We start from the raw sequence: 57671 nt of genomic DNA on the forward strand, positions 1-57671 counted from the left end.
GAGGCCACAGCGTCGGCGGGAGCGGGATCTCGGTAGCACCGAGCGCCGGCGTTCGCGTGCCGGCGACTCCCTGAAATAGAAACGGAGCGAAGGACCCGCCGACTACACACCGGGAAGGGCGAAGGCGACCCTACCCCACATCCGGGAGCGGGCGCCGGCCGATTTTTCGGCCGCTGGAGGATCGCGCGGCGCACACCAGACGGGGGCCGGGCCCGGAGGTTGCTGTGGAGCCCGATACGGTGGCTGATCTTGTCTTGCTCGTCCGCCGTCGCTCGCACCTCGATCGCTTCGCGATCTCGGCAGCCTGGCGTGACCGTCGGCCACTGGTGGGGGCGGGCCGTGCAGAGGCGGTGACCGGATCACCGGTCGGCGTTGTCGGCCAGCCGGTGGAGGACGTCTCGCACGGCGGCGAGTTCGCTGTCGCTGATGGCGGAGCGCAGTTGGCGGTCGAAGGCCACAGCGGCCGAACGCAGCCGGTGGAACGCGGCTTCGCCCTCCGCGGTGAGCGTGATCCGGTGGACCCGCCGGTTGCGGGGGTCGCGTGCCCGGCTGACCAGGCCGTCGCGTTCCATCGCGTTGAGGTGGTGTGTCAGCGTCGCCTCGCGGATCTCCAGCTCTTCGGCGAGTTGGCGCTGCGTACTGTCGGGATTCTTCTTCAGCGACAGCAGGATCAGCCACACCGGCTCCGATCCGCCCGCCTCGGCGAGCGCCTTACCGAAGGCACGGCTGAGCGTCTTGGCCGTGCGCGAGACCAGTAATCCGATTGGTTGCTGTCGTGGTTGCCCCACACCTCCAAGATCAGGCGCCTAATGCTTAGGCGTCTAAGTTTTCCTTCGAGGGGCGGTGATGAGGTGACGCCTCGTCGAGCTGCATTAGGGTGGCGAGCTTCTCGGGGGGTGTTTCTATGGGTTTGTCACGCTGGTGGGTGGGTCGTAGGTGGGGGTTGGTGTGTGTCCGGGGCGGGAGTGTTCTCCGTCCGCTCGTGCCTCGATCGCTGCGCGATCTCGGCAGCCTTGAAGGGGGCGCTGTGTCTTCGAACATCGCTGTTGTGGGGGGTATGCCGGTGGGGTGATGGCTAAGAGTGCGCCGGAAGGCGTCGAGCCGCCCCGCCCCCGTCTGTCCGGTCGCGGTGTGGGTCCCGCTTCTGGTTGCTCTGTCGTGGTGGTGGTCTTGCTCCTGTCTGTCCGGTCGCGGTGGTGGCTCCACGGCGGCCCCAAGCCCCCGTCGTGGCACCCGTTCTCCCTCAGGCACCGACCGCCTCGGGCTGCTGAGATCGCGCAGCGATCGAGGCACGAGCGACGAGAAACCCCGCACGCTCTCCTCAGACCAAAACCACCCCTCCACCACACCCCTTCAAAAGTGGAGTGTTGCAACCACCACTAGAATTCTAGAATTCAAACCCCAAGGCGGTGGGCGTTGAGTGGCTCCTTGCCCCGGGCCAGGGGCTTGAGGCGGATCGGCCCCACCTCGGCCTGGGCGTCGTCGGGTCGATAACCGGCGGCGTCGTGCGCGGACCTCCCCACCCGCACCGGGTCACGGGGCCAACAGCCACTCGATGGCCGACGCGCAGGCGAGCAGTCGGTCGTCGGTGTGTGAGGCTCCCGAGATGGAAAGACCGACTGGAGCACCGGCTGGGGCGGAGCCGGTGGGCAGCGTGAGGCTCGGTAGGTTCAGAAAGCTCGTGATCATGGTGTTGCGCAAGACGCGCCTGTTCTCCCGCTCATAGGTGGCGGGGGAGGCCGTCACGGCGGCCACGCGGGGAGCCACGATCGGCACCGTCGGGTACACCACGACCGTGCGGTGCAGCATCGCGTCGGCTCTGCGGCACAGGCTCTCACGGCGCCCCAACAGTTCGCCGTAGCTCCTTCGTAGCACCGCCTCGCCCTCGGCGAGGCGATCGAGGACGCGAGGATCGACCAGCGACGACTCGGCGCCGTGAACGGTGTGGGCATGCGTGCGGTACGCCTCGGCGGAGACGAGGGCGCCGTGCTCGGCGAACAGGCGCCGCACCTCGTCGAACACGCCCATCGGTCGATGCCGGATACGCACCCCGGCGCGTTCCAGCCGGTCGAGGGCCGCGTTGAAGCCTTCGGCCACCCCGGAGTCGAGATCCTTGGTGAGTGCTCCCGCCGGTACGACCACCTCGACATCGGGCAAGTCCCCTGTCTGTGGGACGGCCGGCGCCCGCCCGCCCAACACGGCCTCAAGCGTGACCGCGTCGGCGACGGTCCGGGTGATCGGGCCGACGCGGTCAAGCGTGGGCGCCAGCGGGAAGACCCCGGTTCGGCTGATCCGCGAAGAGGTGGGGGCGAAGCCGACGACGCCGCACAGCGCCGCCGGCACCCGCACCGACCCCGACGTGTCGGTGCCCACCGCGCACGCCAGTGTTCCTGTGGCCACTGCCACCGCCGAGCCCGATGAGGAGCCGCCGGGCACCGCACCGGCGGCCAGCGGGTTGGCCGGTGTGCCAAACGTCGGGTTCAGGCCCAGGCCCGAATAGGCGAACTCGCTGAGGTTGGTCTTGCCCAGGCACACCATCCCCGCGGCGGTCGCGTTGGCCACGGCGCCCGCGTCGACGGTGGCGGCCGGGGCGCTTCGCCGCGTCGCAGACCCGGCAGTGGTCGGTGTGCCCACGACATCGAACAGGTCCTTCCAGCCGAGGGGGACGCCGTCGAGTGGACCGCGAGGGTGCCCGTGCCGGTGGCGCCGCTGGCTGTGTGCGGCTTCGCTCTCGGCCCGCTGCCGGGTCAGGAGGATGAAGGCGTGACGAGTCGGGGCAGCGGCGGCCTGTTCCAGCGCTTCCGCGCAGTGTTCCACCGCATCCACCCGTCCTGTCGCGATCTGCTCGCCCAATGCCAGAGCGCCGGCGGCCGGCCGCGGTTGTGGAGCCGGCGAGGTGGACGTGTCCGTGATGAGGGAGGAGCGGATCGTGCTGCCGCGTTGGTGGGGAGTGGAGGAGGGCGTCATGAGGCCGTTCCCGAGCGGTCGGCGGCAGTCTCGGCTGACGGGTCGACTTCGGTGTGGCCGGTGGTGACCCCCAGTCGGCGCAGTCCCCTGTCGAATACCGGCACCGCGAGGAAGGTGACGACGATGCCCTGCACCGGCGGCAGCCCGATCGACAGCGCGTCGGTGACCCAGGCGACGGCCGTTCCCAACACGTAGGCGCCGACACAGCTCCAGCGAAAGGCCGCGAAACGGGTCTGGGACAGGGCCGGCAGTCGGCCTCGCCACACGAATACGTAGTCGCCGATGATGGCGCCGCCCAGCGGCGGGATCAGCACACCCAGCAGCACCAGGTACTGCGGCAGGGCCTCGTAGATGCCCGACAGCGCCAGGATCACGGCGATGACGACACCGCCAATGACGAAGGGTCGCCTGCTGTCGACGTTGAACATCTCCGCGCCGGCGACCCCGAATGCGTAGGCGGCGTTGTCCTGCGTGGTCCACACGTTGAACACCAGCAGCGCCACCCCGGCCACGGTGAGGTTGAGCTGGAACAGCACGGCGACGAAGTCGCTCTCCTGAAACGCCAGCGCCCCGATCGCTCCGAAGACCAGCATCATCAGGTTGGCCAGGAAGAACACAGCGAATGTGACGACGAACGCCTGTCGGGGCAGCCGGGCGAAGCGGGTCCAGTTCGGTGTCTGCGTTCCACCGCTGACGAAAGTCCCCACCACGATCGTCACGGCGGTCGCCCAGGGCAGTGACTCCGTGGGGGCGGCGGCCAACCCGCCGAGCCCGCCCACCTCGCCGATCGCGGCGACGACGACCCAGCACATGAGGGCCAGCATCAGCGGAACCGAGACGGCGCTGAGCACCTCCATGCCGCGGTAGCCGTAGTAGGCGGTGACACCGGTCAGGACGGCCGCGATCACGATGACCAGCCACGTGTGGTCCCGCCAGCCGAGCGCCCCCGTCAACAGGTCGGCGAGGAAGGCCGCGGTCACCGCGTACCAGGCCACCTGGGTGCCGCCCAGGAGCAGCCCGGCCCATTTGGCTCCCACGTTCCCCAACGTGTAGCGGGCCAGCAGCACGGTGGTGAGACCGGTTCGGGCGCCGATCGCCCCCAGCGTCGCGACGTAGGTGCCCAGGATCAGACTGCCGACCACGAGGACGGTCAGCAGGTCGCCTAGCTGGAACGCCGTTCCCAGGCGTGCGCCCGAGAGCATGGTCGGTGTGAAGAACACGAAACCGAGGAGGACGACCAGCAGCGACAGCGGGCCTCGCCGCGCTTTCGCGGGCACCTCGGTGAGGGGATAGTCGTCGGCGGCGACGCTTTCGGCCGCGCGACCGCGCTGGGTGTGTGGTTCAGGCATGGTCTCTCCCGATGATCCACGTTTCCGGTGAGTGATGTGTACTACACCGGACCACACGCCCTTTGGCCGCGATATGGACAGATCTCTAGTGCAGTCAAGTTAAAGCTGGATATTCTCACAACATGCTGACCATGAGATCCCTGGTGGAGGTCGACGCGCTTGGCTTGCGGGTGCTCGTGGCGGGAGACCCACGGCTCCTGGACGCTCCGCTGCTGTGGGTGCACAACACCGAGCTGTTGGACCCGTCCGGGTATCTGCGTGAGCGCGAGCTCGTGCTCACCAACGGTCTGTGGCACGAGGAGGGCAACGCTGCGGCCTTCGTCGCCAACGTCGTCCGCGCGGGAGGCGCGGGAATCGTCTACGGCCTGCGCGATGTCACCCCTGAATCCCCACGGGAGCTAGTCGAGGCATGCGAGGGTGCCGGGCTCCCGCTGCTGGAGCTGCCGATCGAGGTGCCGTTCACCCATGTCACCCAGGCAGCCGCCGCCGAGTTGGCAGAACGCCGCCAGGAAGGGCTGGCCGGCATGGTGCGGCGCGGCAACGCCTTGGCAGAAGCGATCTCCGGAGGCTCGGGAGCCTCCGGAGTGCTACAGCTCCTTCGCAGCGACCACGAGCTCCCCCTCGCCGTCGTCGACCGCACCGGTCGCGTGCTGGCCGCCGCGGGTACCTCGCTGACAGCCGAGGCCGCGGCCCGTGTCGCCGACGGGCTCAGGCGCCACCCGCCTCCCCTGGAGATCGAGCTGGGTGAGCAGGGCAGCGCCGCGGTCTTTCTCATCATGGTCCTCAACAAGGTGGACGCGGCGCTGCTGTGCCTGCGCCCCCTGGAACTGCTGCGCCCGACCGAGCGCGAGGGGCTGACCCAGGCGGCTCACTACCTCAGCCTTGAAGTCGCCAGAACCCAACTGGCCGAGGCCGTCGAAGCCCGCTTCGCCGGCGAACTCCTGGAGATGATCCTCTCCGGCAGCCAGGTGGCCGCGGAGGTGCCGTCGCGGCTCCAGGCGTTCGGTATCGATCCGCAAAGCCCGATGATCGTCGCGGTCGCGGCCTTCGCCGGTGGGGAGACTCCGGTCAGCGCCGAGTTGGCGGCTGCCATGGGTGACTTCTTCCCTACCGAGGGGGTGGCCGCGGTCGTGGCCAACGGCAGCCGCGACGTGGTCGCGATCTTCCCGTGGAGGCGCTCTGCGGACAGTGCGCTGCATCTGGTGCGCCGAATGCTCGATCAGGTGCGGCGACGGCTCCAAGGAACCCGCGTCGTGGTGGGGGTGAGCGGACCCGCGCTGGGCAGCCGGCAGCTCCGGCGCCCGTTGCGCGAGGCTCGGGAGGCGTGCCGAGTGCTCCGCCGGCGCCCGGGCACCTCCCCGGTGGCGTGGTTCAGCCAACTCGGAACCTACCAACTGCTGCTCAGCACGGCGGATCGCGAGACGCTGCGCAGGCTCAGCGAGGGGGTCCTCGCGCCGGTACGCGACTACGACGCCCGGCAGGGTGTCCAGGTGGAAGCCACGGTCAGGTCGTTCATCGACCATGACGCCCACCTGGCGTCGACCGCCGCCGATCTCTACATCCACGTCAACACGCTGCGCAACCGGCTGGCCAAGTTCGCTGAGCTCACCGGACACGACGTGCGTACGACCGAAGGACGGGTCGAGGTCTTCCTCGCGTTCGAAGCGGAGGCAACGGTGCGCGTCGCCGGCTGAGCTGAACGACGGAGGCGGCACCGAGAACCCGATTGGACGATCCGCCAATCAGAAAGCCCTTCTCCTGTAGGGATCTCCATCGTGGCCCCGATCGATTCCGTGGTGTGCTGCTGCCATGACGTCGAAAGCAGCGACCAACCATGTCGCGGTGCCCGCTCGTCAAGCGCGCGCGGTCGCCGTCACGGCGGGGGAGTGTGTGCGGGTCATCGACACGAAGGGGCGGCAGGTCGGTGACCTGTTCGCCTTCACCCGTGCCGACCCCCGCGAGTACCTCAGCGCCGCCCACACCCGAGCGCACGTCGGCCGCCTGTTCCCCGCCATCGGCGAGGAGTTCGTCACCAATCACCGGCGTCCGCTGCTGACTCTGGTCGACGACACCTCGCCCGGCCGCCACGACATGCTCATCGCCGCCTGCGACCCGGCGCGCTACCGGGCGCTTGGAGTATCGGGCTGGCACGCCTCGTGCGCGGAGAACCTGCGCAGCGCCGCTTCGGCTCTCGGCGTCGACATCGAGGACACGCCGCAGCCCGTGAACCTCTTCATGAACATCCCGGTCACCGACACCGGCGATCTCACCTGGGACCCCGCGCGGACCGTGCCCGGCGACAGCGTGACGTTGCGAGCCGAGCGCGACTGCTTCGTTGTGGTCTCGGCGTGCCCGCAGGACCTGATCGACATCAACAGCGGTGTTCCCACCTGCCTTGAGATCGAAGTTTCAGCCGAACCGACCGGCCAACCGTGGAAGAAGGAAGGCAACCCCGCATGACGCTCGCCTCCCACCCGGCGCTCGCCCCCGCTGCCCTCGGAACCGTCCCGTTGCGCAACCGGCTGGCGGTGGCCCCGATGACCCGGGTATCCGCTACGCGCACGGGCGTGCCCACCGAACGGATGGCCGACTACTACGAACGGTTCGCCCAGGGGCGGTTCGGCCTCGTCATCACCGAAGGCACCTACACCGACACCGACTACAGTCAGGGCTACATCAACCAGCCAGGGCTGGTCAGCGCCGACCACGTCGCAGGGTGGCGCCCCATCGTCTCCCGGGTTCGCGACTGGGGGAGCCGGATCGTGGCCCAGCTCATGCACGCCGGCGCGCTGTCGCAGGGAAACGAGTACCGCGACGAGACGGCGGGACCCTCCCCGGTCACGCCGCAGGGCGAGAAGATGGCCGAATACGGCGGCAGCGGGCCGTGGCCGACTCCCCGGCAACTGCGTCCCGCCGAGATCGACGACGTCGTCAACGGGTTCGTGACCGCAGCGCGTAACGCTCACGACGCCGGCTTCGACGGCGTGGAGATCCACGCGGCCAACGGTTATCTGCTCGACCAGTTCCTCACCGACTACACCAACCGGCGCACGGACGCCTACGGCGGTCCGATAGCCAACCGGGTCAGGCTCACCGCCGAGGTGGTCGCCGCTGTCAGGGCCGCCCTCCCATCCTCTTTCCTCGTCGGGGTCAGACTGTCGCAGACGAAGGTCAACGACTTCGTCTACCGTTGGCCCGGTGGAGCGCGAGACGCTGAGATCATCTTCGACGCGCTAGTCGCAGCCGGAGCGGCCTACCTCCACGTAGCCAGCGAGGGGCGCGCCTGGATCGAGACCGCGCGGCTGGACAGCGGAGAGACCATAACCGCGCTGGCGCGCCGGCGCGGAGGCGTTCCCGTGATCGCCAACGGGGGGATGCACGATGTTGAGCAAGCCGCAACCGTTGTGGCGGAGGGCCACGCCGACATTCTCTCCGTCGGCCGCGGCGCCCTGGCCAACCCGGACCTGCCATGCAGGATCGCCGCGGGTGAGCCCCTGGCCAAGTTCGACCCCACGATCCTGGAGCCAATGGCGACCTTGGAGAACGCCGCTCGTTGGGAGCGGGAGAGCGCAACGGAGGGCAGGCATTGAGTGATGTATGGAACCGTGGGGCTGCGGCGGTGGCCACGCTGACCTTCGACGTGGACGCCGAGTCGGCCATCCTGGCCCGCGGCGGCACGTACGCGGACCATGCCATGACCATGTCCCACCAGGCATACGGTCCCGACGTAGGGGTACCTCGCCTGCTCGACCTCCTCGACGAGTTCGACATTCCGGCCACGTTTTTTGTTCCTGGCTGGGTCGCCCAGCAGCGGCCGGGACTGGCGGCGCGCATCGTTGAACGGGGGCACGAGGTCGCCCACCACTCCTACAGCCACCGCCCGCCCACCACCATGTCCGAAGCCGAGGAACAAGCCGACTTTGAGCGCGCGCTGGACGTGTTCGCCGCCCAGGACATCGAGATCCTGGGGCACCGCGCGGCCCTGTGGGAGGCCACAGCGCACACCCTCGACCTGGTGGCCCAGCACAGCCTGCTCTACGACTCGTCCCTGATGGGTGACGACCGGCCCTATCGGGTCGCCACCGCGAACCGCGGCGAGATCGCCGAACTTCCCGTCCACTGGTCGCTCGACGACTGGGAGCAGTACGCTTTCCTGCCCGACCCGCACGTCGGCTCGGTGATCGAATCGCCGGCCAAGGTGCTCGACATGTGGTGCGCCGAGTTGGACGCCATGCGCCACTACCGGTGCCTGTTCAACCTGACCTGCCACCCTTTCCTGTCCGGCCGCCCCTCGCGAGCGATGGCCCTGCGCCGCCTGATCGAGTTCGCCCTACAGCGCGGCGATGTCACCTTCGCCCGGTGCGGCGACGTGGCCCGCTGGGCGATGGACACCCCCGAGCTACCGGTCCGCGGGCTCACGCCGCCGCCGACACTGCACTTCGCCTGAAACCGACCCTGGGCTGTCGCGTCGGCACAGCTCACGCGACAGCGGGGAAGGAGAGGGCGATTCCCGGTTCGGGGCCGGCCACCGGCTGGTCTCGGCGGAGTCCGTGGGGGCGGCAGCAGCCCGACCTCCGGCTCCTCGGGAAGGGACGCCTCAGCACCCACCGCATTGGCAGGCGCAGCGGATGGGAGCAAAGGCGGACCCGGTCGAACCGGGAACGGTCGTGGTGGGACACTCCCACCACGACCGAGGTGTCGCGGGCGGGAGACCACTGCTGGCGAGTGTGGCGGAAGGCTCACCTCTTCGCACGCAACGGCCCCGAACAGCCTGGGGGCAAGCCCTGGTGAGCCGCGCTGTCGGCCCCGAAACCCCCAGAGCGGACCGTCAGCGCCCCACGGTGCCGACGCGGTCATGGGCGCCGTCGAGGTGGGGCAGGTCGTGGCCGAGGCGGTCGCGCTTGGCCGTCAGGTAGGCGATGTTGTGGTCGGTGGCCGCCACGAGCAGCGGCACCCGGGAGGCCACCGCGATCCCGCGCGACTCCAGCGAGCGGATCTTGTCGTCGTTGTTGGACATCAGCCGCACCGACCGCACTCCCAGGTACTTCAGCATGTCAGCCGCCGGAGTGAAGTCGCGGCTGTCCACGGGCAGTCCCAGCGCCGTGGCGGAGTCGACCGTGTCCATCCCGCCCTCGTCCTGTAGTACGTGCGTGCGCGTCTTGGCGACCAGCCCGATCCCGCGCCCCTCGTGGCCGCGCAAGTACACGAGCACTCCGCTGCCCTCGGCGGCGATCGCCTCCAGCGCCGTGTGGAGCTGCTCGCCGCACTCGCAGCGCCTCGCGGCGAAGATGTCACCCGTCACGCACTCGGAGTGCACCCGCACGAGTACGTCCTCGCGCCCTCTCGTCTCGCCCAAGACGAGGGCGATGTGCTCGTCACCTCGTCCCGAGTCGCGAAACGCGATGCTGCGAAACGTCCCGAACCGGGTTACCAGGTCGCTTTCGGCGATGTCGTCGCCGTCGATGGCGTGCTCGTGCATATATCTCTCCTCAGTGCTTCCCGACGTGAAGCGCTCTGCCGGGGCCGCGCAGCGTGCCGCCGGTGCCGGCGCACATCCATCGCGCTGGTCGTCTTCGACGCCATCTAGGGCCCTCTGCCCAGATAACGGCTGTTTCGCGAGGACGGTTCACTGCTTTTTTGCCAAACGCAGCGGCCCTCGCGGGAGGGAGGGGGCGCACTCCGTCGTGCCAGCCCGCGGGGCTCCCGTGGGCATCTGGGGTTTATCGGTTTCTGGGTGCCCGCCGGTTGGACACGGCCATGGCCGTCCCACGAGAACATCACGAGGCGTTCCCTGGCGGCGGTGGTTATGTCATGCTCAGTGCCGATATGTCGGACGACGCGGAAGCGGACAACGATGGCCTCGAACGATACCCCCAAAAAATCCTCGGTGAAGCGCAACCGCTTCGTTGAAAGCCTCCTGTGGATCGGGCAGGTCCTGCTGGCGATCTACTTCATCGCCTTCGGGGCACTGCCCAAGTTCAGCGGCGCACCGGCCCAGGTCGAGATGTTCGAGGACATCGGATTGGGCCAGTGGTTCCGCTACTTCACCGGCCTGTGCGAACTCGGCGGAGCGATCGGCCTGCTCATCCCGATGGTGGGCGGCTTGGCCGCGCTCGGGCTGGTGGGAGTCATGGGCGGAGCGGCCCTGTCCAACCTGTTCCTCATCACCGACGCCACCGAGGGCGTCGTGGTCAACGTGGTGGTCGCCGTCCCGCTGCTGCTCATCGCCTGGGGCCGCTGGCCCGAGACCAAGCGCCTACCCGCCCTGCTGAAACGCTGACCCCCAGTGCCGACCCGACGCGCGGGGGGCGGTCAGCCGCGCCGCCCCCCGCGGCGCGTCCCCCCACGCCCGTCACCCCGCCCCCACCCGTGGCGCGCCGGCTCGGCGCCGCGGTGGGCTCACGCGAGCCCGGCCGGTCGGTGCCGGTTGCGCCAGAGCCAGCCGACATCGCGACCGAACGACCACACCAGCGCGGCCAGCGCCAGAGCGACCACGGTCATAGCTAGCCACTGCGCCAGCACCCCGGCGGCGGCGACGGTGAGCACCACCCCCTGCACCGCGGCCACCGTCTTGCGGGCCATACTCGGCGGCAACGTCGTCCGCAGCCAGGGCAGCCCCCGAGCCGCAGCGGCGAAGGCGTAACGCATCACGCCGATCGCCAGCACCCACGCCCCCAGTGAGCCGGCCACGAACACGCTGAGCACCAGGATCAGGAAAGCGTCGACCTCCATGTCGAAGCGCGCTCCAAGCGCCGAGACGGTGCCGGTACGCCGCGCCACATAACCGTCGACCCCGTCCAGCGCCAGCGCCGTCACCGCCAACACGACCAGGATCGCCACGGGAGCACTCTGCGCGCCCCCGTCGGTCGCCAGCGCCTCGGCCACCAGTGCCGTCACGCCCCCCACCAGGACCGCGCGCGCCAGCGTGACCCGGTCGGCCGGCCCCAGTGACCACCCTCCCGACCGGTGCAGCCCCACCGTGAGCAGGGCACCGCCGGCCACTGCGTAACCGGTACCGGCCACCCAGCCCACCGGTCCCAGGCCCACGCTCGCCCACAGTGACGCCAACACCGCGACCTGGCCGACCACACCGACCGTCGGCTCTCCGGCGGCAGTGCCCGCGCCGCCTTGCTCCCGTATGGTCACCGTATTCCGCCATTCGCCCGCCTCGGCCACGATGCGCGGCATACTAGTATGCTTTCCGCCCTTAAGCAGAACCCCGGATCAGCCGTCGTGGAGGGTGCCGATGCCGCGCGAGGCCCGCGCCTGCTGGCTGCGCTCGCCCGGCCAGGCAGAGATCCGGCAGCTCAGCCTAGCCTCCCCCGCCGCCGGCGAGGTCCTCGTGCGCACCCTGCACTCCGCGGTGAGCCGCGGCAGCGAAACGCTGGTCTTCCGCGGCGAGGTTCCCCAGAGTCAGTACCCGGTGATGCGCGCCCCCTTCCAGGAGGGCGACTTTCCCGCGCCCGTCAAGTACGGCTACCTCAACGTGGGCGTGGTCGAGCAGGGGCCGCCGGACCTCCTGGGCCGCACCGTCTTCTGCCTCTACCCGCACCAGACCCGCTACGTCGTCCCCGCCGAGATGGTCGTCCCCGTGCCCGAGGCGGTGCCGCCGCAGCGCGCGATCCTGGCCGGCACGGTCGAGACCGCGGTGAACGCGCTGTGGGACGCCGCGCCGCTGGTGGGGGACCGGGTCGCCGTCGTCGGGGCGGGCATGGTCGGCTGCTGCGTCGCCCGGCTGCTCGCCGGCTTCCCCGGCGTGCGGACCCAGCTCGTCGACATCGACCCCGCGCGGCAACGCCTGGCCGCCGACCTCGGCGTCGACTTCGCCACCCCCGAGCACGCCGCCGGGGAGTGCGACCTCGTCGTGCACGCCAGCGCCACCGAGGAGGGGTTGGCGCACTCGCTGCGACTGCTCGGCCACGAGGCAACCGTCGTGGAGCTGAGCTGGTACGGCGACCGCCGCGTCAACCTGGCGCTGGGCGAGGAGTTCCACTCGCGCCGCCTCACCTTGCGCTCCAGCCAGGTCGGCACCGTCTCGCCGGCCCGCAACGCCCGCCGCGGCTTCAGCGATCGGCTCGCGCTCGCCCTCGACCTGCTCGCCGACCCCGCCTTCGACGCGCTTATCACCGGCGCGAGCGACTTCGACGAGCTGCCCCGCATCCTGCCCCGCCTCGCAACGGGAGAGCTCCCCGCGCTGTGCCACCGCATCGACTACGGCACCGAGTGACCTCCCGTTTCCGTCGCAGATCGGGGGCGGTGCTACTCCCCCTCGCGGGCGGGCGGCAGACGATGATCATGGCCGGCGCGAAACCGACAAAAGCCCCTATAACATCCCCGCAGCGGCAAGGTGAGCCCCCACAGGCAGCCCCCTCGGGCGAGAACCCACCCCCCACCCGCACCGTCCCACGTCACCCACTCCACCCTGAGCGGGCCGGCCCCGTACAGGACCCCCGCCACTACCCGCCCTCGCTGCCGCCGTCGTTCACCCCAGCCCCAGCGCACAGCACCGGGACTCGGTCGCCTCACCCCACCGCCGCCTAAGCTGCCGAGATCGCGAAGCGATCGAAGCACGAGCGAACGGGGAACACCCCTACGCATCCTCGCCTCCAGCCGCCCTCGCCATCCCCCACCCCCCGGGGGGTCGAAAACCGCACGTCTCGGCAGGAGCAAGAAACACGACCCGCCCCCGGCGCCTTCGGCGGGAAAGCGCACTAGCATCGCTTACGCCGGATAACCCGAGCACCGCAGGAAACCGACCGTCCGGGGGAGCCTCTTGTTCAGCGTCACCGTCCGCGACCACCTCATGGTGGCCCACAGCTTCCGGGGTGAGGCATTCGGGCCGGCCCAACGGCTGCACGGCGCCACGTTCGTCGTCGACGCGACGTTTCGCCGCGCCGACCTCGACGCCGACAACATCGTCGTCGACATCGCCTTGGCCGGCCAGGAGTTGGCGGCCGTGCTCGCCGAGCTGAACTACCGCAACCTCGACGACGAGCCCGCCTTCGCCGGCGTCAACACCTCAACCGAGTTCCTGGCCAAGGTCGTCGCCGACCGGCTCGCCGAACGCATCGCCGCCGGCCACCTCGGCGAGGGCGCCCGAGGACTGGCCGGCATCACCGTCACCCTGCACGAGTCGCACATCGCCTGGGCGAGCTTCGACCGGTCACTGTGACCGCCGCCAGCGCCACCGCCACCCCCGGCACTGTCCACGTCGTCCTGCCGGGCGACGTCGACGACCCGACCGTGCCCAGCGGCGGCAACACCTACGACCGCCGGGTGTGCCAAGGGCTCGCGGCACAGGGGTGGCGCGTCGACGAGATCGCCGCCCCCGGTGCCTGGCCCCACCCCGACCCCACCGCCCGCGCCGCGCTGGCCCGTCGCCTCGCCGCCCTGCCCGACGGCGACCCGGTGCTCCTCGATGGTCTCGTGGCCTGCGCCGCCCCCGACGTGGTGGTAGCGCAGACCACCCGGCTGCGCCCGGTGGTGCTGGTGCACCTGCCGCTGGCCGACGAGACCGGCCTCCCGCCGACCGTCGCCGCCGACCTGCACGCCCGCGAACACGCGACCCTGCGCGCCGCGAGCGCGGTCGTGGCGACCAGCCCATGGGCCGCGCGCCGGCTCGTCGACCGCCACGAGCTGCCCGAGAACCGGGTCCACGTCGCCCCACCGGGCACTGACCCCGCGCCGCCGGCCCCCGGCACCGACGGCGCCTCCCGCCTGCTATGCGTCGCCGCCCTCACCCCCACCAAAGGCCACGACCTGCTGATCGAGGCACTGGCCACCCTCACCGACCTTCCCTGGAGCTGCGTGTGTGTGGGAAGCCGGCGCCGCGCCCCCGCCTATGCCGCGCGGCTGCGCGACCGCATCGACCACCTCGGCCTCGACGCGCGCGTGTCACTGCCCGGCCCCAGCAGCGGCGATCACCTAGCCGCCCACTACGCTGCCGCCGACCTCGTGGTGCTCGCCTCGCGCGCCGAAACCTACGGCATGGTCGTGACCGAGGCGCTGGCGCGCGGGGTTCCCGTACTGGCCACCAACGTGGGCGGGCTCCCCGATACCCTCGGGTACGCCCCTGACGGCAGCCGGCCCGGCATGCTTGTGCCACCCGAGACCCCCGCGCTCGCCGACGCCCTGCGCCGCTGGCTCGGCGAGCCCGAACTGCGCCACCAACTGCGAGGCGCGGCGCGCCGCCGCCGTGGCATGCTGGGCGGGTGGCAACAGACCGCACAGCGCCTGGCCGAGGTACTGGCCACGCTCCGCCCCGACACCGGGAGGACCACATGAGTATGGCCAGCGCCTCTTGGTGTCCGCCGGAGTGGCTGGAGCTTCGCGAAAGCGCCGATGCTGCCGCCCGCGCGCCCGAGCTGCTGGAGCCGCTGCGCGACCACCTCCCGCACGCGCCACGGCCCGGGCGGCCGTTGGTCGTGCGCGACCTGGGGTGTGGCACCGGCTCCATGGGGCGCTGGCTCAGTGGCCGCCTGCCCGGCCCGCAGCACTGGATTCTGCACGACCGCGACACCGCGCTGCTCGCCCACGCAGCGCAAGCCACCCCCGGCGCCGCCGCCGACGGCGCCCCCGTCACGGTCGAGACCCGAAACGCCGACATCACCCGACTGCGTGCCGCCGACCTTTTCGGCACCCATGTGGTGACCGCCTCTGCGCTGCTGGATCTGCTCGACGCCGACGAGGTCGACCGGCTCGCCGCCGCCTGCGTGACCGCGGGCTGCCCGGCGCTGCTGACCCTGTCGGTGGTGGGTCGGGTCGAGCTCGACCCCGCCGAAGAGCTCGACGCCGACCTCGCCGCCGCGTTCGACGCCCACCAGCGCCGCCTCACCCACGGCCGCCGCCTGCTCGGTCCCGACGCGGTCACTACCGCCACCGAGGCGTTCCACAGCTACGGGGCGACGGTGTACACCCACCCCAGCCCGTGGCGCCTCGACGCCGAGCACGCCGCCTTGACCGCGGAGTGGCTGCGCGGCTGGGTCACCGCGGCCTGCGAACAGCGTCCGGAGCTGGAGCCCGCCGCGCGCGACTACCTGTCTCGGCGACTCCAAGAGTGCGAGGCCGGACGGTTGCGCGCCGCGGTCCACCACACCGATCTGCTCGCGCTGCCCGGCGACGCACCGGGCGCCCCGCGGTGAGACGGCGGGTCTGGCCCTGGGCGCGGACCCTGGCCGGCGTCGCCATCCTGCTCGCCCTCGGTTGGCAGATGGGCACCGAGGCGTTCGTGGCCGGGCTGGGCGTACTCGACGTTTCGGCGGTGCTCGCCGCGCTCGCCCTGGGCCTGTGGACCACCGCGTGCAACGCTGGACGGTGGTACCTCGTGGCACGTCGCCTGAGCCTGCGACTGCCGCCGGCCACCGCGCTCGCCGACTACTACCGGGCGATGTTCCTCAACGTCGTGCTGCCCGCGGGGGTGCTCGGCGACGCCCACCGGGCGGTCAGCCACGGCCGGCGCTCCGGTGACCTGGGCCGTGGAGTGCGTGCCGTGGTTTTGGAGCGGGTCGGGGGGCAGCTCGTCCTCATCGTCGTGGGGGCAGCGGTACTGCTGGCTCGGCCGTCGCTGGCCCTGGCGATGGGGCGCGAGATCCTTCCGGGAGCCACGGGCGCGGTCGTGCTGCTGGTCAGCCTCGCCGCGTTGGTCGGGCTCGCGGCGTGGCTGCGCTTCGATGCGGCTGCCTCGCGCTGGCGTGCGGGGACGGCGACCGCCTGGGCCGACACGCGCCGCGGGCTCCTGGCCCGCGAGACCTGGCCGGGGATGGTGGTGCTGTCGCTGGCGGCGCTGGCGGGAAACGTCGCCCTGTTCGTCGTGGCCGCGCGCGCTGTGGGCACCACCGCGCCGCTGTCCCAGCTCGTGCCGGTGCTGGTGCTCGCGCTGCTCGTCATGGCGCTGCCGGTCAACGTCGGCGGGTGGGGGCCGCGCGAGGCGTTCCTGGCGTTCGCCTTCGCCGCCGCGGGACTCGGCGCCGAGCAGGGGCTCACGGTCGCGGTGGCCTGCGGGGTGCTCACGCTGGTCGCCAGCGTTCCCGGAGCCGCCGTGCTGGTGCTGCGCCGCGCCGTCCCGGCGCGCCCCACCACAGCGTCCACCGGCGCCACCTCCACGGGGAGCGAGGGCGAGACGGCCCAGCTAGGAGCCCATAGCCCGCAGACAGTCCCCGAATGAGGTCACCAAGCTGTCGAGGAGCCCCTTCCCTTTGCGCGCCGAGGCCAGCGAGGGTCGCCCCACCACTCCCGAGTCGGTGTAGGCCGCCAGGCCACGGGTGAGCATGCGTCGGCGGTCGCCCGAGAGTTCGTCGGCGGCGGCATAACCCGCGCCGACCAGGTGCGGGTGGGCGTGCAGCAGGATGGAGGTCTCGATCTCGCCGGCGTGCATGTCGTCGTAGGCCGGGGTTTCGATCCCCGCCGCGGTGTGCGCCGACTCCCAGTCCTCCAGGGTTGGAAACAGCGCCATATGCGGCCCGTCCTGGGTGGTCTCCTGCACGACGTTGCCCAGCACATAGTTGCCACCGTGCCCGTTGACCAGGACGAGGCGGGTAACGCCGGAGCGGCGCAGCGAGGCGGCGATGTCGGCGACGACCGCGTGCAGCGTCCGGGCCGACACGCTCACCGTGCCGGGCCACGCCGCGTGCTCGTGAGAGCACGAGATCGTCACCGGAGGCAGCCGCCGCACCGGGTGGGCGGCGGCGAGCCGCTGGGCGATGGTGCAGGCGATGACCGTGTCGGTCTCCAGCGGCAGAAACGGGCCGTGTTGCTCCAGGCTGCCCACGGGAAGCAGGGCCACGTCGGCGTCGCGTCGCTGCTCGTCGACGGTGCTCGTCAACGGCAACAGAGCGGCGGATGTGGTGTCGTCCATGCCTTCGCTGCTCCCTGGAGCTTCTCGGCTGCTGCGCGGCTACCCGCACGGCGCGGGCGGGAGTCAGTGCGCCCTTCCCCGCGAAGCATACGGCTCTCGCGCCGGTCGCGTTCTGGAGCGGCAGGTGGTGTCGTCGACGGTGATGGCTGTGCTCCGCCGACCCCGGCGATGCTGTCATCGGCCGTCGACGACAACGCGCCCGCCCGTTGAGGGGCGGCTATGCCGCCACGGCCATGGCCGCCTCCGGTCGGCCCCGAGTGGCGGAAAACGGCGCGAAGCCTCCACCGCTTCGAGGGAGTTCCAGGCCAGGGGCGGAGGCTTCGCTACGGGCAGCCCGCCGCGGTCAGCAGGGCCTCGCCCTACGGACGCCCAGCGGCGGGCCGGCGCTCTAGTAGACGATCAGGAAGGTGGCGTCCTGCCGTTCGGTGCTCGAGGAGTCGCTGCCGATCGGGTCGATGCGCAGCTCGGAATCGAAGTGGCGGAGCACGCGGTCGGGAAAGTTATGTGACCGAAACGAGGTCCAGTTGGCGTCGGCCAGGCCCGAGACGGCGTGGTAGGTGGCGTCGGCTGCGAACGTGGCGGAGCCGTCGTCTTGCTCCAACACGAGGGCGTAGTCGGAGTGGCGCAGGTAGTAGCCGGGGTAGTTGAGCGACTCGAAGGAGAGGGCCGCCGTGTCGGCGAGGCCGGGCACGAGCCGCCACTGCGAGTCGGCGTAGGGATCGAAGGGGTAGGGGTCGATCCGGCCCACATAAGCGGCGTGGCGGACCAGGGAGTCGGGGTAGTTGTAGGACTTGATCCGGTTCCAGTCGGGAGCGCCCCAGTAGGCGAGCAGGTCGGCGTGTTCAATGGCCGTGATGGGGGCGATGGTGGCGTGCTTGGAGTTCAACGGCTGGTTGTACTGGGCCTTGGACAGCGGCGTCCAGGCGTCGACGGCGATGTCGGTACTGCTCCAGACGTAGAACTCGCCGTTGACCGGGGAGAAGGAGTCGCCCCACAGGAACCACTCGTCGCGGTCGTTGGCCTTGGACACGATCGCCCCCTCGATACCGCCGTTGACGACACCGGAGGTGTAGGTGCTCTGGTCAAAGCTGCGCGGGTCCAGGGTGGTCGAGCGTGCCCCGTAGATGCGGCCATCGGCGAAGCTCTTGTAGTACAGGTAGTTCATCCCTGCCGTGATGTGCATGGTTCCGTCCAAGACGTTGAACCCGGGATCGAAGAAGATCTGCGGCGCGCCGACGGTGACGAAGTCGCTGGTGTAGTTCACCCACAGCGCGTCGCGCCCGTCGCTGTTGGCCGAGTAGACGATGCCGTACTGGCCGCGGGAGGCGTCCCAAAACGCTTCGGGCGCCCAGGTGTGGGTGGGCATCGAGTGCATGTGCAGTCGCCGGTAGCCGGTGAAGCTACGCAGATCGGCGGAGTCCCAGACGTGGATGTACTGGTTTTGCTGGGTGAAGTCGGTGCCGCTGAGGTCGGTGGCCAGGATGACGAACGTGCCGTCCTGTTTGCGCAGGATGAAGGGGTCGCGTAGGCCGCTGGTGCCGGCGGTGGGGGCGGCGACGGGGCTGTTTTGGTTGAGCGGGGTCCAGTACAGTCCGTCCTCGCTCACCGCCAAGTGGAGGGCGTAGGTGTCGGCGTTGCCCTCCGGGGACTCCGTGAAATAGCCCATCACATAGCCCGTGTAGGTGGCGGCGGTCGCCTGCTTGGCCGGGAGGGTGACGCCGAGGCCGGCCAGGGCCAGTGAGGATGCGCCCGAGGTCAGCAGGGTGCGGCGTTTCAGCATGGGGGATGCGCCTTTCTTGTCGGGGACGCGCGGTCAGGCGCGCCTAGGAGGCGGTGCGTGGTGCCGTCGGTGCGGTCGCGCCGTCATAGCCGGCGAGCCGCCGGCCGTGAGCGCGGCGGCCGAGCCGGCCGCCGGTGCCCGGTCGTTCCGCTGATCGGGACGGCTAGGAGGGGTGTCCCTGGTGGTGCGAGTTGGGGGAGGAAAGCTCTTTGTAGAGCGCTTTCCATGGAGAACCGCGAAATGTTAGCGCTAACATACGTATTCCTGTGTCAGGGTGTCGAGGTGTGTTCTGTGGTGACCGACGGAACGGGACTGGGGTGGGAGTGTAGAGCGGGAGCCGTGCGGGCGCGGCGGTGACGCACCGGCTCTACGTGGAGTACGGCGAACGCCGTCCATAGGTTTTCTGGATCGTAGAATGCCCTTTCCAGAGCGTCAACCCTATGCGTCGGGGAGAAAACCAAGAGTAATGCCCGTTGCGGCGCTGCACGAAGCCCTGTTCAGGCGTGGCCGTTACCAGGGGCTCGCAGGGCTCACCGGGAAAGTTTCGAGCGGCACTGGCGATCATTCGCGCTGCCTCTCCTGTGCCGGCGTGGGCTGGTGTGACGGCCGACGACTCGGGTGACCACACCCGCCACGCCCGTTCTCCGCAGGGGCGCCTCCCCTGGTTTGGGGCCGCGCGAGCGCCCGCGGCGGCGCGGAACCGGGAGGCGGGGCGTGCGGTCGGAGCCACTATGAGTCACACCAAGACCGACCGAACCAGGAGGACGAAGACGACCATCGGCGGGGCGCTTCTGCTGCCGCTGCTCGCCCTGCTGGCCGCTGCGGCGCCGGCTGCGGCGGCCGACTCGGCAGGGCAGCGCACCGTCAAGGAGTTCGTCGCCGACATCACCGTCACCTCGCGGGGAGAGGTGACGGTCCGTGAAGAGCTGACCTACCGCTTCGGAGCGCAGTCGGGTGACCCGGTCTACCGGACGATCCCCGCTGTCGCCAGCATCGACGGGGCGCAGCCGCAGTGGTTGGGGGTGGCCGACGTCGTTGTTGAACGTAGACCCGCCGGGCTGGAGCTGCGACAGGAGGTAACCGAGGACGGGGTGCAAGTCGAGTTGGTCGACGAGGGCGGAGGCGACAGACTCGTCGGGGAGCAGACCTTCGTGTTCAGCTACCGCTATGAGAGTATGCTGGTCACCGGCGACTCCGGTTCACCCCGGCTGTTTCAGGACATCGTGGGTTCGGGGTGGTCGATCCCGGTGGAGTCTTCTCAAGTGCGGGTGGAGACCCCCGGCGAGATCGTGCGTGTGGACTGTTACGCGGGAGAACCGTCGTCGCGGGGTGCGTGCGCCCAGGCCGAGCACCAGGGGAGCACCGCCACGTTCTCCCACGACCGCCTGGAGCCGGGCGAGGCGTTCAGCATCGATCTCGTCCTTCTTGAAGGAAGCGTGCCGGTTCCCACCCCCGAGCCACTGGCACCCGAGCGCGAGACGACCGAACGTGATGAATCCGACGATTGGAGTATATGGGGAATTTTGGGGCCTCTCTTCCTCGTGGCGATGGTCCTCCTCGTGCTCGCGGTCCTCAACAGTGAGAGTTCCAAAGGACGGCGCGGTGGCGGTGGAGGTTTCATCGGTGGTGGCGCTGGCGCCGGTGGCGGCGGCGGAGGCGGAGGAGGCGGAGGAGGCGGCGCCGGTGGTGGCGGTGGTGGCGGGGGCGGTGGCTAGCAATCACCACTTGCTACCGGTCCGTTCACGCAGGGGTGCCGTTGGCAGGCCCCGCATCGGGACCACATACGCGCTCCCGCCCGCGGTGTCGACCGCGGGCGGGAGAACCGCGCCCTTTCAGGTGGAGCGTCATGCGTTCACCTTGGATTGGATGTCTTCCCTGACGTCTTGCTGGACGACCGGGCGGTTGCGGGGAGCGCCGGTACGGTAGTGGGTGGCGTACAGCGTGAGCCCGACGAACGTCAGGCCGCCGACCAGGTTGCCGATCACCGTCGGGATCTCGTTCCACAGCAGGTAGTCCATGACCGAGAAGTCGCCGCCGAGCAGCAGGCCGGAGGGGAACAGGAACATGTTCACGACCGAGTGCTCGAAGCCCATGTAGAAGAAGACCAGGATCGGCATCCACATGGCGATGACCTTGCCCGAGACCGAGGTCGACATCATCGCGGCGACGACGCCGGTGGAGACCATCCAGTTGCACAGCACGCCACGGATGAACAGCGTCAGCATCCCCGCGGCGCCGTGCTCGGCGTAGCCGACCGTCCGGCCCTCACCGATCGTGCCGATCGTCTGGCCGACCTCGTTGGGGGTGGTGGAGAACCCGAAAGTGAAGATGATGGCCATCATGACAGCCACGGTGAACGCGCCGGCGAAGTTGCCGATGAAGACCAGTCCCCAGTTGCGGAGCACGGAACCGATCTTGACGCCCGGTCGTTTGTCGAGCAGTGCGAGGGGCACCAGCGTGAAGACACCGGTGAGCAGGTCGAAGCCCAGCAGGTAGAGCATGCAGAACCCGACCGGGAAGAGGACGGCGCCCACGATGGGCTGTCCCGTCTGGACGGTGATCGTCACCGCGAACGCCGCGGCGAGTGCGAGGATGGCACCGGCCATGTAGGCACGGATTACGGTGTCGCGGGTCGACATGAAGGTCTTAGACTCGCCCGCGTCGATCATCTTCGTGACGAACTCTGATGGATTCAGGTACGACATAACGTCGCTCCTTTGCTGTGGGCAACCTGGAGGGCGCTGCGGACACCTGCTGACATGTCCGAGATCCGGAATGTCCGGATCGAGTTTGGGCACAAGAGATGTCCGTCCTGTGACAAGGCTGGGAGCAGCGGATCACGTCGTGCTCACACCAGCCCATGCCGCCGTGTGCGTCTAGCTCCCTTACCCCTGGGCCCATGCGTGCCGGAGCCGTCGTGATCGGTTGCTCCGGCGTGGGCTTGCCCAACTAGCTCCGTGAGGAATCCTCGTCCGGCCCCTTTGTCATACCCGCCCACTTCAGCACATATGTGGGCAATGTCACCCTCCAGTTTCGGAGCTTCACTACTCGTATCCCTGGGGTCGCTGCGACGCTTGACGCTCTATAGATCTCCCCGGGGCGCGGGGGGCGTAGTGGGGGAGTCCACGCTCTTTCGGTGGCGCCGATGGCCTGGTGCGGTGCCGACGACCGAGCAGCCCTCCGCACAGCCGCATCCCGGCGGGCTTGCCGTCCACCGCCGGTCCTCACTGCCCCACGTTGTCTTCCTCGCCCCGGTGCGGGGCGCCGACGTTCAGGTCTTCTGGCGAGGCGGGGCCTGGTGCGGGGCGGGGGCGTGGTGTGGGCTGGGGCTGAGGGGATCTCGTGGGGTTTCCCGTCGTTCGTGCCTCGATCGTTTCGCGATCTCGGCAGCCCGGGGGTGGGCGGTGTCTGGGGTGGGTGCTGTAGTTTGGTGGTGCTCAGTGGGGGCCACCTATGGCACCAGCCCAGAGTGGTGGGTTGTATGCAGGGTGGGTGCTGTAGCTTGGTGGTGCTCAGTGGGCGTTGCCCGCTATGGACCCGCTTCAGAGAGGGCTTTGGGTTCTGCATCCTGGCGCCCCGCCCCAAGAGGTCGCATCTTGCCATGGTGCGGGGCTGGACCTCGGGCGGCTGCGCCGAGCTGCCGCCGCGTCCCAAGGGAGCACTTTCCCGTTGTGGTGTTTTGAGTTATAGCAGCGTTCCCTGCCCCGGTGGTCGCCCGCGTCGGTTGCGGGGGCCTCAGCCGCCGTGCCCTCGCCGGCTGCCGAGATCGCGAAGCGATCGAGGCACGAACGAATGTCACCACCGCCCCACCCCGCTTGACACACCCAGCGAGACCTCCGGAGGTCGTTGACTCCCCGTGCCGACTCCCCCGGATGCGGTAAGCGTCTTCCGGCGTGTGCGGCGGCAACCGTGCGTACAGCCCTCGGAACGCCGGAGGTGGGGGAGCGGGCAGGAGCACGACGAAGTAGCCTTCCTCGGCGTTGCCGCTGAGCGCCGCTACCGTCCCCGTCTTGGCGACTGCTGTCTTTGCCTTGGCGCGATCCGAGGAGAGGGGGATGGCGAGTACGACCTCGTCGCCTCCGGTTTCAACCGCGTGCCCACGCTACCGGTGCTCTCCGCGCGCCCTGGTGAACTGGGCGTTCCTTGCCCACGCGGTGCAGCGTGTGGAGCCGGCGGGGTGCTGCTCCGTGCCGCGCCGGGGTGTGGTGCCTGGGCACCTGCGATCCGCTGCCACGAGGGCCGGTCATCGGCGCCGACGAGGGTGACGGCCCAGGCACCCCCGTCGACGGGTATTCCCGGTCCGAGGTCGACGAGCCCGGCCCGGCCACCGCGCCCCCGCCACCGACGATTTCATCAACTCTTTCGCCTTTGCCGACTCCGGCGGTGAGGGGGCACGTCGAGTTCGCCCGTTTTCACGGCGCTGCCCACGCGCGTTGTTTGGGTGCCACCGTGCTGCTCAAAGCAGGCGTGCCGGCTGGGTCGACAGCCGGCACGCCCCTAGCTAGCCCGGACCTGTGTTATCCGGGCCTTACCAGGGCCACCCCCATGGCCCCGGGTACCACCACGGCTGGGCGTCTTGCAGCGTGGACTGAATTTCGAAGTAGGAGGGCTTGCGGGTGAAGTCGTCGGTCATGACCGTCGCCGATCCCTGCCCCTCGAAGAACACGGGAACCCAGGAGTACTTGTCGGTGAAGCCCCAGATCGTGAAGGAGTCACAGCCGGCCACTTCCAAGCATGCCGACAGGGCCTGCTGGTAGTAGTCGGCTTGCTTGTCCAGTTGCTCCTCGGTGGGCTCGCCGCTCTCGGGCAGCTCCATGCGCACGTCCATCTCGGTGATGGCGGTGGACAGGCCGAGTTCGTCGAACCGGCGCAGGTTCTCTTCCAGACTGCCCGGGAAGCCGTACTGGATGCTCAGATGCCCCTGCGTGGAGAACCCGTGTACCGGGACTCCTTCGTCGAGCAGTTCTTGGGTGAGCTCGTAGTAGGCGTCGCTCTTGGCGTTGACGCCCTCCACGTTGTAGTCGTTGAAGAACAGTTCGGCGTGCGGGTCGGCCTGGTGGGCCCAGCGGAAGGCGTCGGCGATGATGCCCGGCCCCAGCTCCCGAATCCAGATGTTCTCCTCGCTGCGCAGGTTGCCCTCGCCGTCGAAGATCTCGTTGGCCACATCCCACTGTTGGATGCGACCGGAGTAGCGGCCGACGACGGTCATGATGTGCTCACGCAGGATGGTGCGCAGTTCCTCCTGGGAGAAGTCGCCCTCCTCCAGCCACTCCGGGTTCTGGCTATGCCATAGCAGGGTGTGGCCGCGTACGACCTGACCGTTGCGGGCGGCGAAGTCGACGATGGCATCAGCCATCTCGAAATCGTAACGGTCGCGCTCCGGATGAATATATTCCCACTTCATCTGGTTTTCGGGCGAGACCGAGTTGAACTGCTTTTTCAGGATTTTCCGGTATTTTTTGTCAGAGGTGAAGGGGTCAGGATAGTCCTGCTCCAGGTGGTGCCCGCCGCCCGCGACGGCGCTGCCGATGAAGAAACCAGGGGGAGCCGACCAGCGCAGTCGCTGGAACTTGGCGTTGGAGTGCGATGGGGGACCGTGCTCGGAGTGCGGGGTGGCTGCGGCCGGTGCCGCTGCCAGTGGCAGACACAGGGCTGCCGTGGCGAGTGTGACGGCGACGGATCGGATGGGGTTCATGGGGGGAATATCCGTTCGATTAGTCGATAATTATTTCCGGAAGTTTTCGGTTTGCAGAGATCATGGACATTAAGCCCTCGTCACGCCCTCCGTCAATAGCCGCACGGGCTCCGGCGCGGTTGCCGGTCCCCGCCGTCCTCGTACTCTGGGTGGGTACGAAGGAGGACTAGTGGCTGACATCCCGACCCAAGCCGTGACCATCTCTGCGATCGCCGAGGAAGCAGGCGTGTCCGCGCCGACGGTGTCACGTGTGCTCAACGGGCGAGGCGACGTGGCTCCCGCTACCCGCGAGCGCGTCGAGACTCTGCTGCGCGCCCGCGGGTACCGGCGCCGCGGCCACCGCGCCGAAGAGCAGGTCGGCCTGCTGGACCTGGTCTTCAACGATCTGGACAGTCCGTGGGCGGTCGAGATCATTCGCGGTGTCGAAGACGCCGCGCACGCGGTGGGCAGCGGCACCGTGGTGTCGGCCATCCATCGGCGTGCCAGTTCGACCCGGCAATGGCTGCAAAGCGTCCGCTCGCGCGCCAGTGACGGTGCCATCCTCGTGACCACGGATCTCGACTCCGATCTACGCGCGGAGCTGGAGGAACTGCACCTGCCCGCTGTCGTGATCGATCCGGTCGGCGTTCCGGATATGGCCGTACCCACCATCGGCTGCACCAACTGGGCCGGTGGGCTCAGCGCGACCGAGCATCTGATCGGCTTGGGACACCGCCGCATCGCCTTCGTCGCCGGACGCCCCGAACTGTGGTCGAGCCGCGCCCGCCTCGACGGCTACCGGGCGGGGTTGGAGACCGCCGGCCTCGACGTCGACGGCGACCTCGTCGTCCAAGGCAAGTTCGACTACGAGTCGGGCTTTCGCGCGGGCGAGCATCTGTTCGGCCTCGCCCAGCCGCCGACGGCGGTGTTCGCCGCGAGTGACCAGATGGGGCTGGGCATCTATGAGGCCCTGCGCCAGCGCGGTCTGCGCGTGCCCGGTGACGTCAGTGTGGTCGGCTTTGACGACCTACCGGAAGCCAGTTGGTCCTCTCCACCGCTGACCACGGTGCGCCAGCCGCTGGCTGAGATGGGCAGACTCGCGGTCCGCACCATGCACCGGCTCATGCGCTATGAGGACATCGAGAGCCCACGCATCGAGTTGGCGACCGAACTCATCGTTCGCGACAGCACCGCGTCCCCACCCGCGATGGCTGGTCGCTGACCGCGCGATCTGTGAGAGGCCGTTGACACCGCGACACAGCATTCCTTAGGTTGCCTTTACATTCCGGAAATTTTCGGAATATTTCGTGCGTCGTGACCTAGGAGACCTGTGTGACCCCCACTCGCAGCCGTACTCGAGGCCGCCTCCTCGCGGTCCTGCTCACCCTTGGGTGCGCCCTCTGGGCCGCATCACCGGCGCAGGCCTGGGCCTGGTGGCCGCCTTACCCCAACGAGCCCACCACCGACATCGTCGACTCGACCCAGTGGGGCGGCCAGGCCGTGGCCCTCACCTTCGACGACGGGCCCGACCCGGAAGACACCCCCCGCCTGCTCAAGGTCTTGCGGCAGAACCACGTCAAGGCCGTGTTCTGCCTGTGGGGCGACCACGTGCGCCAACACCCCGACCTCGTCCGTCAGATCGTGGCGCACGGGCACACGCTGTGTAATCACACGATGCACCACGACGACATGAGCACCTGGTCGCCCGAGGAGATCCGCGCCGACCTGGAAGAGACCAGCGCGGCTATCCGCGAGGCGGTACCCCACGCCCGCATCCCCTACTTCCGAGCCCCCTACGGCGCCTGGGGCCAAACCCCCGAGGTGGCCGCCGACATGGGGATGCAGCCTCTGGGGTGGAGCCTGACCGTCAGTGACTGGAACACTCCCGGCACCGACGAGCTGGTGCAGCGTCTGCGAGAGGGCATCACCCCGCAGTCGGTGGTGCTGCTGCACGACGGCGGGGGCGACCGCAGCCAGACGGTCGACGCCGTGGCCCGCATCATCCCGGAGCTGAGGTCCCAAGGCTGGTACTTCACCCACCCCGCGTGGCGCGGGTAGGCGGCCATGAGCGAGCACACAACCACATCTCGCCCCCGCATCTGGCGGCGAATGGCCGCCGTCGCGGTGAGTACGCTGCTCCTGGTCTGCGGGGGAGCCACCACCAGCGCCGCGTATAGCCCATGGGGTGGGGGCGGCCCGTGGGGCGGCTCCCAGCACGACTCCTGGGTCGGCACCTGGGCGACCGCGCCCACCGCCACCCCGGACACGGCCACCTCCGTCCTGCACGACGAGACCATCCGCCAGATCGTCCACACCAGCGTCGGCGGCGACCAGGTGCGGCTGCGGCTGACCAACGAGTTCGGCGAAACCCCGCTACGCATCGGAGAGGTACACGTCGCGCTCCGCTCGGGCTCCTCGGGCACCGACATCGATCCTGAGACCGACCGCACGGTCACCTTCGGCGACCGCACCTCGGTGACCATCCCGGCCGGCGCGCCGATGCTCAGCGATCCGGTGGATCTGGCGCTGCCTGCGAGCTCCGACCTGGTCGTGAGTATCCACCTGCCGGAGAAGACCCCCGTCACTACGCTGCACGCCTTCTCCTACCAGGACAACGTGGTGGCCGCCGGCAACGTCACCGGCGACACTCGCGTCGAGGCCACTGAGACCCTCACGCAGTGGCACTTCCTTTCCGGCGTCAGCGTGCGCACCCATGGGAGAAGCACCGGAGCGGTCGTGGCTCTGGGCGACTCCATCACCGACGGTGCCGCAACCGAGGTCAACGCCAACCACCGCTGGCCCGACCTGCTCGCCGATCGCCTGCACCGCACCGGCGTGCTCAACGTGGGGATCTCGGGCAACCGGCTGCTGCACGACCCCAACCCGCCCGAAGGCAGTGACGCCGAGAACTACGCCGCGTTCTTCGGCCAGAGCGCCCTGGGGCGGTTCGACCGCGACGTACTGGCCCAGCCGGGCGTAAGCCACGTCGTCGTCTTGCTGGGAGTCAACGACCTGGGCCACCCCGGAACCACGGCCCCCGAGTCGGAGACCGTCACGGCTGAGGAGATCATCGGCGCCCACCGCCAGCTCGTCACCCGCGCCCACGCCGAGGGGCTGCGGATCTACGGTGCCACCATCACGCCGTTCAAGGGTGACACCCTCGGGTTCTACAGCGAGGAGAACGAGGCCAAGCGCCAAGCGGTCAACGAGTGGATTCGCACCAGCGGAGCCTATGACGCCGTCATCGACTTCGATGAGGTGCTACGCGCCCCCGACGATCCGCTGCGGCTGCGTCCCGCCTACGACAGCGGTGACCACCTGCACCCCAACGACGAGGGCATGGCAGCCATGGCCGAGGCCGTGCCCACCTGGCTGTTCGGCCACGGCGGGCCTCGCTAGAGGTCCGCCGTGGCCGGGTTGGCCCTGCATCCGCCGCACCACCGTTGCGGTGGTGCGGCGGATGCGCGCTGAGTGAGCGTCGAAAACAGGACGCCCGACTCGTGGTCGAGCCACCGAGGTCGCACACGGCGCTGCGGGGTGGGGCCGGTCGGCACCGCCCCCACCCCGCAGTTGCGACTGTTACGACCGTGCCGGGTCGTGTTCGTGCGGTTGCTCGTCGGCACCGGGAGACGCCGCCGTAGCGGGCTGGTGGTGCGGCCGGGCCAGCCGTTCGCCCTCGATGTCGACGTTGGGCAGCACGGCCGCCAGCCACCGCGGCAGCCACCACGCGGCCCGCCCGAACAGCGCCATCACAGCCGGGACCAGCGTCATCCGCACCAGGAAAGCGTCGAACACCACACCGGCCGCCAGCGCGAACGCGATGGACTTGACGATCTCGTTGTGGCTGAAGACGAACGACCCGAACACGATGGTCATGATCACCGCGGCGGCCGTGACCACCCGCGCGCCCTGGCCGAAGCCCGAGACGATGGCCGCCCGCGCGTCGCCGCCGTGCACGTAGTCCTCCCGCATCCGCGAGACCAGGAACACCTCGTAGTCCATGGCCAGGCCGAACAGGATTCCGATCAGCAGCACCGGCATGAACGCCACCAGCGTCGGCGCCGGCTCCACGCCCAACAAGTCGGCCCCGTAGCCCAACTGGAAGACGGCCACCGTCATACCCAGCGCGCCGCCGGCGCTGAGCACGAAGCCCAACGCCGCCTTGACCGGCACCAGGATCGAGCGGAACACCACCGTCATCAACACCAGCGCCAGCCCGATGACGACAGCGAGGAACATCGGCAGGGCCTCGCCCAGCCGTTCGGAGATGTCGATGGTGGCCGCGGTCGATCCGGTCACCGAAATCTGGGCGCCGGTCTCCTCGGCGACGTCGCCCTCCAGGTCCCGCACCTCGTGCAGCAGGTCCTCCGTGGCGTAGTCCGATGGCCCGTTCTCGGGGATCACGGTGATGATCGCGGTGTCGCCGGCCTCGTTGAGCTGCGGCTGCGTCACCTCCTGCACGCCGTCGAGACCGTCGAGCCGGTCGGTGACCCCTTCGGTGGCGGCCTCGGTGTCGGCGACCCCGGTGAGGTCGGCGACCACCAGCAGCGGCGCGCTGAATCCGGGGCCGAACTCGTCACTGATGATTTCGTATGCCTGGCGCTGTGTGGTGTCCTCGGGGCTGGTGGCGTCGTTGGGTAGCCCCAGGTGCAGCTCGCGCACCGGAATCAGGGCCATAACCAACACCGCCAGTACCGCCAGGATCGGTAGCAGCGGCCTGCGGGTGACGAGCCGCACCCACCGCATGCTCAGTGTCCGTTCGGTGTGCATCGCGGCCTCGGCGTGGCGGCCCAGTACCGGCAGCCGCCCCGCTGTGACGCGCCGGCCCAAGAACCCCAGCAGCGCGGGGAGCAGCGTGATCGCCACCAGCACCGCCACCGCCACTGTGGCCACCGCCGCCAGACCCATGATCGTCAGGAACGGGATGCCCACCACGGACAGTCCGAGCAGCGCGATGATCACGGTGGCACCGGCGAAGACCACTGCGCTGCCCGCGGTCCCGATGGCGCGGGCAGCCGACTCCTCGGGCGCCATCCCGTCGGCCACCTGTTTGCGGTGGCGCGAGAGCACGAACAGGGCGTAGTCGATACCGACCGCGATACCGAGCATGATCGCCATGATCGGTGCGGTGCTGGTCAGATCCAGCCAGTCGGCGGCGGCGTACAGCAGCGACATGCCCACGCCCACGCCGATCAGCGCCACGACAATGGGTAGTCCGGCCGCGACGACCGCGCCGAAGTTGATCAGCAGCACCACCAGGGCCGCGAGGACGCCGAATGCCTCGCTGGAGCCGACGGTGGGGGTGTCCACCGAGATGGCTTGGCCACTGTACTCGACCTCGAGCCCGGCCTCGCGCGCGGTGTCGCCGGTGGCCAGGACGCCGTCGATCGTCTCCTCGGCAACCGAGGTGTCGGGCTGGGTGAGCTGCACTCGCAGCAGTACGGTGGAGCGGCTCTCGGAGAACAGCGGGATCTGCGAGACGACCTCGTCCTCGTCGAACTCCGGTGCCTCTTGGGCGAACTGCTCGCGCGCCTGTTCCTCGGCGTCGGGCAGCAGGCCGGCGATGACCTCGTCACGGTTGGGGGTGCCCGGTGGCACCTGTTCCTCCACCCGTTCGCGCGCGGTCTCGACCGCCTCTTGGCGAGCCTGGTCGATCTCCGCGTCGTAGCGCTCGCGGGCCTCGGAGAGGGAAGCGTAGGGGTCGGTGACCGACTCCACCCCGTCCACGTCGCGCAGTTCCTCGGCGGTGGCGCGCACAGCTTCGACGTAGTCTTGGTCGTCGACGATGTCGGAACCGTCGGGTGCGTGGGCCACGACGGTGATCGTGCCGCCACTGCGCTCGGAGAAGCGCTGTTCAAGCAGGTCGTTGGTCTCCTGCGACTCGGTGCCCGGGATGGTGAAGGAGTCGTTCAGGGGAACGCGCAACGCGGCGGCGGCCCCGGCGGCGGTGGCCAGCAACACCAGCCAGGTGACCACCACCAGCCACCTCCGGCGGAACGCCATGCCCCCGAGGCGATACAGCAGTTGGGCCATGCTCGTTCTTCCTCTTTTCCCCGACGATCGGTCCGGGGCAAGCTCACCGGTGTCCGATGAGTCCGACTCCCGAGGAAGATGAAAATCCGATGAGAATCCGCCGCCGGTAGTGAGAGCCTCGTCACGGGAGCGTGTGGCGCGGCTTTCACTAGCCGGGTCCAGGAGTGGAAACTCCAGCCGCACCACTGTCCCCTCCTCGGGGGAGGAAGTGAAGAACGCCTCACCGCCGTGGGCGCGCATGACCGCCCGCACGATGGACAGCCCCAGCCCGCTTCCGGGCCGTCGCGACGGGGAACCGCCGCGGTAGAAGCGCTCGAACACGAACGCGGCCGTCTCCTCGGGCACGCCGGGGCCGGCGTCGCGGATCTCCACGATCACCCGTCCCGCGACGCGGCGCAGCGCGGCCACCGCCGGGCTGGAGACCGGCGTGTGCACGCGCACGTTGGCCAGCAGGTTGGCCACGGTTTGGCGCAGTGCCTGCTCGTCGCCGAGCACCAGCCCTTCGGCCTCGATCTCGGTGCGCCACGTGCGTTCGGGTTGGGCGGCGCGCGCGTCGGCGAGGCTGTCGGTGACGACGCGGCTCAGCTCGACCACCTCGCGCCGGGGAGTTGGCTGCTCGTCGAGCCGGGCCAGGTACAGCAGGTCGTCGACGATGGCGCTCATGCGCTCCGACTCCTCTTCGGAGCGGGTGATCACGTCGGGGCGGTCGGCGACGTTGACGACCCCCTGCGAGACCATTTGCAGGTAGCCGCGGATCGAGGTCAACGGCGTGCGCAGCTCGTGGGAGGCGTCGGAGACGAAGCGGCGCAACCGCTCCTCGGATTCCGCGCGGGCGTTCATCGCGGCGCGCAACCGTTCCAGCATGCGGTTGATCGAGGTGGTCAGCCGGCCGGCCTCGGAGGCGGCGGTCCCGCTGGGTGCCGGCACGCGCCGCTCCAGGTTGTCTGAGGCGATGGCCTCAGCGGTGTCGATCACGTCGTCGAGCGGGCGCAGTCCGCGCCGGATCACTGCTGAGGCCAGCGCGAGGGTGGCCAGCAGCACCACCGAGCCGGTCAACGCCTCAACCGCCACCAGTTGCCCCACGGTGGAGTGCACCGGTTGCAGGGGCAGCGCGATCAGCACGGTGGCGTCATGGGCGGGCAGGTATACCACGGTGGCGCGGTAGGCGGCGCCGGCCACGTGGGTCGTGAACACGCCCTCGGGTGCGGTGGCGACATCGATGTCTTGCAGCAGCGGCGGCCCCGAGCCCTGCACCTTGTGCATCCGGGCGTCGGGCGCGTCGGGCTCGTCGAGGGTGAACTCGAAGATGAACTCGCTGGGGGCGGCGATCTGCCGGACGAGTTCGGCGGGGTCGTGGACGAACAGCTCGATCTGGCGCGCGCGGGCGTACTCGGCGGCGACCTCGATGCGTTGGTCGGTGCGCTCGATCAGGTAGTTGTGCAGCGCGACCGCGCTGACGCCGGCCACCGCGGTCAGCGCGAGCGCCATCAAGGCGGTGATGGCCGCGACCATGCGGCCCCGCAGGGTGCGCAACCGGCGAAACGCGGTCATGTTTCGCTGCCCTCACGCAGCACGTAGCCGAACCCGCGCTGGGTCTGGATCAGGTTGGGGCCGAACTCGCCGAGCTTGCGGCGCAGGTAGCCGATATAGGTGTCGACGATGTTGGAGCCGCCGGTGTAGTGGCTGCTCCACACCGCGTCGATGATCTGCGAGCGCGAGAGCACGTGGCCGCGGTTGATCATCAAATAGCGCAGCAGGTCGAACTCGGTGCGCGACAGCGACACGGGGTGGCCGGAACGGTGGACTGTGCAGGCGTGCTCGTCGAGTTCGACGTCGGCGAAGCGCAGGATCGCTTCCTCGGTGGTGTGCGCCTGGCCGGGCATGGTGCGGCGCAGCACCGCGCGCACCCGTGCCAGCAGTTCCTCGATATTGAACGGCTTGGTGACGTAGTCGTCACCGCCGTAGGTGAGGCCGGCGATCCGCTCGCTGGGGGTGTCCTTGGCGGTGAGGAAGACGATGCCCAGATCCGGCAGGGTGCGGCGCAGGGTGCGGCACACATCGAAGCCGTCGCCGTCGGGCAGCATGACGTCGAGCACCACGAGGTCGGGGCGATGCAGCCGCGCGGTGGCCAGCGCTTCGGTCGCCGTGGCGGCCGAAGTCATCTCGAAGCCGTGGAACTCCAGGACAGTGGTCACCATGTCGACGATGTTGGGTTCGTCGTCGACGACGAGGATTCTGGGTTGGTTCATCGGGCATCCAGCGAATCCGAGGCTGATGAAAAATAGATGAGAGCAGCGCGGCTGCGGCCACGCTTTGCGGGACTCTCCACATTTTTGCTGATCAGCGCTGCGTGGCTCGCACGAGCCCCGCCTGGGCCGGCGTGTGGGCAGCGCGAACGCGCGCGGGGGTTCCCTGGGTGGCGAGCGAGGGTGGGTGGTGCTTGCTCGTGTGTTGATCGCTGTGTGGTCTTGGCGGTTGTGGTGGGTGGGGCGTAGGTGGGGGTTGTTGCTTGCCCTGGGTGGAGGGTTTGCTGTTCGCTCGTGCCTCGATCGCTTCGCGATCTCGGCAGCCTGAAGGGGGTGTTGTGGCTGGGGTGGCCGGAGACGATGCGGGGGAGCATCGGGGGTGGGGCGGCGTCGCTTCGGCGCGGGGTGTCGCTTTCCCCCGATGGGGTGTTGTGTCCCAGAGTCTCGTTGCCGTGGGGGTGTCGCTGTGTCCCAGAACGTCGCTCCAGTGCGGGGTGTCGCTGTTGGGTGATAGAGCGAGGGCGGTGATCTCCGCGGGGTGGTGGCCGAGGGGACCCCAGAAGGCGGTGGGCCGCCGCACCCACCTTGACCCCAGCCCGCTTCTTGCGGTGCTTGTGCCGTCGTGGTCTTAGCTCATTCGTTGTGCGGTGCTTGTTCCCCCGCGGTCTTAGCTCACCCGTCGCGCGGTATCCGCCCCACCGTGGCCACAGCCCACCCCAGGCTGTCGAGATCGCGCAGCGATCGAGACACGAGCGATGGGAAACTCCCGATCCCCTCCTCAAACCAAAACCACACCCCGCCACAAGCCCCCGCGCTGCGGGGGAGGGAGCCCGTGGCGTGCGCTTTCCGCTGCCGTTCGGCTACGCACCTAACCGGCGGTGGGAGCCCTCGTGGTACTGAAAGCGGGCGCCGGACGCGGCTTGAGGGCCGCCCGCCTCTGGCGAGGCAGGAACGCGGCGATGAGCAGGGCGGCGAGTGCGGCGGCGGCGCCGATCGCCATAACCACGCGGAAACCCTCCTGGGAGGGCACGCTGGCCCCACCGAGGGTGGTGGTCATCTGGGTGAGGACGACACCGGCCACCGCGCTGGAGGTCGAGGTCCCGATCGAGCGCATCAGCGTGTTGAGACTGTTGGCGGCGGCGGTCTCCGAGAGGGGCACGGCCGCCATCACCAAAGCGGGCATGGCGCCGTAGGCGAGCCCGATGCCGGCGCCGATGAGGCTGGACACCAAGACCAGGTGCCACACGCTGGACATGAACGCGATCCCCACGCTGTAGCCGCCTCCGACGATGACGGCGCCCAGCATCAGCATGGTTTTGGGGCCGCTCACCTTCGAGACACGTGCCGAGACCGGTGCCATGGCGACCATCACCACCCCCGAGGGGGCCATCACCAAGCCGACGGTCACCATGGTCTCGCCGAGGCCGTAGCCGGTTGAGACGGGCAGTTGCAGCACCTGCGGGAACACCAGCGACATCGCGAACATCGCGAAACCGAAGACGATGGAGGCGACGTTGGTGAGCAGCACCTGGCGGCGCACAGTAGTGCGCAGGTCGACCAGCGGGCGTGCCACGCGCGCCTCCCATAGGCCCCACAGCACCAGCACGGCGACAGCGGCGCAGAACAGCCCGGTCGTGGTGGCGCTGGACCATCCCCAATCGGCGCCCTTGGAGATGCCCAGTAGCAGGCACACCAGCGCGGCCGAGAGACCGGCGGCGCCGAGCAGGTCGAAGCGTCCGCCGGTGCGCACGGTCGACTCGGGCACGAGCGCGACCACGAGCCCGAGAGCAAGAACCCCGAAGCCCGCGGCGGCCCAAAACAACACGTGCCAATCGGCGCGTTCGGCGAGGAAGGCGGCTGCCGGCAAACCGAGCGCACCCCCAACCCCCAGTGAGGCGCTCATCAGCGCGATCGCCGAGCCGAGCCGCTCAGAGGGCAGTTCGTCGCGCATGATGCTGATCCCCAGGGGGATGACGCCGGCTGCCAGCCCCTGGAGCGTCCGACCGACGATCAGCGGGGCCAGGGTGGTGCTCAGCCCGCTGATCACCGATCCCGTTACCAACAGCAGCAGACTGAGCAGCAGCATGCGCCGCTTACCGTACATGTCTCCCAGCCGTCCCATGACCGGTGTCGCCACGGCGCTGGCGAGCAGGGTGGTGGTGACGGCCCAGGTGGTGTCGACGGGGGGCGTTCACGGGCTCAGGCAGCTTGGGCACGGTTATCGCCGCCCCCATGACGGAAGCCCGCTCGGCCCGTCGACGTGCCCGTCGAGGCCGGACGCGCCCATTTTTCCTTACGTTGGGTTAACGGCCCCGCTTCGCCGGGACGCCACTCACTCCTCGGAAAGGCATGCGTAGTGAACATCCCTCACCGGCGGCGGCTCGACTGGGAGCAGATCGGCTCCCTGCTCGCAGCAGCCGGCATCGACCCCGGCCACGCTGTCTCGTGCACCCGGCTCACCGACGCCAACTTCAATACCGCCTTCCGGGTCGGCCTGGACCCGGCCCGGTCAGGGCGCCCCAGCCTGGTGCTCAAGGTCGCTCCCGCCCCCGAGACCGCGATCTTGAGCTATGAGCATCGGATCATGCACACCGAGGCGATGTACTACCGGACCGCGGCCGGCCGGGCACCGGTGCCTGAAGTGCTGCACGCCGACTTCACCCGCGACCTGATCGACACCGACTTCCTGGTGCTCAGCGATCTTCCCGGAGCCAACTGGCACGCCCAGCGAGAACACATCGGCGAGCCTGAGCGGGAGCGACTGCGCACCGAGTTGGGCGGCATGGTCGCCGCGCTCCACCACATGACAGGCACCGGGTTCGGCTACCCGCAGGCGCCCCTGAGCGCGACCTGGCGGGCTGCGTTCCTGGCCATGGTCGACGCTCTGCTCGCCGACGCCGATGCCTTCGCCGTGGACCTGCCCGAGACCACCGAGCGGATCAGGGAGATCGTCACCGCCGCCGCGGACCCGCTCGACGAGGTGCGCACCCCGGTTCTGGTCCACTTCGACCTCTGGGACGGCAACATCCTCGTGGACCGTGCTGCCGGGCGCCCGTGGATCAGCGGCCTGGTCGACGGTGAGCGCGCCTTCTGGGGCGACCCGCTGGCGGAGTTCGTGTCGCTCGCCCTGTTCGGCGACGTCGAAACCGACCCCCACCTCCTCAACGGTTACCGCTCGGCCGGCGGCCGGATCGAGTTCGACACCGGCACGCGGCAGCGGCTTGCCGTGTACCGCTGCTACCTCTACCTGATCATGCTGGTCGAGTCGGTGCCGCGGGGACTCTCCGCCTCGGGGGATTCGGCCCATGTACGGCTCGTCACCCGGCACCTGCGCGCCGAACTGGACACCCTTGCGAAGGGAGACGTTTCGTGGCGTAGCTGAGACCGACGCTTTCGCGCCCGACCGGTGGCGAGTCGGTCAGGGCGGAGCCCACCGGCGGGGCGCCGGAATCGGCCGGCGAGAATCCCGCGGAGGAGAGGACGCCTGGGTGGCACCGGCGCAGCCGGACCGGCGACCGGGGCCGTGGCGTCCCACGGTGGGCGTGGCGGCGACGACGCCCCCACGCCCACCGGGTCACGCCGCGCCCTCGTGCTCCTTCCCAGCGGGCGCGGCGGCCGGCTGCGGGGTGGGGCGACGGCGGACGCACAGCGCCGTGATCACCGCGAGCGCACCGACGCATCCGCCGACGATGAACGCCAAGCGCAGGCCGGCGGGGTCCGGGCCCTCGGAAGCGGCGGCGCTGCCCAGCGCGGCGACGGTGACGAACAGGGCGGTACCGAGCGCGCCGGCCACCTGTTGCAGCGTGGTGAGGATAGCGCTGCCATGGGAGTAGAGGTGGTCGGGCAGCACACTGAGCGACTCGGTCATCAACGGGGTCATCATCAGCGCGAGCCCGCCCATGAGCAACAGGTGGATGGCGATGACCGCAACCAGCGGCGAGTCCGGTCCGAGTGCGGCGAACAGCCACAGCGATACCGCCATGGCCAGCGCCCCCGGGATGACCAAGGGGCGAGCGCCGACCCGGTCGAACAGCGCCCCCACAGGGCGGCCGAGCAGTCCCAGGAGCAGCCCGCCGGGCAGCACGGCCAACCCGCTGACGAACGTGCTGGTGTTCAGCACCGTCTGCATGAACAGCGGCAGCATGATCGCTCCGGCCCCGAGCAGGCACATGAACAGCAGGGCGGCCAGGATCAGGGCGACCACGAAGCTGCGGTGGGTGAAGGGGCGCATATCGAGGAGGGCGCGGTCGTTGCGCTGCAAGCGCGTCTGGCGCCACACGAACACCGCGAGTGCGAAGAGCCCGACTACCAGCGGGAGCCACGGCGGCAACGGGTGCTGCCCACCGCTGGACTCCCCGAACGAGGACAGCCCGTAGAGCACGCCGCCGAACCCGAGCGCCGACAGCAGTACCGAGAACAGGTCCAGCGGGACCGCTCTCGTTTGACTATCCAGCCGCAGCCAGGCCGCCCCGATAGCCAGCGCGGCCACCGCCAGCGGGAGCACGATCCAAAACATCCAGCGCCACCCCAGCCAGGACAGCACCGCCCCGCCGATCGTCGGGCCGAGTGCGGGGGCCACGGCGATGACGATCGTGATCGTGCCCATCGTGGCGCCGCGCCGCTCGGGCGGAATGAGACGCATCACCGAGGTCATCAGCAGCGGAATCATCACCGCGGTGCCACACGCCTGCACGACACGCCCCACCAGGAGCACCCCGAACCCCGGCGCCAGGGCGCTGAGCAGTGTGCCCAGGCTGAACAGTGTCAACGAGGCCAAGAAGATCTGGCGTGGGGTGAACCGTTCGAGCAGGAAGCCGGTGGTCGGGATGACCACGGCCATCGTCAGCAAGAAGCCGCTCGTCAGCCACTGCACCGTCGTCGTCGAAACATCGAGCTCGACGCTGAGGTCCCGCAGCGCGACACTCAGAATCGTCTCGTTGAGGATCATCACGAAAGCCGAGACGACCAGCACACCGATCAGTAGGCCGGCCCGCGGCGCTGTGGGCCGCTGCTCGGCTGCCGCGGCACTGGCGCCCGCGGTATCGGTCATGGAAATACCTCATCCAGAGTGAATTCGGTGGATCAATGGTGGAAAAGCCACGCGTCAGGCTACCGGGGCCAGGGGACATTTCCCGGCCGCACCGCACGATAATGACTTGACACCCGAGCCGTCCGGTTTCGGTCGTGGCCACGCCGGTCACAGCGGCGGTGAGCCCCTCGCGGCGGGTGCGGGCGACGACGAAGCGACTCCCGGCGGGGGGATCGCCCACGATGTGGCACTGGTCTCAACGGAAGGACCGCAGCGCGGCAGGGCCGACCGGCCTCGGCGACATGAACGAGGCGATTCTCAGGAGACGAGGGGAGCTGTTGTGTCTGGTTTTGAGCGCATCTTCACCGTCCGGCACCCCACCATGCACCCGTGCGACCACCTCCTGTCGCCGGATTCAACGTGGAGAAGATCGCCATCTCTCGACCGTCGCGGACCAGTTCCCCGCTACCGCACTTAACGTGCCGTCCTAGCCGTGGACGCAGAGCAGTACACCCGGCACTCGGCGTACCACCAGCGGGTAGATTCCCCACCGGCTGGCGTCGCTGTCCGACGGGTTCGGCCGCTGCGACCTCGCCAAACGCCTCTACGCGGAGTCCGCCCCCGACGGTGATCCCCTCGAGCGCGGAGAAAGCGGCGATGCTCGCTGCTCGTCGGTTGACTAAGGCGGCGCGGAGAACCACCCGTCCAGGAACCGTTCAAAACGCTTCGGTGACCAGCGGCAGCGGCCGGAGGTCACCGAACCACGAGAGGCAGCTCAGGTGTGGCCAACCACAGCAGATGAGGCGGCCTGCCCGCTCCTTGAGGAGACGGGGGCCATCGTCGCCACAGCCGCGCTTCGCACGCGGTGGACCAGTACGCTCGCGGTAGCCGCGGGCAGCGTGAACAGGGCCGCGGCGGCGCTGAGCCAGGACACCGCCGTGGTCAGGTCGTGGGAGAGGGTGAGCAGCCCGACCGCGATCGCGGGGCCGCCGGCGCCGAGGTAGAACGCGAGGTGCAGCGCCGAGCTGATCGCCCCGCGGTGACGGTCGGGAGCCGCCGCGTCGACGGCGGCGGTGGCGCCGCCGTAGGCCATCCCGTGGCCGGTTCCGGCGGCGAGCGCCGCGAGCAGTGTCGCCGGCAGCGAACCGCCGCCGGTGACAGCAAGAACGGCCAGAGCACACATCAAAGCGCCGAGCCCGGTGAGCTGGGCGCGGGGCGCGCCGCAGCGCGCGACCAAGGGCTGGGCCGCGACGGAGCAGGCGAGCACGGCACCCACGAGTCCGCCCGTGACCGCGAGGTCGTCGATCCGGGCCGCTCGGCTGAGCGTCGCCGGTATCACCGCCAGGAACAGTCCGGCCGCGCTCCAGGCGAGAAACCCCGTGGTCGCGGCGACGGCGAACCGTTGCCGCAGGCTGGCGGGGACGTGTGGGCAGGTGGGGCGCCAGCGGCGCGGGTGTGGCGGCGCCGCGGACAGGGCCGATACCCGGCGCATCCCCTCCGCCAGCAGGACCAGGTGGATCAGATACGGCAGCACCGCCGGCGCCGGGGCGTACTGCGCCAGCGCCCCCGCGGCGATCGGGCCCGCGGCGGTACCGGAGACGAACGCCATGCCGGCCAGCATCGAGGCCCGCGGGCGCTTGTGCTCCGGGGCGTTGTGGATCAGCAGTGCCGTCGCGGCTCCCGTGGCCGCGCCGAGTGCAAGTCCTTGTGCGGCGCGGCCGGCCAGCAGCCACACCGGGCCCGCGGCGCATGCGAAGCAGGTGGAGCCCACGGCAGCCACCACCACACTGCTCCGCAGCACTCGCCGCGGGCCGAGCGCGTCGGCGGCCGACCCGAACAGCAGCAGCGCGGGGGCGCTGACCAGGGCGAATGTGGCGTAGATGAGGGTCATCGCCAGGTCGCTGAACCCGAAGGCCTCCTGGTAGCCGGGGTAGAGCGGGCTGGGCAGGTAGGCCCCAGCGGTGAGCACGACGAGCAGGTAAGCCGCCGTGCGCCGCTCGCGTCCACCAGAGGGGAACTGGTGACCGAACTCCTGGGTAGGGCTTTCTCTGGGGGGTTGCTTCATCAACACGCTCTCAGCGTGCACTGCACGACCACTGTAGAAAAGCAAACGTTCTTGCATATGATTGTGCAAAATAATTACATGATCGATCCGAAGCTGCGGGTGCTCCAGCTCGTGGACCACTACGGCACGGTCACCGCCGCTGCCCAGGCGTTGCACTACACGCCCTCGGCGGTCTCCCACCAACTGCGCCAGTTGGCCGCCGAACTCGGTGTCGACCTGGTGACCCAGTCCGGTCGAGGGATCAGGTTGACCGCCGCAGCCGCCATCGTGCTGCGCCACGCCGAAGCGCTCTTCGCTCAAGCCGAGCGCGCCCGCGCCGAACTCGCCGCCTCCGCCGAGGAGACGGGTGGGTTGTTCACGTTGTGCGGCTTCTCCACGGCCGCCACCCACCTGCTGCCGCCGGCCGCTGCCGTCCTCAGGGACCGCTATCCGCAGTTGAGCGTGCGCGTCATCGAAGCCGAACCCGCCCGCTGCTTCGATCTGCTCTTGGCCGGCGACGCCGACCTCGCGCTGCTGATCCCCACCGCCGACACCCCGCCGGCCTCCGACACCCGCTTCGACCAGCATCCGCTGCTCGACGACCCGCTCGATCTGGTTGTGCCCAGCGGGCACCCGCTGGCCGGACGCCGCAGGGTCACGCTCGCCGATGCCGCCGACGAGCCGTGGATTCTGGGCCAGCCCGGCAGTACGTACCACCACCTGGTGCGCACCGCCTGCATGGCGGCCGGGTTCACGCCCCGCATCGCCCACTACGCCGACGAGTGGGACACCGGAACCGCCCTGGTCGCCCACCGGTTCGGCATCATCCTCGTGCCCCGGCTCGCGCGGCTGCCCGAAGGACTACCGGTCACCCGTATCCCGCTGCACGGCGAACCCGCGCCCGTGCGCCGCGTCCTGACCGCCACCCGCCTCGGCAGCCGCGACCACCCCGTCATCAGCACCGTCCTGGAGACCATCACCACGACCGCCACCGGCCTGCACCAGCAGTCGCACACCAGCCGAACCGAAGGAGACGGCGCAGCCGCGCAGGAGAGCTGAACCACGGTGGCCGGTACGGGAAGCCGTCCCTGTGGGGTGCCGCGGTGGGCTTTGGGCTACGGCTCGCACGCGCGGGCACGGGTGGCGTCGCGTACTGGAAGCAGCGGCTGTGAAGTGGGGAGTGCGAGGGGGACGGCTTTGCCCCTGTGCAGCGGAAGAGCACCTGCCGAGGCCCGATCGGCGGGGGCGGTGGGAGCCGGGGGGCCGGGGCGGAGCAGCCGCGGCGGAGCAGCCGCGGTATGTGATGGCCGTTCTTCGATGTCAAGGCTCCACTGATCCCCGCTCAGTGACCGAAAGCAGCATCAGGAAAACGACCTGTTTATGCTCTGATGCCCCTTATTGCTGTTGTGGGGTGCGACACACCGCTATAACTTCGTTTCGCCAAGTGGCCATCTTCGGCTCTTCCCCCGAGCCTCGAAGGAGACAGCACCGTGTCCGCAACCTCCCACCGGCTGGGAACGGTGGCCGCACTCATGGGCGCCAGCCTCGCGCTGCTCGCGCCCATGGCAGCCGCAGCACCCACCGACGACCCGAGCCCCGTCCCCGTCCCCGAGGTCGAGGGGCCCCTGCCCGGGACGGCCCCCGGAGACCCCGCCTCCGACAACATCGAGGACACCTACCCCTTCTACGCCACCGATGTCGACCTCGACAGCTACGACTACGTCGAGGAGGAGTTCATCGTCTCCGGCACGGCCAACCAGTACGTCGACGGCGCTGTCGCCTCCGAGCACCCCTACCGGACCCGGGTCATCGTGCGCCGCCCCGAGCACCAGTGGGACTCCAACGGGACCGCACTGGTCGAGTGGCAAAACGTCAGCGCCGGCTATGACATCGACGCCCTCTGGTCGCCCAGCTCCGAGCACATCATGCGCGAGGGCTACACCTGGGTCGGCGTCTCCGCCCAGAACGTGGGCGTCTCCTACCTGACCGAGTGGAGCCCCGCCCGCTACGGCGACCTCGACGTCACCGACGGCGGCACCGTCGAGAACGACCAGTTGTCCTACGACATCTTCTCCCAGACCGCCCAAGAACTGCGCGAGCCCGACAGCGCACTCGCCGGAGGCATCGAGCTCGACCAGCTCCTGGCGATCGGAGCGTCACAGTCGGCGGGCCGCATGACGGCCTACTACGACCGGATTCTGCCCCACATCGAGCCGGTCTTCGACGGCTACGGGTTCATCGTCGGCTCGGCCCCCACGACCGAGCGGCCCGAACCCGCCTTCCAGGTGCTCTCCGAGACCGACCTCACCCTGTTCCCCGCCCAAGGCATCGCCGACAGTGTCCACACCTGGGAGGTCGCGGGAACCGCGCACTCCGGCTGGGGCGGCCGAGCCGCACGCGAGGGGGTGGACAACCGTGACCTGCCCGGCGGGCAGCCGCAGTACAACTGCGCCCAGCCCCCGTTCAGCCGCGTGCCGCTGCACCACGTGCTCAACGCCTCCTACAACCACCTCAGCGAGTGGGCCGAGGACGGGACTGCTCCGCCCGAGGCCGACCCGATCGAGCGCACCGAGGACGGCGAGATCGCCCGGGACGAGGACGGCCATGCGCTTGGCGGCATCCGCCTCTCCCAGGTGGAGGTGCCCACCGCGCTGAACACGGGCGTGAACTCCGCGACGATCCCGTCCGACTTCTTCTGCGTCCTCTTCGGCTCGCACGAGCCCTACTCGGATGCGGAGCTGGCCCAGCGCTACGACTCCCACGCCTCCTATGTGTTCCAGGTCAAGCGGGTCGAGCGCCGCAACGTCCTCGCTGGCTACGTCACCCTGGCGGACTCGCTGCGCAACCGTTTCGACGCTGTCCGGTCCGACGTCGCTCGCTAACCAGCGCCGCGAGCCCGGACAAGCCGCCCCCAGCATCGTGCGGGGGGCGGCTTCGTGTGTGCTGTCCAGATATCGATCACGTGACCTACCGCCTGAGACCCCTGAAGCCGGCGGCCGCTCCACCGCCACGATCACGGTCGTCCCAGGGCCACAACCGCGCGCTCAACCGGCGGCAGCGCCGAACCACTTGGGTAGCTGGTTGAGCAGATCCTGCTGGTCTTGGCCGACCCAGGCTACGTGGCCGTCCGGCCGCAGCAGCACTGCGGGCACGTCCAGTTCCTCGCTGACGTCGACGACGTGGTCGACTCGCTGCGTCCAGCCCGCCACCGAGAGCCGACCGGTCTGGTCGAGCAGCAGTCCCCGGCCACTGTGCATCAGTTCGTAGAGGCGGCCCCGCTTCAACTCGAGGTCGCGCATCCGCGTGCCGAGCAGATCATGCCCTTCACCGAAGTCGTAGCGGACTCCGACCGCGGTGATCTTCTCGGTCAGATACCGGTTCACGTCCTCGAAGTCCATCAGTTCCGCAATGAGCTGGCGTACTGACCGGGGCCCTGGCTCGGGGGAGAGCAGCTCGATCTGTGCGCGGGTGTTGTCCAGCACGTCGGCGGCCACCGGGTGGCGTTCGGTGTGATAGCTGTCCAGCAGCCCCGCCGGTGCCCAGCCGTCGACCTCGGCGGCTAGTTTCCAGCCGAGGTTGAACGCGTCCTGGACGCCGAGATTGAGCCCCTGCCCGCCAGTCGGCGGGTGGATGTGCGCCGCGTCGCCGGCCAGCAGCACCCGGCCGCTTCGGTAACGCTCGGCCAGCCGGGTGGCGTCGCCGAAACGGGAGATCCAGCGCGGTGAGTGCACGCCGAAGTCGGTACCGGCGAACACCCGCAACTGCCGCCTGAGCTCTTCGAGGGTCGGGGGGATCGTGCGGTCCTCGGCAACCCCGTCGGCGGGCACGACGAGACGGTACACCCCCTCGCCGAGGGGCATGGCGCCGAACCGCAGTTGGGTCTTGCGGACCTCGGCCACCACGGCGGCCAGCTCCTCCGGCGTCGCGGTCACCTCCGCCTCGCCCAGCAGCGTCTCGACCCTGCTGGGCTCACCGGGGAACCCCACGCCCAGCAGCTTGCGTACCGTGCTGCGGCCGCCGTCGCAGCCCACGAGGTAGCGTGAGCGCAGCCGTGTGCCGTCGGCCAGTTCGGCGCTCACCCCCTGGTCGTCCTGACTCAGCCCGACCAGTTCGCAGCCGCGCCGGATCTCGGCGCCCAGTTCGGCGGCGTGCTCGGCCAGCAGGCGCTCGGTGACGTGCTGCGGGATGGCCAGTATGTAGGGATGCGCGGTGTCCAGCCGGTCGGGCCAGGGTTTGGTGATACCGGCGAAGAAGCCTCCGACCGCGAACCGCTCGCCGAGCGCGAGGAACCGCTCCAGCAGACCGCGCTGGTCCATCACCTCGATACTGCGCACGTGCAGACCGAGCGCGCGGGCCTGCTCGGCGGGCTGTACCTCCTTCTCCAGCACGACCACGTACACGCCGTGCAGCCGCAACTCGCCGGCCAGCATCAAGCCGGTCGGCCCGCCGCCGACCACGATCACGTCGATCATGAGCCCCCCATTTAACAAATTGTTTTTCTTGTTTTTCGGCCGGCTGCCGCGGGCAGTCAGGCGGCGCGCACACTCGCACCGTTGCACCGAGTGCCCGCAACCGCGCCACGAGCGCCCCGATGGTTCGACCTCCCCGCGCCCCACACGTCGACAGAAACACGCCTCGTTCGCGAACCTCTGATTTCCGCGGGTCCCGGCTTCGACTGGAGATTCTGCGGCACGCCCCGGGGCTTGCCGCAAGCCCCCCGGTGCGCTATACATTGAAAATGGCAGGGGATATCTTTCCTGTCCCCGAGTCCTCCACCGTGGACGGACAGCCCTTGGTGAAGCGGCGCCTCGCCACCCACCGCGATACGGCGTCCCCAGCGGATCTCCGGATACCACACGCCGTCTTTTCATGGGCTCTTACCGCCATGACCGCAGGCGTCTCCGGCAGGTGAATGCGCATCCGCGGGCGAGAAGGGCGTCATGCCCCGGCGTCCCGCACCTCCCGACCGACACGCACGCGGCGAAAATTTCGTGCGTTCTCGCATGTGAATTGCGAAAGTCCTGCGTGTGCTGGATTTTTGCTGTGCACCGATTTCGTTCGCGGGGAGAGTTTTCCGAGGCGGCGGGCGGCAAAGTTCTTTCGGGTGGTGCTAGCTGGGAAAACGTCCCGATTTTGTGATGGCCCAGTACGGCTATTGCCAGTTCATGCTTCCGGTTATTACGGTGTTACTTTAACCTTCAACCTTCAAGGAAATCCTAGCGGTGGAAGATTTTATATGCCCGCGAAATCCCCCGTCAGAAGGAGAAGATCGTGCAGCGTAACGCCCTTGACTACCTCATCGTCGGTGCCGGTCCCGCGGGACTCCAGCTCGGCCAATTACTGCACGAGGCGGGGCACGAGTACCGGATTCTGGAAAGCGGCAGCGCACCGGGCACCTTCTTCCGAACCTTCCCGCGCCATCGCACGCTTATCTCCATCAACAAGCCACACACCGGCATCGCCGATCCCGAGTTCAACCTGCGGATGGACTGGAATTCCCTGCTGTCGCCGGACCCGCGGCTGCTCTTCACCCGCTACACCAGACGCTACTTTCCCCAAGCCGACGACTTGCTGCGCTATCTGGCCGACTTCGCCGCAACCTTTGACCTTGATATCGCCTACGACACGCGGGCGGAACAGATCGGGCGCGAGGACGACCGCTTCTGCGTCACCGATCAGCACGGCCGCGAACACCACGCCCGACGGCTGGTGATGGCCACCGGGCTGAGCCTGGCCAACACCCCCGACATTCCCGGCATCGAAACCGCCGAGGACTACGCCACCGTGTCCGTAGACCCCGACGAGTTCACCGACCAGCGCGTTCTCATCATCGGCAAGGGCAACTCCGCGCTGGAGACAGCGGACAACCTCATCGAGACCGCGGCCGTGATCCACGTGGCAGGGCCGCACGCCATACGGATGGCTTGGAACAGCCACTACGTCGGGCATCTGCGCGCGGTCAACAACAATTTCCTCGACACCTACCAGCTCAAGTCACAAAACGCCCTGCTCGACGGCGAGGTGCTGTCGATCGACAAGGCCGAGGAGCCCACCGCCGGCCCCCGGTATCGGGTTCGATTCAACTTCTCCCGGGCCGACGAGGTGGTCAAGGAGCTGCGCTACGACCGGGTCATCGTGTGCACCGGTTTTCGCTTCGACGCGTCGGCCTTCGGCCCCGGATGTCGCCCCGAGTTGGCCATCAACGACCGTTTCCCCGCCCTCACCTCAGCTTATGAGTCGGTGAACGTGCCGGGGCTGTACTTCGCCGGCACCGTGATGCAGCAGCGCGACTTCAAGAAATCCACCGGCGGCTTCATCCACGGCTTCCGCTACGCCGTACGCGCGCTGAGCCGCATCCTCGACGAGCGCCACCACGACCGTCCCTGGCCACAGCTCCCGCTCGCCCCCACCCCCAGCGCGTTGGCCGACGCCGTGGTGGCCCGCGCCAACCGCAGTTCGGCCCTGTGGCAGATGTTCGGCGCCATCGGGGACCTGGTGGTCATGGGGCCTGGTGAACAGGCCCAGTACCACGAGGAGGTGCCAGTCGACTACGCTCACGACAGCGACATCACCGGCGGCGGCGAGTACTTCACCCTCACCCTGGAGTACGGCCCCGACCACGACAAGGTCGACCCCTTCGACATCACCGTGCGCCGCACCGCCCAGAACTCGGTCGAGGACGCCTACGACGCCGCCTACCTGCACCCGGTGATCCGCCACTTCCGAGGCGGCGAACTACTCGCCACCCACCACATGGCCGAGAACCTGGAAAACGAGTGGGACGGCCCCGAGAGTCACCACGCCCCGCTGGTCGACTTCTTCGCCCGCGAACTCGGGGTCGCCCCCACCACGACCACCATGGGTCGGTGAGGGCCGCCGTGATGCTCAACGTCCACGACTTCGAAACCGCGGCGCGCGCCACCCTCGACCCCGTCTACGCCGACTTCATCGCCGGCGGGGCACGCGACGAGATCACCGTGCGGGCCAACGAGGCGGCGTTCAGCGGCCTGCGGCTGCTTCCCAGAATGCTGCGTGGCAGCGCCGAACGGGACCTGGCCGTGACGCTGCTCGGCGACCGGGCGGACCTGCCGATCCTGCTCTCGCCGACCGCCTTCCACAAACTGGTAACCCCGGACGGGGAACTGGCCACCGCCCGCGCCGCCGCAGCAGCCGGAGCGCTCATGATCGTCAGTATGGCCTCGACTGTGGCGGTGGGCGAGATCGCCGACGCGGCCCGCGCGGTCGGCGGCGACGACGTCTCGCTGTGGTTCCAGCTCTACATCCAGCCCGACCTGGAGATCACCGAGGCGCTGGTCCGCCGGGCGACCGACGCCGGGTGCACCGCACTCGTGGTCACGGTGGACTCTCCCGTACTGGGCGCCAACGAACGCAACCGGCGCAACGGTCTCAATGACCTGCCGGCCGGCCTGTACTGCGAGAACCTGCGCGATCTGCGCGACGGCGAGAGCGGACACGTACGCCAGATCGCCATGTCCCCGGAGCTGTCCTGGGAACACATCGACTGGCTGCGCCGGACCACCTCGCTGCCGATTCTGCTCAAGGGTGTGCTGCACCCCGAGGACGCCCGCCTGGCCGTGCAGCACGGTGTCGACGGGCTGGTGCTGTCCAACCACGGGGGACGGCAACTGGACACCGTACCGGCCACCCTCGAACTGCTGCCGGAGATGGCCGCCGCGGTCGCCGGCCGGATTCCGATCGTGCTCGACGGCGGCGTGCGGCGAGGCACCGATGTCGTCAAGGCACTGGCGCTCGGCGCGTCCGCCGTCGGGATCGGCCGCCCCGTCATGTGGGCCCTGGCCGAAGGCGGCGAGAAAAGTGTGCGACACCTGCTGGAGCTGCTGCACGCCGAGCTCGACGACACGCTGGCGCTGTGCGGCGCGTCCGGACTGGATGACCTCACGCCCGAGCTGGTCCGGCCAGCCGGCTGGGGACATGCGGGGCAGGGCACCTGCAACGGCGGGGTGGTGTCATGAGCCTCACGGGATGGCTGATCGTCGGCGCGGCCGTGGCACTGGTCGCCAGCCTGCCGTACTGGCTGCCCAAGGCGGTGATCGCGCTGCGGGTGCGCATCTTCGCCTGGGTCAACGGCGAGGAGGGCATCCCCACCCCCAGCCGTGACGTGCCCGCCGAAGAGTTCAAGCAGGTGTACGCGCACCCGGCCTCGAACGGCCGCAGCCAGGGCGCCGCGCTGTCCGACCTGTTCTGGTACTGGCTCTCTCCCGGCCCCGAGGTGCACCAGGAGCACCTGGAGCCCGGCCCCCGTTACGACGAGGTGGCCAAGACCACCCGCCAGATCTTGGCCGGACTGTCCAAAGCGGAGTGGACGGAGCTGGTCGGCCGCTGCACCCGGCGGGTGCTCGACGAACTCGACGGCCGCGACCGGCAGCCCGGTGTCCGGGCGCACTGGGTCAGGCTGCGGGACCTGATGATGCCCGTGTGGGCCGAGGTCTACTACGAGGTGGTCTTCCGGGAACCGTGCCCGCGCCACGTCCGGGAGCTGATCACCGGCAACGCCGACGACGTGGTCAACGCCCTCAAGTGCACCAGCCTGCGGCACATGGACCGGCGGGCCCGGCTCACCGCCTACCTGCGCGAGCGGCTCGCCACCGCGCCGCCACCGGTGCCGCTGCCCTCCCTGCTCTCCGAGCGGGAACAGGTCTACTACCTCCAGGGCACGTTCTTCAACACCGCCGTCGTACAGATGTCTGAGGCGATGGCCCATTTGCTGCTGGCCCTGGCCACCCACCAGCCGGTGCAAGAGCGCTTGCTGGCGGGGGAGGAGGAGCCCGACTTCCTGGAGCGGGCCATCAGCGAGACGCTACAGCACTTTCCGCTGTTCGGGGTGGCCCACCGGATCACCACCGCCGAGGTCCCCCGGGCCGAGCGGGAGCCCATCCCCGCCGGCTCGGTCCTGCTGTTCAACTACCCCGAATACCAGCGCTCCGGCGCGCCCGACGCACAGGAGTTCGACCCGGACCGGTGGCTGTCACCGGAGACCAAGCCCTCCGCCTTCATCCCGTTCGGGGTGACCGCCAACCGTCCCTGTCCAGCCCGCGGGTTCGCCATCTTGACCATGCGCGTCGCGGCCGAGGAGATGCTGCGCCGTTTCCGGTTGGAGTCCTCGGCCGAGCACACCCGCTCGCTGCCCAGCCGCGGTCCCTGTCTGCTCGTCCCGCGTGCCGACGCCGCGGCGATGGGCGTGGCTCCGGCGCGCCGCAGGTTCCGGCTCGCCGCGATGCGGCTGGCCGATCGCTGGGCGGCGGTCCCGCGCAGCCTCGTCCAACTGCTCCTAGGCAGCTACATGGTCTGGGACGCCCAGCGTCAAGGACTGTGCCGGAACTACTTCGCCACCCCTCCCGGCGGCCCCGCCTCGACCACCGACAGCCATTGAGCAGCAGAGAAGACGGCCACGGCGGACCTCGGCTCCGGCTCCCTCCGCCGCGGCCGTCGGCCCGAGCCGACCGGTCGCGCACCACCGAGCTGAAGACCGACAGCCTCAGTGAAGGGCTGTTGGCCGCGCTGGGGCTGGTCACCCTGATGACCGTGCCGGTGCTGCGGTGGCCGGACTTCCAGCCGCCGGGGACTGCGAGTCCGAACGTGTTCACGAGATCGAGGAGACGGTACCGACATGGAGTTGAGTGGCGCGCAGGCCCTGGTTAGGCAATTGGAACGGGAAGGCGTTCGCCATGTCTTCGGTGTGCCGGGCGTCCAGCTCGACCACGTACTGGACGCCCTGGCCCGCGCCGGGAGAGACGGGGGGTCGATCAGCTATGTCGCGGCTCGTCATGAGCAGGGCGCGGCCCATATGGCGGAGGCATACGCGCGTACCACCGGGCGACCCGGCGTCTGCCTGGTGGTTCCCGGGCCGGGGGTTCTCAACGCCCTGCCCGCCCTCGCCACCGGGTACGCTTGTTCGTCGCCGATGCTGTGCGTGGCGGCCGACATCCCCTCGACACTGTCCGGCCAGGGCTTGGGCATGCTGCACGAACTGCCCGACCAGGACGGTGTCCTGGCCTCGGTCACCACATGGTCGGCGCGTGCCCAGGCCCCGCAACAGATCCCCGAACTCGTGCGTCGAGCGGTGCGCCAGTCACGGACCGGCCGCCCCAGGCCGGTGGCCCTGACGATTCCAGCGGACCTGCTGACCGCGCGCGCCCAGACCCGCCTGGCCGACCCGGCCGCGGCCGGTGACCGATCCGGGCGGCCGGCCGCGGAAACCGTCGCCGACGTCGCCGCCATGCTGCGGGCCGCCCGCCGGCCGGTGCTCTACGCCGGTGGCGGTGTGCTCGCCTCCCGGGCCAGTGCCGCGCTGACCGCACTGGCCGAGGAACTGTCCGCCCCGGTGGTCATGAGCCGCAACGCGGGCGGCGCGGTTCCCGCCCACCACCCGCTCGCCTTCACCAGTTTGGCCGCGCCCCGCCTGCTGCCCTCGGCGGATGTGGTGCTGGTCGTGGGCAGCCGCTTTTTGTCTCCGCGCGGCACCGCGCTGCCCACCGCTGCCGGGGCGAGGGTCGCCTTGGTCAACGCGGACCCCAGCGATTTGGGGCCACCGCGCCGGGCTGAGACCACCTTGCTCGCCGATGCGCGGACAGCGCTGGAAGACCTGCGGGATGCGCTGCCGGAGGGCGAGCCCGTGGCTTCGGCCACCGGCCCGGAACCTGAGACGGCACACGCCAAGGGGTCGGGGTGGCACCCCGGCGAGCTGGCCGAGGTGCGCGCCTGGTGCGCCCGGAAAGTCGAGAGCGTCGAGCCGCAGTGGTCGTTCGTCCGCGCGCTGCGTGAGGCGATCCCCGAGGACGGTTTCCTGGTCAACGAGTTGACCCAAGTGGGCTACCTGGCCGGGGTCGGCTACCCCGTACACCAGCCAGGAACGCTCCTCACTCCCGGCTACCAGGGCACTCTGGGCTACGGTTACCCCTCGGCGCTGGGTGTGAAGGTGGGAAACCCCGATCGGGCCGTCGTCTCGATCAACGGCGACGGCGGGTTCTCCTGGAACATGCAGGAGCTGGCGACCGCGCGGCACTACGGCATCGCGGTGACCGCGGTGGTCTTCAACGACAACGCCTACGGCAATGTTCGGCGCATCCAGGCTGACGAGTTCCAGGGCCGGTTCATCGGCAGCGACCTGACCAGCCCCGATTTCGTGCGGCTCGCCGAGTCGTTCGGAGTACCAGGCATCCGGGTCGAGACCCCGGGCCGGCTCACCGGGGCGCTCAAGGAATCCCTCGGCGAACCGGGGCCGTCGTTGATCGAAGTCCCCGTAGGGGAGATGCCCAGCGTGTGGCCGCTGCTGTTGGGCGGTACCCCCGGCTCGGTCCGGGACTGAACACCGGTCACTCGGGCCGAGGCGGACACCGGCACCGACGCGCCGTCGTCGCCGATGACGAGGGCGCGCCGCGGAAAAGATCAAGTAACCGAGTTCCACTCGTACGACGAAATCATGAACACGGGAAGAACTATGGCAAGGCGGGGTGGCTCGGGAGCCGAGTTGAGTTTTTCTTTTTCTGACCTGTGAAAATAGGTTTCGGGGGCTTATTGTGTTGATCGCGAGAAAAGAGGGAAAATATTTTCCCCGGTGGGGATGCTCTCGCGGTTGGAATAGTTCCACTATGACGAAAAACGCCATGGCGACGAGTCCGGAGAAAGTGCCCCACAAATAGTGGATGACCGGATGCCGCCCCTCGGGCCTCGACCGCTCCGTGACGCCCTTGCGCATCTCGACCCGCGGTTTTGGATGTCCTTGGCCGGGAACCGCAGCCGGGGGCAGCCCCTCCGGGGGGTGCTTCTATGGGGTTGTCACGCCGGGGGTGGGGTGTAGGTGGGTGTGTGTCCGGGGTGGGTGGGGGTGTTTCGTCGTTCGCTCGTGCCTCGATCGCTTCGCGATCTCGGCAGCTTTGACGGGGGCGCTGTGTCTTTGACGCATCGCTGGTGTGCCGGGTGCCGCTGGTGGGGGGATACGCCGGCGGGGCGGGGTCTCGGTGGGGCGGTGGCTGAGAACACGCCGGAAGACGCCGAGCCACCCCGCCTGCCCGGTTGCGGTGGTGGCTCCACGCGGGCCCCAGCCCCCGTCGTGACACCCGTGCCACCTCAAGCACAGCCCGCCCCGGGCTGCTGAGATCGCGAAGCGATCGAGGCACGAGCGACGAAAAACCCCGCACGCTCTCCGCAGACCGAAGCCACACCCCGCCCCACGCCCCCGGGGGCTGAGGATCATAGCTTCTTGGGCGTGGCTTCGGAGCCCCAAGATCCCACGGCCGGTCGGCGGCTCTTAGGTCGCGGGCAGCGCGGTGGCGAGCAGTACGACCCCCACCGACGCCCCCAGGGAGGTGATGGCCATCACGCGGGCCAGGGCCGGATGGCCACGGCCGCTGGCGATGCCGTGTGCCGCCGCCGCTGCCATGACTACACCGAACAGCAGGAGCTTGGCGGCGAGGACCCGGCCGTACCCTGGTTGTAGCAGCGACTCCCACGTGAGGCCCTTGTGCCAGGCCATGGCCACCCCCGTTACGAGCTGTACGGGGAGCAGGACCGCGAGGGTGACCCGGCCGAAGCGACCTCCGATGGCTCTGAGTAGAGCGCTCCGCTGCTCTGCATCGAGACGTCGCCGGGCCAGCGGCAGCACCACCAGCGACACGGTGAGCTGTCCCCCGACCCACAGCGTCGCAGCGAGGACGTGCAGGAACCGGATCAGGGACCACAGGGTCATTCTTCACCTCACTCCGTGATCTCGAACGTGCCGCGGGGCCGTTGTCGGCGTGCCGGATGTCGTGGTCGAGGAAGGGGAACTCCCCGGCTCGGGGAAGGAGAGCTCCATGAACTCGCCCTGGGCCGGGCCGGCCCAGCCTCTGGGCTTCCCGGAGATCTCGGTGCGAAGCAGGTAGCTGTCTTCCTTGTAGCCGGTGTCGAACTGGGCACCGATGACGTGCGGGGAGGTGTCGCTGGCGGGCCCGACTGCCGCGGCTCCGAGAAGGTCGCCCCGGACTCGCATGGCGAAGGTGGGGTGCAGTGGGGCCGGCGGCCCGTAGAGCGGCGAACGGAAGCGCAGGCGGAGCCGGGGCGCGGCGGGCGGGATGAGCGGTGCGCGCTCATTGGGAGTCGTCGTTGCCCGGGCCGAGCTCGGCGATGCACCGGTCGGGCTCGGCGAACGGCCGTAGCCGGCGAGCCTCTACTGGCGCGCCCATCTCGTCGAGCGCGCCGCGCATGATGCCCAGGTGTACGCCGCAGACGATCTCGGGGTTGGCTTCGGCCAGCTCCCGGAACGGGCAGCGGTGCAGGTCGATATGGCTGTCGTCGGGGGAACGCCGGGGTTTGAAACCGGCCTCGTCGAGGAGGCGCACGATCACCTCGATCGCGTTTGCGGCATCGGTGTCGTGGTTTGTTCCGCTTTCACGGGCGAACCGTTCGCCGTAGCCGCGTCCCGCGGCGATCGCGGCAGCGGCGTGATCGCCGCCCTGAGCGCTGAGGTAGGAGACGAGCGTCTCGGCGAGCAGCCGGTAGTTGCGCACGGCGTCACTGTCGACGTTGGCCGCCGAGTAGAGCAGTCGGGGGCGCCCGGGGCGCTCACGGTCCTCCACCGAGCTCAAGACATAGCCCCGATCGGTGAGGATCGCCAGATGTGCGCGCACGGTGTTGGCGTGCAGCCCGACCTCCTCGGCGATCTCGCGCACCGCCAGGGGACGGCCGGAACGTCGGAGGGTCTCCAGGACGGCGACCCGGCTCAGGTCGGCGAACACGCGGTGGGCTCCCGGGTCGATACCTCTGCTGTCGCTGTGATGTGCCACGCCTTGATTTTTACACGACGCTCATTGTAAATACAAGATAGGCCGTAAAAACTCCACGGACGCGCATACGACCCGACCCGAGCGGGGTTCTCATGACTCACCGAACGGAAGTGGAGCGCACCCGCTCCACCAAGCGGTGGCCCACCGTGGCCTCCCGTTCCTACCGCGAAGAGATCGAGCGGGCGGTGAATGACCACGCCCTGACCATCCGCCAAGCCATCGACCGACTCGCCTACCTCGACGGAGGAAGCGAGCGCCTGGTCACCTCCTGCACCGCCGAGATACTGCGGCACGCCGCCGCCGAGGAGAGTGCGCTGTACCCGGCAGCGGAGGAACGCCCGGAACTACAGGCGCTCGTGCGTACCATGCGCGCTGAGCACCTCCTGCTGCGTGCCCTCGTCGCCGGACTCGGCGACGCGCGCTCCGCCGGCGAGAGCGCCGGAACCGCCGCGGCGCTGAACACGCTGTTCCAAGCGCACCTGCGCACCGAGAACGACGTCCTGCTGGCCACGCTGGCCGAGTCCGGAGTCGACCTCGCCCCACTGCACACCGCCGTGAGCCGAAGCCTCAGTGGCGCAGGGGAGGAGGATTTCCCCGAGCTGGAGTGCGGGGGCGCCGGAGACGACAGGGGCAGCGGCGAAAACGGCACGGCGCGGGCTCAGGAGCACCGCGCCGGTACCGCCCCAGAGCTGCTGGATATCCGCCGGCTTTCCCGTTCCCACTGCGCTGATCTGCTGCGTGTCACATGCAGCACACTGCCTGCCGGCCACGCGTTCGTCCTTGTCGCCGACCGCGATCCGACGCCGCTTCACGACATGCTCGCTCCTGCGCTGTCGCAGCGCTTCACCTGGCACTCTCTGGAGTCCGGCCCCGGAACATGGCGGGTACGAATCGCCCACACCGGCATCTCTGAGGGGCATGACCAACGATTGTCCCCGTCTTCCACCGCCGCTTCTCACCGGAGCAAGCGACTTTCGTCCCACTCACACCGGGCGGTCAGCCCCTGACGGAGCCGCCGAGACGGCTGTTGGGGTTAGGGGCGGCCGACAACTCGCCTGAGCGTCGCTCGTTCGTAACCGCGATGCGCAGGGTTTTCCGTCATTTCCGCAGGTTAGGCACCGCCGCAGCCCTCCCGGCTCCCCGCGCCGACAACGCACGCTAGAAAGGCTCGCTCGTGGCAGACGATCCCCCGATCCGAAAGAACGGCCGCTCACCCGCACCCTCCCCCGGTATGGACGGTGCGGTCACCGAGGCGTTACTGCGCACCCGTAGATACCTGCGCCCCCGAGAGGTCTCGACCGACTTGCGCACGCTGGAGCAGGTCGGGGGGCGCGAGGCGGACACCTTCTACCGGGATCGGTGGAGCCATGACAAGGTGGTGCGCTCGACACACGGGGTCAACTGCACCGGTTCGTGCTCGTGGAAGATCTACGTCAAGGACGGGATCATCACCTGGGAGGGCCAACAGACCGACTACCCCTCGGTAGGCCCGGACCGACCCGAGTACGAGCCGCGCGGCTGCCCCCGTGGAGCGGCGTTCTCCTGGTACACCTACTCACCCACCCGGGTGCGCTACCCCTATGTGCGCGGGGTGCTGCTGGAAATGTACCGCGAAGCCAGGCAGCGCACCGGCGATCCCGTCCTGGCCTGGGCCGACATCGTCTCCGACCCCGAGCGCTCCCGCCGCTACAAGGCCGCCCGCGGCAAGGGCGGGCTGGTGCGCGCCTCCTGGGAGGAGGCGGTGGAGATGGCCGCCGCCGCGCATGTGCACACCGTCAAGGAGTTCGGCCCCGACCGGATCGCCGGATTCTCTCCCATCCCGGCGATGTCGATGGTGTCGCAGGCGGCCGGTTCCCGGTTCTACTCGCTGATCGGCGGGGCCATGCTGTCGTTCTACGACTGGTACGCCGATCTGCCGGTGGCCTCCCCGCAGGTGTTCGGTGACCAGACCGACGTGCCGGAGTCGGGGGACTGGTGGGACGCCAGCTATCTGCTCATGTGGGGCTCGAACGTACCGGTGACCCGCACCCCCGACGCGCACTGGATGGTCGAGGCCCGCTACCGGGGCCAGAAGGTGGTCGTGGTCTCGCCCGACTACGCCGACAGCACCAAGTTCGCCGACGAGTGGCTGCCCGCCCAGCCGGGTACCGACGGAGCGCTGGCCATGGCGATGGGCCATGTGGTGCTCAAGGAGTTCTTCGTCGACCGCACCACGCCCTATTTCGACGACTACGTCAAGCGCTACACTGATCTGCCGTTCCTGGTGTGCCTCGACCAGCACGGCGACTCCTACCGGCCAGGCAAGTTCCTCACCGCAGCCGACCTCGGCGAAAGCGGGGAGAACACCGCGTTCAAGACCGTGCTGCTGGACGAGCACACCGGCGAGCCGCTCGTGCCCAACGGCTCCCTCGGGTTCCGTTACGGCGAGCAGGGCCAGGGACAGTGGAACCTCGACCTCGGCGAATCCGCGCCGCTACTGAGCCTGTACACCTCCGACGGCGCCACGGCCGAGATCGAACTGCCCCGCTTCGACAGTGCCGAGGGAACACCGGAGGGGCTGCGCCGAGGCGTCCCCGTGCGCGAGGTCGGCGGGCACCTCGTCACCACGGTCTTCGACCTGCTACTCGCCCAGTACGGCGTCGCCCGTGAGGGGCTGCCGGGCGCGTGGCCGAGCGGCTACGACGACGCCACCCAGCCGTGCACTCCGGCGTGGCAGGAGGCGATCACCGGCGTCTCCGCGGAGAAAGCCGAGCGCATCGGCCGCGAGTTCGCCGCCAACGCCGCGGAGTCCAAGGGCCGGTCGATGATCATCATGGGTGCCGGCACCAACCACTGGTTCCACTCTGACACGATCTACCGCTCCTTCCTCGCGCTGACAACCCTGACCGGCTGTCAAGGGGTCAACGGCGGCGGCTGGGCCCACTACGTCGGTCAGGAGAAAGTGCGCCCCATCACCGGATACACCCAGCTCGCCGCGGCGCTGGACTGGTCACGCCCGCCGCGCCAGATGGTGCAGACCGCCTACTGGTACCTGCACACCGACCAGTTCCGCTACGACGCCTTCGGCGCCGACACGCTGGCCGCGACCAGCGGCCAGGGCACGTTCTCCGGCAAGTCCACCGCCGATGTGATCGCCCAGTCCGCACGCCTGGGATGGATGCCCTCTTACCCGACCTTCGACCGCAACCCGCTCCAGCTCGCCGGCGACGCCGAGGAGGCTGGCCTGTCGGTGCCGGAGTACGTGGTGCAGGAGCTGCGCGCCGGGCGGCTGCGGTTCGCCTGCGAGGACCCCGACGCCCCCGAGAACTTTCCGCGGGTGCTGACCGTATGGCGGGCCAACCTGCTCGGCAGCTCCGCCAAGGGCAACGAGTACTTCCTCAAACACCTGCTCGGTACCGACACCGCCGTTCGCGCCGAGGAGGCGCCGCCCGAGGGGCGGCCCGCCGAGGTCACCTGGCATGAGGAGGCGCCAGCCGGCAAGCTCGACCTGCTGCTGTCACTGGACTTCCGGATGACCAGCACCACCGTCTTCTCCGACATCGTCTTGCCCGCCGCCACTTGGTACGAGAAGCACGACCTCAACACCACCGACATGCACCCCTTCGTGCACCCGTTCAACCCGGCTATCGCCCCACCCTGGCAGGCCCGCACCGATTTCGACGCCTTCGCCGCGCTCGGACGCGCGTTCAGCCGGCTGGCGGAGGACCATCTGGGGGTGCGCACCGATGTCGTCGCGGCGCCACTCGCCCACGACACGCCCGACGAGCTAGCCACCCCGCACGGACGTGTCCGTGACTGGAAGACCGGCGCGTGCGAGCCCCAGCCGGGGGTGAACATGCCCAAGCTGGTGGAGGTGGAACGCGACTACACCGCGGTCGCGGCCAAAATGGGGGC

The 57671-nt window shown here is 69.4% G+C and carries 40 protein-coding genes and 1 pseudogene (1 of these 41 only partly in view); 23 read left to right on the forward strand and 18 right to left on the reverse strand.

Annotation, left to right across the window (positions count from 1 at the left end; translation table 11 throughout):
• Window positions 1-359: 359 nt before the first annotated feature.
• The 3 genes from ABD848_RS14220 to codB form a co-directional block, all read right to left on the reverse strand.
• Window positions 360-788, reverse strand: a complete 429-nt coding sequence (locus ABD848_RS14220) for a MarR family winged helix-turn-helix transcriptional regulator (protein ID WP_344971936.1) — start codon at window positions 786-788, stop codon at window positions 360-362.
• A gap of 745 nt (window positions 789-1533) precedes the next feature.
• Window positions 1534-2967 (reverse strand): amidase family protein, encoded by a 1434-nt coding sequence (locus ABD848_RS14225; protein ID WP_344971938.1) that lies wholly within the window; start codon window positions 2965-2967, stop codon window positions 1534-1536.
• Window positions 2964-4316, reverse strand: coding sequence for a cytosine permease (gene codB / locus ABD848_RS14230; protein WP_344971940.1), 1353 nt, complete (start codon window positions 4314-4316; stop codon window positions 2964-2966). The genes ABD848_RS14225 and codB overlap by 4 nt, the downstream gene beginning before the upstream one ends.
• A 122-nt stretch (window positions 4317-4438) precedes the next feature.
• Here codB and ABD848_RS14235 point away from each other — a divergent pair, with 122 nt between their 5' ends.
• From ABD848_RS14235 to ABD848_RS14250, 4 genes are all read left to right on the forward strand, one after another.
• Window positions 4439-6010 (forward strand): PucR family transcriptional regulator, encoded by a 1572-nt coding sequence (locus ABD848_RS14235; protein ID WP_344971942.1) that lies wholly within the window; start codon window positions 4439-4441, stop codon window positions 6008-6010.
• 115 nt (window positions 6011-6125) lie between these two features.
• A complete protein-coding gene (locus tag ABD848_RS14240; protein ID WP_344971944.1) occupies window positions 6126-6776 on the forward strand; it encodes an urea carboxylase-associated family protein in 651 nt (216 codons plus the stop codon).
• Window positions 6773-7906, forward strand: coding sequence for an NADH:flavin oxidoreductase (locus ABD848_RS14245; protein ID WP_344971946.1), 1134 nt, complete (start codon window positions 6773-6775; stop codon window positions 7904-7906). Before ABD848_RS14240 ends, ABD848_RS14245 begins: the two co-directional genes overlap by 4 nt.
• Complete coding sequence (locus ABD848_RS14250) at window positions 7903-8763, forward strand: polysaccharide deacetylase family protein (RefSeq protein WP_344971950.1); 861 nt, start codon at window positions 7903-7905, stop codon at window positions 8761-8763. The genes ABD848_RS14245 and ABD848_RS14250 overlap by 4 nt, the downstream gene beginning before the upstream one ends.
• Window positions 8764-9144: 381 nt before the next feature.
• Here the strand turns inward: ABD848_RS14250 and ribA are convergent, their stop codons facing one another.
• Window positions 9145-9795 (reverse strand): GTP cyclohydrolase II, encoded by a 651-nt coding sequence (gene ribA / locus ABD848_RS14255; protein ID WP_344971952.1) that lies wholly within the window; start codon window positions 9793-9795, stop codon window positions 9145-9147.
• 375 nt (window positions 9796-10170) lie between these two features.
• Between ribA and ABD848_RS14260 the strand changes: the two genes are divergently transcribed.
• Window positions 10171-10596, forward strand: coding sequence for a DoxX family protein (locus tag ABD848_RS14260; protein ID WP_344971954.1), 426 nt, complete (start codon window positions 10171-10173; stop codon window positions 10594-10596).
• A 119-nt stretch (window positions 10597-10715) separates the two neighbouring features.
• Here the strand turns inward: ABD848_RS14260 and ABD848_RS14265 are convergent, their stop codons facing one another.
• The gene (locus ABD848_RS14265) at window positions 10716-11504 is read right to left on the reverse strand and encodes a CDP-alcohol phosphatidyltransferase family protein (protein ID WP_344971956.1); all 789 of its coding nucleotides are present in this window, start codon (window positions 11502-11504) and stop codon (window positions 10716-10718) included.
• A 58-nt stretch (window positions 11505-11562) separates the two neighbouring features.
• Between ABD848_RS14265 and ABD848_RS14270 the strand changes: the two genes are divergently transcribed.
• From ABD848_RS14270 to ABD848_RS14290, 5 genes are all read left to right on the forward strand, one after another.
• Complete coding sequence (locus tag ABD848_RS14270; RefSeq protein WP_344971958.1) at window positions 11563-12543, forward strand: zinc-dependent alcohol dehydrogenase; 981 nt, start codon at window positions 11563-11565, stop codon at window positions 12541-12543.
• A 546-nt stretch (window positions 12544-13089) separates the two neighbouring features.
• On the forward strand, window positions 13090-13488 hold the full coding sequence (locus tag ABD848_RS14275; protein WP_344971960.1) for a 6-pyruvoyl trahydropterin synthase family protein: 399 nt from the start codon (window positions 13090-13092) through the stop codon (window positions 13486-13488).
• Window positions 13485-14600: a glycosyltransferase family 4 protein gene (locus ABD848_RS14280; RefSeq protein WP_344971962.1), complete on the forward strand. Its 1116-nt coding sequence runs from the start codon at window positions 13485-13487 to the stop codon at window positions 14598-14600. Before ABD848_RS14275 ends, ABD848_RS14280 begins: the two co-directional genes overlap by 4 nt.
• The gene (locus tag ABD848_RS14285; protein WP_344971964.1) at window positions 14597-15457 is read left to right on the forward strand and encodes a class I SAM-dependent methyltransferase; all 861 of its coding nucleotides are present in this window, start codon (window positions 14597-14599) and stop codon (window positions 15455-15457) included. The genes ABD848_RS14280 and ABD848_RS14285 overlap by 4 nt, the downstream gene beginning before the upstream one ends.
• Window positions 15454-16479, forward strand: a complete 1026-nt coding sequence (locus tag ABD848_RS14290; RefSeq protein WP_344971966.1) for a lysylphosphatidylglycerol synthase transmembrane domain-containing protein — start codon at window positions 15454-15456, stop codon at window positions 16477-16479. The genes ABD848_RS14285 and ABD848_RS14290 overlap by 4 nt, the downstream gene beginning before the upstream one ends.
• Here ABD848_RS14290 and ABD848_RS14295 read toward each other — a convergent pair.
• Both ABD848_RS14295 and ABD848_RS14300 read right to left on the reverse strand, forming a co-directional pair.
• Complete coding sequence (locus ABD848_RS14295; RefSeq protein ID WP_344971968.1) at window positions 16444-17169, reverse strand: creatininase family protein; 726 nt, start codon at window positions 17167-17169, stop codon at window positions 16444-16446. The genes ABD848_RS14290 and ABD848_RS14295 overlap by 36 nt on opposite strands.
• Before the next feature lie 388 nt (window positions 17170-17557).
• On the reverse strand, window positions 17558-18949 hold the full coding sequence (locus tag ABD848_RS14300; RefSeq protein ID WP_344971970.1) for a glycoside hydrolase family 43 protein: 1392 nt from the start codon (window positions 18947-18949) through the stop codon (window positions 17558-17560).
• 731 nt (window positions 18950-19680) lie between these two features.
• Between ABD848_RS14300 and ABD848_RS14305 the strand changes: the two genes are divergently transcribed.
• Window positions 19681-20664 carry a DUF2207 domain-containing protein gene (locus ABD848_RS14305; protein ID WP_344971972.1) on the forward strand — a complete coding sequence of 328 codons (984 nt, stop codon included), beginning with the start codon at window positions 19681-19683 and terminating at the stop codon, window positions 20662-20664.
• Window positions 20665-20793: 129 nt separating this feature from the next.
• Here ABD848_RS14305 and ABD848_RS14310 read toward each other — a convergent pair whose 3' ends face one another.
• Window positions 20794-21654 (reverse strand): formate/nitrite transporter family protein, encoded by an 861-nt coding sequence (locus ABD848_RS14310; RefSeq protein WP_344971974.1) that lies wholly within the window; start codon window positions 21652-21654, stop codon window positions 20794-20796.
• 1823 nt (window positions 21655-23477) lie between these two features.
• On the reverse strand, window positions 23478-24644 hold the full coding sequence (locus tag ABD848_RS14315) for an endo-1,4-beta-xylanase (protein WP_344971978.1): 1167 nt from the start codon (window positions 24642-24644) through the stop codon (window positions 23478-23480).
• A gap of 169 nt (window positions 24645-24813) precedes the next feature.
• Between ABD848_RS14315 and ABD848_RS14320 the strand changes: the two genes are divergently transcribed.
• The 3 genes from ABD848_RS14320 to ABD848_RS14330 all read left to right on the forward strand — a co-directional run bounded on the left by ABD848_RS14320 (window position 24814) and on the right by ABD848_RS14330 (window position 28022).
• On the forward strand, window positions 24814-25845 hold the full coding sequence (locus ABD848_RS14320; RefSeq protein ID WP_344971981.1) for a LacI family DNA-binding transcriptional regulator: 1032 nt from the start codon (window positions 24814-24816) through the stop codon (window positions 25843-25845).
• 110 nt (window positions 25846-25955) lie between these two features.
• Entirely contained in the window at window positions 25956-26681 is a 726-nt protein-coding gene (locus ABD848_RS14325) for a polysaccharide deacetylase family protein (RefSeq protein WP_344971983.1), read from the forward strand.
• 6 nt (window positions 26682-26687) lie between these two features.
• Complete coding sequence (locus ABD848_RS14330) at window positions 26688-28022, forward strand: SGNH/GDSL hydrolase family protein (protein ID WP_344971985.1); 1335 nt, start codon at window positions 26688-26690, stop codon at window positions 28020-28022.
• Between the two features lie 180 nt (window positions 28023-28202).
• Here the strand turns inward: ABD848_RS14330 and ABD848_RS14335 are convergent, their stop codons facing one another.
• The 3 genes and pseudogenes from ABD848_RS14335 to ABD848_RS14345 form a co-directional block, all read right to left on the reverse strand.
• A complete protein-coding gene (locus ABD848_RS14335; protein ID WP_344971987.1) occupies window positions 28203-32207 on the reverse strand; it encodes an MMPL family transporter in 4005 nt (1334 codons plus the stop codon).
• A complete protein-coding gene (locus ABD848_RS14340) occupies window positions 32204-32905 on the reverse strand; it encodes a response regulator transcription factor (protein WP_344971989.1) in 702 nt (233 codons plus the stop codon). Before ABD848_RS14340 ends, ABD848_RS14335 begins: the two co-directional genes overlap by 4 nt.
• 865 nt (window positions 32906-33770) lie before the next feature.
• A pseudogene (locus tag ABD848_RS14345) lies at window positions 33771-35118 on the reverse strand (MFS transporter); the annotation flags it as partial.
• 140 nt (window positions 35119-35258) lie between these two features.
• Here ABD848_RS14345 and ABD848_RS14350 point away from each other — a divergent pair.
• Window positions 35259-36284 (forward strand): phosphotransferase family protein, encoded by a 1026-nt coding sequence (locus ABD848_RS14350; RefSeq protein WP_344971991.1) that lies wholly within the window; start codon window positions 35259-35261, stop codon window positions 36282-36284.
• 192 nt (window positions 36285-36476) lie between these two features.
• On the opposite strand, the gene ABD848_RS14355 is transcribed toward ABD848_RS14350, so the two are convergent.
• The gene (locus ABD848_RS14355) at window positions 36477-37952 is read right to left on the reverse strand and encodes a DHA2 family efflux MFS transporter permease subunit (RefSeq protein ID WP_344971993.1); all 1476 of its coding nucleotides are present in this window, start codon (window positions 37950-37952) and stop codon (window positions 36477-36479) included.
• A 754-nt stretch (window positions 37953-38706) separates the two neighbouring features.
• Window positions 38707-39996, reverse strand: a complete 1290-nt coding sequence (locus ABD848_RS14360; RefSeq protein ID WP_344971995.1) for an MFS transporter — start codon at window positions 39994-39996, stop codon at window positions 38707-38709.
• Window positions 39997-40074: 78 nt separating this feature from the next.
• On the opposite strand from ABD848_RS14360, the gene ABD848_RS14365 reads away from it, so the two are divergent.
• Both ABD848_RS14365 and ABD848_RS14370 read left to right on the forward strand, forming a co-directional pair.
• Window positions 40075-41034 (forward strand): LysR family transcriptional regulator, encoded by a 960-nt coding sequence (locus ABD848_RS14365; protein WP_344971997.1) that lies wholly within the window; start codon window positions 40075-40077, stop codon window positions 41032-41034.
• Window positions 41035-41465: 431 nt separating this feature from the next.
• Entirely contained in the window at window positions 41466-42857 is a 1392-nt protein-coding gene (locus ABD848_RS14370) for an alpha/beta hydrolase domain-containing protein (RefSeq protein ID WP_344972000.1), read from the forward strand.
• A gap of 162 nt (window positions 42858-43019) precedes the next feature.
• On the opposite strand, the gene rox is transcribed toward ABD848_RS14370, so the two are convergent.
• Entirely contained in the window at window positions 43020-44447 is a 1428-nt protein-coding gene (gene rox / locus ABD848_RS14375; RefSeq protein ID WP_344972002.1) for a rifampin monooxygenase, read from the reverse strand.
• A gap of 799 nt (window positions 44448-45246) precedes the next feature.
• On the opposite strand from rox, the gene ABD848_RS14380 reads away from it, so the two are divergent.
• The 4 genes from ABD848_RS14380 (at window position 45247) to ABD848_RS14395 (ending at window position 51322) form a co-directional block, all read left to right on the forward strand.
• Window positions 45247-46845, forward strand: coding sequence for an NAD(P)-binding domain-containing protein (locus ABD848_RS14380; RefSeq protein WP_344972004.1), 1599 nt, complete (start codon window positions 45247-45249; stop codon window positions 46843-46845).
• On the forward strand, window positions 46842-47969 hold the full coding sequence (locus tag ABD848_RS14385) for an alpha-hydroxy acid oxidase (protein ID WP_344972006.1): 1128 nt from the start codon (window positions 46842-46844) through the stop codon (window positions 47967-47969). Before ABD848_RS14380 ends, ABD848_RS14385 begins: the two co-directional genes overlap by 4 nt.
• Complete coding sequence (locus tag ABD848_RS14390; RefSeq protein WP_344972008.1) at window positions 47966-49387, forward strand: cytochrome P450; 1422 nt, start codon at window positions 47966-47968, stop codon at window positions 49385-49387. Before ABD848_RS14385 ends, ABD848_RS14390 begins: the two co-directional genes overlap by 4 nt.
• A 237-nt stretch (window positions 49388-49624) precedes the next feature.
• On the forward strand, window positions 49625-51322 hold the full coding sequence (locus tag ABD848_RS14395; RefSeq protein ID WP_344972010.1) for a thiamine pyrophosphate-dependent enzyme: 1698 nt from the start codon (window positions 49625-49627) through the stop codon (window positions 51320-51322).
• 942 nt (window positions 51323-52264) lie between these two features.
• Here ABD848_RS14395 and ABD848_RS14400 read toward each other — a convergent pair.
• From ABD848_RS14400 to ABD848_RS14410, 3 genes are all read right to left on the reverse strand, one after another.
• Complete coding sequence (locus ABD848_RS14400; protein WP_344972012.1) at window positions 52265-52702, reverse strand: DUF2269 family protein; 438 nt, start codon at window positions 52700-52702, stop codon at window positions 52265-52267.
• 3 nt (window positions 52703-52705) lie between these two features.
• Window positions 52706-52984, reverse strand: coding sequence for a cupredoxin domain-containing protein (locus tag ABD848_RS14405; RefSeq protein ID WP_344972014.1), 279 nt, complete (start codon window positions 52982-52984; stop codon window positions 52706-52708).
• A gap of 97 nt (window positions 52985-53081) precedes the next feature.
• The gene (locus tag ABD848_RS14410; protein WP_344972016.1) at window positions 53082-53777 is read right to left on the reverse strand and encodes a helix-turn-helix transcriptional regulator; all 696 of its coding nucleotides are present in this window, start codon (window positions 53775-53777) and stop codon (window positions 53082-53084) included.
• A 92-nt stretch (window positions 53778-53869) separates the two neighbouring features.
• Here ABD848_RS14410 and ABD848_RS14415 point away from each other — a divergent pair, with 92 nt between their 5' ends.
• Window positions 53870-54784 carry a DUF2249 domain-containing protein gene (locus tag ABD848_RS14415; protein ID WP_344972018.1) on the forward strand — a complete coding sequence of 305 codons (915 nt, stop codon included), beginning with the start codon at window positions 53870-53872 and terminating at the stop codon, window positions 54782-54784.
• Window positions 54785-55008: 224 nt separating this feature from the next.
• A protein-coding gene (locus ABD848_RS14420) for a nitrate reductase subunit alpha (RefSeq protein ID WP_344972083.1) crosses the window boundary here: on the forward strand, window positions 55009-57671 show its 5' portion. Its footprint extends 1000 nt past the window's final position; 2663 of the gene's 3663 nt are visible here — the first part of the coding sequence; its start codon is at window positions 55009-55011; its stop codon lies off the right edge, out of view.

Origin of the sequence: Salinactinospora qingdaonensis (genome assembly GCF_039539445.1) — a bacterium.
In the GTDB taxonomy this organism is placed as follows: domain Bacteria; phylum Actinomycetota; class Actinomycetes; order Streptosporangiales; family Streptosporangiaceae; genus Salinactinospora; species Salinactinospora qingdaonensis.

Bases quoted from the DNA above. Each gene is read 5' to 3' on its own strand.
- ABD848_RS14300 (WP_344971970.1), bottom strand. From the start codon at position 18,949: ATGCTGAAACGCCGCACCCTGCTGACCTCGGGCGCATCCTCACTGGCC.
- ABD848_RS14310 (WP_344971974.1), bottom strand. From the start codon at position 21,654: ATGTCGTACCTGAATCCATCAGAGTTCGTCACGAAGATGATCGACGCG.
- ABD848_RS14225 (WP_344971938.1), bottom strand. From the start codon at position 2,967: ATGACGCCCTCCTCCACTCCCCACCAACGCGGCAGCACGATCCGCTCC.
- ribA (WP_344971952.1), bottom strand. From the start codon at position 9,795: ATGCACGAGCACGCCATCGACGGCGACGACATCGCCGAAAGCGACCTG.
- ABD848_RS14365 (WP_344971997.1), top strand. From the start codon at position 40,075: ATGATCGATCCGAAGCTGCGGGTGCTCCAGCTCGTGGACCACTACGGC.
- ABD848_RS14335 (WP_344971987.1), bottom strand. From the start codon at position 32,207: ATGACCGCGTTTCGCCGGTTGCGCACCCTGCGGGGCCGCATGGTCGCG.
- ABD848_RS14305 (WP_344971972.1), top strand. From the start codon at position 19,681: ATGAGTCACACCAAGACCGACCGAACCAGGAGGACGAAGACGACCATC.
- ABD848_RS14295 (WP_344971968.1), bottom strand. From the start codon at position 17,169: ATGGACGACACCACATCCGCCGCTCTGTTGCCGTTGACGAGCACCGTC.
- ABD848_RS14240 (WP_344971944.1), top strand. From the start codon at position 6,126: ATGACGTCGAAAGCAGCGACCAACCATGTCGCGGTGCCCGCTCGTCAA.
- ABD848_RS14405 (WP_344972014.1), bottom strand. From the start codon at position 52,984: ATGCGAGTCCGGGGCGACCTTCTCGGAGCCGCGGCAGTCGGGCCCGCC.
- rox (WP_344972002.1), bottom strand. From the start codon at position 44,447: ATGATCGACGTGATCGTGGTCGGCGGCGGGCCGACCGGCTTGATGCTG.
- ABD848_RS14340 (WP_344971989.1), bottom strand. From the start codon at position 32,905: ATGAACCAACCCAGAATCCTCGTCGTCGACGACGAACCCAACATCGTC.
- ABD848_RS14265 (WP_344971956.1), bottom strand. From the start codon at position 11,504: ATGCCGCGCATCGTGGCCGAGGCGGGCGAATGGCGGAATACGGTGACC.
- ABD848_RS14285 (WP_344971964.1), top strand. From the start codon at position 14,597: ATGAGTATGGCCAGCGCCTCTTGGTGTCCGCCGGAGTGGCTGGAGCTT.
- ABD848_RS14355 (WP_344971993.1), bottom strand. From the start codon at position 37,952: ATGACCGATACCGCGGGCGCCAGTGCCGCGGCAGCCGAGCAGCGGCCC.
- ABD848_RS14330 (WP_344971985.1), top strand. From the start codon at position 26,688: ATGAGCGAGCACACAACCACATCTCGCCCCCGCATCTGGCGGCGAATG.
- ABD848_RS14270 (WP_344971958.1), top strand. From the start codon at position 11,563: ATGCCGCGCGAGGCCCGCGCCTGCTGGCTGCGCTCGCCCGGCCAGGCA.
- ABD848_RS14260 (WP_344971954.1), top strand. From the start codon at position 10,171: ATGGCCTCGAACGATACCCCCAAAAAATCCTCGGTGAAGCGCAACCGC.
- ABD848_RS14415 (WP_344972018.1), top strand. From the start codon at position 53,870: ATGACTCACCGAACGGAAGTGGAGCGCACCCGCTCCACCAAGCGGTGG.
- ABD848_RS14235 (WP_344971942.1), top strand. From the start codon at position 4,439: ATGCTGACCATGAGATCCCTGGTGGAGGTCGACGCGCTTGGCTTGCGG.
- ABD848_RS14395 (WP_344972010.1), top strand. From the start codon at position 49,625: ATGGAGTTGAGTGGCGCGCAGGCCCTGGTTAGGCAATTGGAACGGGAA.
- ABD848_RS14245 (WP_344971946.1), top strand. From the start codon at position 6,773: ATGACGCTCGCCTCCCACCCGGCGCTCGCCCCCGCTGCCCTCGGAACC.
- ABD848_RS14390 (WP_344972008.1), top strand. From the start codon at position 47,966: ATGAGCCTCACGGGATGGCTGATCGTCGGCGCGGCCGTGGCACTGGTC.
- ABD848_RS14360 (WP_344971995.1), bottom strand. From the start codon at position 39,996: ATGAAGCAACCCCCCAGAGAAAGCCCTACCCAGGAGTTCGGTCACCAG.
- codB (WP_344971940.1), bottom strand. From the start codon at position 4,316: ATGCCTGAACCACACACCCAGCGCGGTCGCGCGGCCGAAAGCGTCGCC.
- ABD848_RS14400 (WP_344972012.1), bottom strand. From the start codon at position 52,702: ATGACCCTGTGGTCCCTGATCCGGTTCCTGCACGTCCTCGCTGCGACG.
- ABD848_RS14315 (WP_344971978.1), bottom strand. From the start codon at position 24,644: ATGAACCCCATCCGATCCGTCGCCGTCACACTCGCCACGGCAGCCCTG.